Source organism: Duganella sp. GW822-FHT06D06 (assembly GCF_058799615.1).
The window spans coordinates 110225-165749 of the sequence record NZ_JBXALQ010000006.1; the positions used below are offsets into that span (position 1 = coordinate 110225).

Here is a 55525-nt window from a genome sequence, read left to right on the forward strand (position 1 = left end):
CCACCAGCCACATCTGGTGGAAGGCGCTGGCCAACAAGGTCGAGCGTTGCAAGAACCTGACCGTGATCAACCTCGACGCCGACGCCGCCGAGCAGCTGTCCAAGATGGCCCAGCGCAGCATGCAGCTGCAGTGCACGATCCAGGACGGCCAGATCTGGCTGACCGACGGCGTCACCACGGTTGAAGTCGGCCGCGAGACCTTCAAGGGCGAGCGTTGATATAATCGCTTGATGAACAAAATCCTTTCCGCATTGCTGCTGGCGGCGGTCTGCCCGCCGGCCCAGGCCCAGCTCGAAGTACGCGACGCCTGGATACGCGCCACCGTGCCGTCGGCCAGGTCGACCGGCGTGTTCATGCAGCTCAAGTCCATGCGGGGCGGGCAGCTGGTGGAAGTGCGCTCCGGCGTGGCGGGCGTGGTGGAGATCCATCGCATGGAGATGGATGGCCAGATGATGAAGATGCACGCCGTGCCGTCGCTGGACTTGCCGGCCGGGCAGAGCGTGGACCTGGCGTCCGGCGGCTACCATGTGATGCTGATGGATTTGAAGCGGCAGTTGAAGCAAGGCGAGACCGTGCCGGTCACGCTGGTGATCCGCAAGAAGGGCAAGCAGACCGAAACCGTCGTCGTCGACGTGACGGTCAAACCGCTGACGTACACACCACCGAAAGGGCAGTGATGAAAACGACTTCCACCATGCTGGCGCTGGCTTTCTCTGCTGCGATGCTGGCGCCTGCGGCACAGGCGCACGTAACGCTGGAACAATCCACCGGCCTGGCCGGCAGTTTCCAGAAGCTGACCTTCCGCGTCGGCCACGGTTGCGACGGCACTGCCACCAAAGGCTTGACCGTGTCGCTGCCGGAGGGTGTCAGCAACGCCAAGCCCATGCCCAAGGCGGGCTGGAAGACCAACGTCGGCACCAATGGCGGCGTGCAGGAAATCAGCTGGAAGGGCGGTCCGCTGCCGGATGCTTATTTCGACGAGTTCGTGGTGCAGGTCAAGCTGGGCGCACAGCCGGGCAAGCTGTACTTCCGCATCGTGCAGCAGTGCGACAAGGTCAGCGTGGCCTGGGACGAGATCCCCGGCGACAGCGGCGTCAAACTGAAGGCGCCGGCGCCGGTGCTGGAAGTCCTGCCGGCGCCGGCCGGCACGGCGCAACACCAGCATTGAGCTGAGGCCGCGCGGTCTTACTTGACGACCGCGCCGCCCTTCATGACCCACCGGACGCTTTCCAGCGTCTTCACATCTTTCAACGGCTCGCCGTCGACCGCGATCAGGTCGGCGAATTTGCCCGCCTCGATAGTGCCCACCTTGTCGGTCCAGCCCAGCAGCTCGCTGGCGTTGAGCGTGGCCGCGCGGATCGCCTGGATCGGCGTCATGCCCAGTTTGACCAGCGTGCCGAACTCGCGCGCGTTCAGGCCGTGCGGATAGACGCCGGCGTCGGTGCCGAAGGCGACCTGCACGCCGGCCTTGATGGCGCGGGCGACGTTCAGGCGCGCGGTCGGCAACACCACCTTGGCTTTGTCCAGCAGCGGCGGCGGCAGCTTGATCGCCTCGGCGTTGTCGATCAGCCAGTCGCCCAGGTAGACCGTCGGCACCAGCCAGGTCTTGTGTTCTTTCATCAGCTTGATGCCTTCGTCGTCGATGTAGGAACCGTGCTCGATCGAGTCGATGCCGGCCAGCACCGCCAGTTTGATGCCGTCGCCGCCGTGCGCGTGGGCGGCGGCTTTGCGGCCGAGACGGTGGGCGTCGCCGATGATGGCCTTCAATTCTTCCTGCGTGTATTGCGAGGTGCGCGGATCGTCGCCGAAGGACAGCACGCCGCCGGTGGCGCAGATCTTGATGACGTCGGCGCCGTACTTGATGTTGCGGCGCGTGACCTTGAGCGCTTCGGCGGCGCCGTCGGCCACGCCCAGGCTGGTGATCTTGTATTCGGGGGCGTGCATGGTGTCGTCGCAGTGGCCGCCGGTGATGCTCAGTGGCGGACCGGAGGCGGCGATGCGCGGGCCGGGCACGTCGCCGTCGTTGATGGCGTCGCGCAGGCCGATGTCGGCATAGCCGTCGGCGCCGACGTCGCGCACCGTGGTGAAGCCGGCCTGCAGCGTCAGGCGGGCGTTCTTGGCGCCGGTCAACGTCGCGCGCGGCACCGATTTGGCGACGATGGAGTAGCCGGAGTCCTGCGGGTCGCCGGTCAGGTGGGTGTGCATGTCGATCAGGCCGGGCAGCAGGGTCTTGTTGCCGAGGTCGATGACCTGGGCGCCGTCCGGGATCGCCAGCTTGCTGCCGGCGGCGGTGATGCGTTCGCCGCTGACCAGCACCACGGCGTTGTCGATCAGCGCGCCGCTGCGCACGTCGAGCATGTGGGCGGCCTTGATGGCGGTGACGGCGGGCGGGGCGGCGCAGGCGGCGGAGCAGGCCAGCAGCAACAGCGGCAGCATGTAGGCGCGGCGGACGGACATGGCGATAACGTTCAAGCGGATCTCCTGGTGGTGAGGTTCTTCTTCGTTTTATGCGCATCGGATTGATGCGGGCCAAACGGCGCCCGCCTAGCGTACCCGCGTCTTCAGGCGGGCGCTACAATTTTTTGGATGAACACCCGTAGCGATACGCTTTACCGTCAACTCTTCGCGCATCCCGAAATCGTGCGGGATTTGCTGGCCGGCTTTTTGCCGGCCGATTGGGCCAGGACGCTGGAGGTGGGCGTCTTCGAGCGCGTCAACGCCAGCTATGTCAGCGACAGCGGCAAGCAGCGCCATCAGGATATGGTGTGGCGGGCGAAGGTTGGCGGCGAGTGGGTCTACGTCTACATCCTGCTGGAATTCCAGGCCCGCTCCGACCACTGGATGGCTTTGCGCATGCAGGTTTATGTCGGCTTGCTACTTCAGGACCTGGTCTCCCAGCACCGGCTGACGCAGGGCGGCAAGTTGCCGCCGGTGTTGCCGATCGTTCTGTATCACGGCCGTAGGCCTTGGCGCGCCAGCAGGGAGTTGGCCGAATTGATGTTGCCGCCGCCAGATGGCTTGGAGGACTACCAGCCGCGCCAGCTTTTCATGTTGATAGACCAGTATCGCCAGATGAATCTGGGTGACCCTGCCAACATTTTGGGTATTTTGTTCCGATTGCTGCGGTCGAAGACCAATAAGGAAATGCTGTTGGCCTTGAACGATTTTGCCGAACGCATGAAGGCGCCTGATGTCGCAAGGGTGCGTGACAGTTTGAGGCGCTGGGTACGCACGACCTTGCAGGATGAATTTGACGAAGCTACTATGAACTCCGGGGAGGAGCCAGCGATGCTATTCAATCGGCGATACAAGACCTACGAGGCCTTGCTTGAAGATGAGGCGATCAAGCGTGGTCGCCGCAAGGGGTTGAGAGAAGGGCGCCGTATAGGGGTGCAGCTAGGAATGCTAGAAGGCATGCAGCAAGGCATGCAGCAAGGGCGACAAGAGGGCGAACACGTGGCGCTGAAAAGTGTTTTGCAAGCGCTGCTGGATCGGCGAGATACGTCACTCCCCGCAGAGGTTGCCGAAAAAGTGGACCATGCCGACGCAGCCCAACTCAGCGCGTGGATCCAGGCGCTGATTGATGGCCACGAGCCGGCTCAGGTTTTTACTGCGGCGAACCACCGAGCCGCTTGATGGTGCCCGAGCCCATCACGCTCTTGGTCAGCTGCGGATCGCCGTAGTAGGTGATGTCGCCCGAACCGGCCACGCTCAGGTTCAGCGTCTGCTTGGCCCACACCGTCGCCTGGCCCGAGCCGCCGATGCTGACCGTGACGTCGCGCGCCGCCAGCTGCCCGGCCTGCACCCGTCCCGAGCCGCCGATCGACACCTGCAGCCGCTCGACGTTGCCGCTGGCCTTCAGGTTGCCGCTGCCGCCCAGCGCGATCGCCACCGATTCGCTCTCCAGGTTGCGCACATTGATCGAGCCGGAGCCGCCGACGTCGAACGTCAGGCTCTCGCCGCGCAGCTTGTCGGCCTCGACCGAGCCGGAACCGGCCACCGCGATTTTCTCGATCGAACGCGCCTGCACCACGATCTTCATCGTGCGCGACTCCAGGTTGACGTCCTTGCGGGTCGGCCGGATGCGCAAGGTGCCGTTGTCGACCACGGTCTCGATCAGCGCCTGCAAATTGTCGTCGGTCTCGATGCTGATGCCTTCGGTGTTGCCGATGCGGATCTCGACATTGCCGCTGATGCTGCTCGCCAGCGAGGTGAAATGGCCGATCTCGCGGTTCTGCTTGACGATCTTGCCGCTGCCCTGCACCCGCTCGCCGTGGAACCAGCTGAGCGGACCGGCCACGGCCAAGCCGGCCGGCGCGGCGACGGCCAGCAGGCCGGCGGACAGGAACAGGACGCGCAGCGCGCTACGGACGGATGGATTTGCCATGATGATCTCCTAGTGATGGTGGTTACGGCTCTTGAGGTTGGATACTACGGACTCGTCCCCGCGCACGAAACCCGGCTGCGACAGATTGCAGCCAGCGCGGCACAGAATGCAGCAGCCGGGTACCAGAGCGCGTCCGGCGGCGGGGGCGGGGCCGGCATGAGGTATCATTCGGGCTATCCCGCAACACCGTACGCTGCAACGCAGCACTTATTGGACTTACATGCTTATCATCACCATCAAACAGGGCAAGGAAAAGAGCCTGCTGGCCGGCGACCCCTGGATCTATGCCTCCGCGGTAGAAAAAATCGAGGGCAAGCCGCAGGAAAAGAACAAGCCGGGCGCCACCGCCACGGTGCAGACCTCGTCGCGCCAGTTCATCGGCCGCGCCGCCTACAACGCCAAGTCGCAGATCTGCGCCCGCATCTGGACCTACAAGGAAGACGAACCGGTTGACCACGCGCTGATCAAGCGCCGCGTCAAGGCCGCCATCGCCAAGCGCGCCGCCAGCGTGCGCGCGGCCGGTCCCAACGACCTGGTGCCGGTGGTGCGCGGCGACGAGGACGGCCTGTCCGGCCTGCTGGTCGACAGCTGGGGCGGCGTCCAGGGCTATTTGATCTGCCAGTTCCAGTCGGCCGGGGTCGAGGCCTGGAAAGTGGCCATCGTGCAGGCGCTGCTGGCGGAAACCGGTTGTCCGAATGTCTACGAACGCTGCGACGACCTGATCCGCAAAGGCGAGGGCTTGCCGATCTTTTATCGCGCGCTGGCCGGCGAGGAACCGCCCGACCACGTGGTGGTCACCGAGGGCAAACAACGCTACAGCATGGACTTGCGCACCGGCTTCAAGTATCCGAAGGTCCGCAGCTGAAAAAATTTCGATGCTGCAATTTTTCTCTTATAATCGTTCGCGGAGCAACACCGACCCCACGGAGATCAGAGTACAGATGGAAAATTACCAGTCGTCGCAAATTCGCACCCTGACTTACATCGAAAACGAAGACCACCCGGTCTTCGGCACGCTAGTCGAGCAGATCCTGCATCTGCTGAATTCCAAGCTGATCTTCAGCGACATCCTGATCCACCAGAACAGTCCGTTGTTGCTGCGCCAGCCGAAAGGGCTGGTGGCGGTGACCGATTCGCCGATCACGCGCGAAGAGCTGCAAGAGTTCTTCGAAGTGGTCGAGCCGAACTGGTCCGAGCGCATCCAGGACCGCGCCTTCGACCGCGCGGTGGACCTGCACACGGCGCGCATCCGCGCCAACTGCTTCAGCTTCCAGGGCAAGAAGCGGCTCGGCTGCGTGATCCGCCGCTTTCCGAAGGAGCCGATGGTGCTCAGCCAGCTGGGCCTGCGCCAGGCCGAGCAGAACTTCGCCAAGCTCACCAGCGGGCTGGTGTTGATCATCGGCGACACTTGCCAGGGCAAGTCGACCACCATCGCCGCCATGCTCGACGAGATCAACAAGCACCGCTCCGGCCACATCATCACGATTGAAGATCCGGTCGAGACGCTGATCCCGCAGCGCCAGTGCGTCATCACCCAGCGCGAAGTGGGCTTCGACGGCGACGTCGAGAGCTTCTACCTGGGCGCGCTGGACGCGCTGCGCGAGCGGCCGGACGTGATCGTCATCGGCGAGATCCGCGACGCCCAGACGGCGCAGGAGGCGCTGGCGCTGGCCGAATCGGGCCCGCTGGTGCTGGCCTCGCTGCACGCGCGTTCGACCGAGCTGGGCTTGCAGAAGATGGTGCGCCTGCTGGGCAATGCCGAACCGCAGTCGCAGGCGCTGGCGCACGCGCTGCGCGGCGTGCTGTGCCAGGCGCTGCTGCCGTCGGTGGACGGCGACCGCTACCACCTGGCCACCGAGTGCCTGACCTCGAATCCGGACGTGGTCAACATGATCGCCACCGGCCAGGTGTCGGCGCTGCGCAACTGGATGGAAAACAAACCGGGCGAAGGTTGTCATACGATGAACGCCTCGCTGCGCGCCTTGCTGGCCGCAGGCAAGGTCAGCGTGGAAGACGCGCGCAACGCGACGACCGACCGCATCGGCTTCGCTGAACACTACTAGCGGATACTTGGGAGGGCGACATGAAACGGACATGGACCATCATTGGCGTTGCCGATGTCGCCCGAAGTTTTCAGTGGTACCAGTCACTGTTTGGTCAAGCGGCGACAGCTCCCGCGCACGAGTATTTCGGGCAGCTGGTGGATGCCGATGGCACTGTCCTGCTTTGCCTGCATCAGTGGGGCGCCCACGACCATCCGACACTGACCAGTCCTGAACATGCGCAGCCTGGCAATGGCTTGCTGCTGTTCTTCCGGGTGGATGACTTCGATGAGGCGCTGCTGCGCGCGCGCGGGCTGGCCGTCGGGCTGGCGGAGGAGCCGCATCTGAACCCGGCCACAGGCACCAGGGAATTCGCGCTGCGCGACCTTGACGGCTATTACGTGATGGTCAGCGAGCTCGCCCCGGCTTGACGCACAATTTTAATGAGAAGTTATGAAGCACAAATTATTCCTTTTTGATCTGGACGATACGCTGTTGGATTTTAAAGCGTCCGAAAAGCTTTCTTTCGTCAGCACCATGCGGGAACTGGGGTTGCACGATGGCGTGGATGGGATTTTCCACCAATACCAGGCGATCAATGTGGAGCTGTGGCGGCGCTTCGAGACGGGCGCTGTCACCAAGGACTTTTTGAAAGTGGAGCGCTTTCGCCAGACCTTCCAGGCAAACGACATCGAGCTCGATCCGGAACTGGCAAGCAGCCTTTATCTAGAGTCGCTGCCGGATACCGTGGTCCTCATCGATGGCGCCAAACTGATTTGCGAGACGCTCTCCGCGATAGGCGAGGTGGGCATCATCACCAACGGTGTCGAATCTATCCAGAACCGCCGCATCGCCAGCTCGGGGCTGGCCGGATGCATTTCCTTCGTCGCCACCTCCGAGGCGTGCGGCTACGCCAAGCCGGATGTGCGTTTCTTCGAATATGCCGCCAGGATGGCTGCATCTTTCGCCAAGGACGAGGCGATCATCATTGGGGACCGGCTGGACGCCGACATCCTCGGCGCCAACCGCTACGGCATCGAGAGCTGCTGGTTCAACCCCGACCGCCTGGCAAACGCATCGGTAGCAATACCCGACTACGAAGTCGCCAGCCTGCACGACATCATGTCGTTGCTAAATACCACCGGGGTCAAGTCTGACATTCGGACACGAGCCCTGCTGTAGGAGCCTCTTTCGGACGAGGTCGTGTCCGAATGTCAGACTTGACCCCCGTGTTTTAGTCCAATGGAATCGCGCGGTAGCGGTTGACGTCGTTGCCGTTGACCGGTGGTGCGTTGTTGCCCCAGGCGCTGCGCAGATAGGATACGACCTGCGCCACTTCGGTATCGTTTAATACGTGGCCGAACGGCGGCATGCCGTACGGACGCGGATTGCCTGCCGTGCCGGGCGCGAAGCCGCCGTTGAGGACGATGCGGATCGGGTTGACCGCCTGCTCCATCGTCAATGCGCGATTGCCGGCCAGCGGCGGGTAGCCGGGCGGCAGTCCGGCGCCGCCGGCGCCGTGGCAATCCACGCAGTGTTTCTCGTACAGCTTGGCGCCGGCCGCCAGGTAGGCCATCGCCTCGGCGCCTTTGTCGCGCTCGAACTCGGATTTATTGCCGTCGCCCGGCAGCGCTTTCAGGTAGGTCGCCATGGCGTTGATGTCGCTGTCGCTCAGGTGTTGCAGGCTTTGCTGCACCACTTCCGCCATCGGCCCGAACACCGTCGCGCGCGGCGAGACGCCGGTCTTCAGCAGTTGCGCGATGTGCGGCTGCATCCATTCCCCCAGCCCCGCCTCGGCACCGGAATTGAGCGACGGCGCGTACCAGCCCAGCACCGGGATCAGGCCGCCGGACAGGCCTTCGCCGTCGCTCGCGCCCAGCGTGTTGCGCGCGCTGTGGCAGGCGCTGCAATGGCCCAGGCCCTGCACCAGGTAGGCGCCGCGATTCCAGTCCACCGATTGCTTGCTGTCTGCGCGGAATACGGCGGGCTTGAAGTACAGCGCGCGCCACGCGGCCAGCATGAATTGCTGGTTGTACGGGAAGCGCAGTTCATGCGGCCGGTTGGCCTGCGCCACCGCCGGCACCGACTGGAAGTAGGCGTACAACGCGTCCGCATCGTCGCGCGTGATGCGGGTGTAGTTGGTGTAGGGGAAGGCCGGGTACAGCAGGCGGCCATCCTTCGATTTGCCGTTGTGCAGCGCATGCCAGAAATCATCGGCGCTCCAGCCGCCGATGCCGTTGGCCTTGTCGGAGGTGATGTTGGGCGAGATGACGCTGCCGAACGGCGTTTGCAGCGCGCGTCCGCCCGCGTATTGCGCGCCGCCGCGCACGGTGTGGCAAGCCATGCAGTCGCCGGCCTTGGCCAGATAGGCGCCGCGCGCGACCTTCTCGGCTGGCGCCAGTGTCGCGGTGACGGTCGGCGCCGGCCCGGCATCGTCGGAGCCGCCGAACAACACCCACAGGATGCCGGCCAGCAGCAGCGCGATAACGGTATAAATAATTTTCTTCATGTGCGTGCCCTCAAGGTGCTGGCACGCTGCCGCAGTTCAGCGGCAGGGGCATGGCGATGTTGTCGGCCGGCCGGGCGGCGGCGTCCGGCGTTTGCTTGCTGAGCCAGCCGGAGACGGCGGCGATGTCGGTCTCGGACAGTCGGTTGGCGATCTCCGCCATGCAGTCCGGCGCGGCGGCGCGGCGCACCTTGTTCTTCCATGCGCCGAACTGGGCGTTGACGTAGTCGCTGGGCAGGCCGATCAGGCCGGGTATCGCCGGCGCCACGCCGGTCAGCGCGCTGCCGTGGCAGGCAATGCAGGCCGGGATCTTCCTGGCCGGGTCGCCTTGCTGCACCAGCGCCTGGCCGCGCGCCAGGGCGGCGCTGCCGGCGTTCGCGCCGCTGCCGGCCTGCGCCGGCGGGTAGGGCGGGTGCTGCCGCGAGAAGTAGTCGGCGATCTCGCGCAGGTAGGCGTCCGGCAGGTGGTCGACCATATAGGTCATCATCGGGTAATGGCGCCGGCCTTCGCGGAAATTCACCAGCTGGTTGTACAGGTAGCCGGCCGGCTTGCCGGCGATGCGCGGGAAGAAGGCGTCGCCGCGCTCCTTGACGGCGTGGCAGGCGGTGCAGGCGGCCACGCGTTGTTCCAGGGTGTCGGGCAGCGTGGCGGGCGCGGCGGCCAGAGATGACAGGCAGCGGCCGGCCAAAGCCAGCGCGGCGCACGCGCGCACGACGTATGAGGTAGACATGCCATTCCTTGAGGTCGTAGCTATCTGGCAAGTATACCAGATAGCAGGCCTAAAGCGGCTTGGGCGGACGCGGAAGTTTGACCGCTTTCATCGGCGGCAGCTTGTTGCCGGCGGCGATGTAGTGGCGGTAGACGCGCAAGGCCACCTGGGCGTCGTCGGCCGCGTACAGGATCTGCTTTTCGTTCAAACGCGGCAGCGCCCAATTGGTGGTCGAGATCTTCTTGGATTTCTGCAGCTTCTGGCCGAAGAACTTGGCGACGGCGGTCTTGGCGCCGAGGTCGTTGCGCTGTCCCGGCGTGCGCAGCGCCACCGACAGGTCGACCACGCCGGCCGCCCGGATCGCCAGCTTGGCGTGCAGGCGCTTGACGTCGTCGGACAGGCCGAAGCCCAGCTTTAACAAGGCCGGCGTTTCCAGCACCGCCTGCAGCACCTCGAGGATGGCCGCGGACGTGCTGTGGCCGATCTGGAACAGATAGGCCTGGTGATCGGTGGCGAACTGGATCAGGTGCGGACCGGTCGAGGTCTCGCCCTTGGTGAAGGTCGGCTTCGATTCGGTATCGAAGCCGATGGCGTCGGTGGCCAGCAGGGCATCGCGCGCGGCGACGGCTTGCTCGGCCGTGGTGACTAGCCGCACGTCGGCGATGCGTATCCCCACGTAGGGCGGAAGCTCGGCCTCCGCCTGGACTGCGAGCTGCTGGGTATCCAACTGAGCCAACTTAGCCCTTGCGCGAGAACTTCGCGGTCAGCTGGTTCAGCTTGTCGACGCGCACGCGGGCCGCTTCTTCGGCCGCAGCCGCGTCGCGTTCCGCTTTCTTGCGTTCGGCTTCTTTCTTGAAGCGGTCCTGCAAGACCTGGGTGGCGTGGGCGCGGTGGGTGTCGGTCACGTCGGCGCCGGGCGTGCCGTCCAGATCGTGACGCACCTTGGCTTTTTCCATGACCTTCAGGTAGCGCAGCGAACCGGTATGGATGCCGAGCGCGGTACGCATGGTCTTGCGGTCCAGTTCGGGCATCACGGCGAGGATCTGCTTGTCGATACCGATCGACAAAGGCAGGAAATCGCGGAAGGCCGGGAATTGGGTTTGCAATTGTTTCAACAAGCTGCGCGGGGTCAGAGCCGCAGGTGCCGCGGTGGCGGCGGAGGCTGCGGGCTCGATTGCCGGCGCCTGAGGGGTGAGGCTAGTGTTCATCGACTTCATAGTTTAAGCAAGAGGCGTCAGCATATCATGGGCACTACGGGATTGCAGTGCCTTTTAGGCCATGATGCAAAAATGACCATGACGCCATCATACGCCCCTTGGGCGCGGAAGGTGCGTTCGCACGCCAAAACATGTATAATGCGAGACGCACCTTTGCAGGACGGTGCGTTTCAGTTTGGTACAGGATGCGATTTGGACGGTCTGACAAGAGTGTGTAGCCCTTGTTATATGGTTTTAGGATGTCGGATATGGGTACTATCAATTATCCTGATGTCTCGCTATACGGCATACTTTGCCCTCTCCCTATTCTTCACTGAAAAGAGAAACAAGCCCGTTGTTGGACGCGGGCTTTTTTTATTCCGCAGATAATCGTCAGCTAAATTACAACATTTCCATCTGTGCGCACCGGTAACGGTCGGCGCTGGCCATGGCAATTGTATTTTCTGGCGAATACGCATTGAGAGATATTTAATGACAAAAACGCCGAAAACTTTAACGTTGTCCGTCAAGGCCGCCCGTACCAGCTCCGCTCCGCTGGTGGTGCCTAAGACGACTCTATCTTATGTGATCGATAATGCGCAAGAGGCAGCGAGCAAAGTAACGGTAGTCAAAAAGAAAACGCGCCTGAGCGCCGCGGCCGAAGCGGTCCAGGCGGAAGCCCAGGTGGCGGTGCAGCACGCTGACGCGTCCGACACCCCGGTCAAGACCGTCAAGGTGGCGCGCAAGAGCGCCGTGCTGCCGGCCGCCGAAACCGGCGCGCCAGTGGTGGTGGTCAAGGCCGCGCCGAAATCCAAGCTGGTCAAGGCCGTCAAGGCCGAGCCTGCTCCGGTCGTCATCGTGACCGCCGGCCCGGCCGTCAGCCAGGTGACCGACGCCGCCACGCTGGCCTCGATCGACACCTCCGGCTACCTGCTGCCTAGCGTCAAGGTGCCGGGCCGCCGCGGCCGCAAGCCGTCCGAATTCACGCCGGAAAACGACGAAGTCGCGGCACTGAACGCGGTCGAGCGCGCCGAGCTGAAGGCCGTCTCCAAGGCCCGCGAGCGCAAAGCCAAGGGCGGCGCCGCCGACCTGCTGGGCGTGGACTCGAAGAGCACCGCCGAAGAACTGGAGCGCCGCCGCACCCAGATCAAGAACCTGATCAACATGGGCAAGGAGCGCGGCTTCCTGACCTACGCCGAGATCAATGACCAACTGCCGGAAAACATTGTCGACCCGGAAGCGATCGAAGGCATCATCGCCACCTTCAACGACATGGGCATCGCCATCTACGAGCGCGCGCCGGAAGCCGATTCGCTGCTGCTGACCGACAGCGTCGCCACCGTGACCTCCGACGACGAAGTGGAAGCGGCCGCCGCGACGGCGCTGTCGACGGTCGATTCCGACTTCGGCCGCACCACCGACCCGGTCCGCATGTACATGCGTGAAATGGGCGCCGTGGCGCTGCTGACGCGCGAGGGCGAGATCGAGATCGCCAAGCGTATCGAAGGCGGCCTGAAGGACATGATCCAGGCCATCTCCGCCTGCCCGACCACGATCGCCGAGATCGTCGCGCTGGCCGCCAAGATCGAAGCCGACGAGCTGAAGGTCGATGAAGTGGTGGACGGCTTCGTCGACCTGAACGAGTCGAACAACGCGCCGGCCGTTGCGGCCGCGCCGGCTGCCGCGTCGGACGACGACGAAGAAGAGGAAGAGGAAGTCGAGGAAGAAGACGGCGACGCCAACGGCGGCGCGGCGGGCTTCTCGACCGAGCAACTGGCGCAGCTGAAAAAAGCCGCGCTGGAAAAGTTCGACGTCATCTCGACCCAGTACGAAAAAATGCGCAAGGCCGCCGGCGGCTACGGCTCCAAGGCTTATGTGTCGGCGCAGGAAGCGATTTCGGCCGAACTGCTGGGCATCCGCTTCACCGCCAAGGTGGTCGAGAAGCTGTGCGACACGCTGCGCGGCCAGATGGAAGAAGTGCGCCACATCGAGCGCGCCGTGCTGGAACTGTGCGTGAACAAATGCGGCATGCCGCGCGCCCACTTCATCAAGGTCTTCCCAGGCAATGAATGCGACCTGGACTGGGTCGACGGCGAAGTCGACAGCGCCTATCCGTACAGCGCCATCCTGGGCCGTAACGTGCCGGCGGTGAAAGAGCTGCAAAAGAAGATGATCGACCTGCAAGCCCGCGTGGCCTTGCCGCTGGCCGACCTGCGCAAGATTAACAAGCAGATGGCCGCCGGCGAAAAACGCGCGCGCCAGGCCAAGCGTGAAATGACGGTCGCCAACTTGCGTCTGGTGATTTCGATCGCCAAGAAGTATATCAACCGCGGCCTGCAATTCCTCGACTTGATCCAGGAAGGCAATATCGGCCTGTTGAAGGCGGTTGACAAGTTCGAATACCGCCGCGGCTACAAGTTCTCGACCTATGCGACCTGGTGGATCCGTCAGGCGATCACCCGTTCGATCGCCGACATGGCCCGCACCATCCGCGTGCCGGTGCACATGATCGAAACGATCAACAAGATGAATCGCATCTCGCGCCAGATCATGCAGGAAACCGGCAGCGAGCCGGACCTGGCGACCCTGGCGGTCAAGATGGAAATGCCGGAAAACAAAGTCCGCGAAATCATGAAGATCGCCAAAGAGCCGATCTCGATGGAAACGCCGATGGGCGAGGACGGCGATTCGCAGCTGGGCGACTTCATCGAAGACAACACCACGCTGGCGCCGTTGGACGCCGCGCTGCACGCCTCGATGCGCAACGTCATCAAGGAAGTGCTGGACTCGCTGACCCCGCGCGAAGCCAAGGTGCTGCGCATGCGCTACGGCGTGGAAATGTCGAACGACCACACGCTGGAAGAAGTGGGCAAGCAGTTCGACGTGACCCGCGAGCGTATCCGCCAGATCGAAGCGAAGGCCATGAGCAAGCTGCGCCAGCCGTCGCGCTCGGACAAGCTGAAGACTTTCCTGACGCAGAACTAAGCGTCGACGGGATAAAAAGAAGGGAGGCCATGTGCCTCCCTTTTTTTGTGTCTACAGCTTGACCGGCGGGGCTTTCTTGGCGGCCTCGATGGCGTCCTGTTTTTCCTTTGCGGCAGCGGCGGCGATCGGCATCAGGTTCTTGACGGCCATGTCGAAGTCGACGATCGTCACGCTGATGGCCGTGGCCCAGGTGGAATCGCCGACGATGGCTACCGTAACGGACTTGTCGCATTTGAGCATCTTGTCCATCAACAGGGCATGGGCGAAGGTCAGGCTGGCGTTGCGCGCGAAGCATTCGAATTCGGGCTTGCCGGTCTTGGTGTGGACCCAGTGCATGTCGCCAGACTTGCCTTCGTTGGCCGGCAGCTGGCCATACTTTTCCTGCAATTGCTTGCGCAGCTCTTCGTTCAACACCTTTTGCTCGAACACCTCGGCGGTGCGCTCGATCATGACCGCGCGACCATCCATGGGGCCGTAGGAGACGGTGACGCGCGAACGCTTGGGCGCGTCCGGAATGGAGTAGGCGACATTGTCGGGGCGCGCCGCATAGACCGAGTCCGCCGGGCGAATGTGCGTGCGGGAGGGCTTGTAGCCGCCGGCAAACAGTACTTTTTCAACCTGTTGCTGGGTATCGCCGATCTTGATGCCGATGGTTTCCAGCGATTTCGGCAGGTCCGCGGCGTGTGCTGCGCCGGCCAGGGTGGCGGCGATCAGCGCGGCCAGTAATTGTCGGTTCATGACAGTCCCATAGATGTTTGATTTTCGGTAAAGATATGATAACTGCAATTTTAGTGTAGCAAGGTCTGGAATCTGTTGTCAAACGCGCTTTTATGATCGCATTGCAATACACTGGCGGCATCCCATAAACTGGCGCGACTCCCAGATGATCAAATCAATTTTTCTCAGCCTGGTCCTGGCTGGCGCATCGATGCCGGCGGGCGCGGCGGCGGTCGACGTCGCCGCCGGCATCCAGATGGCGCAGATCGATTTCGATGCGTATCATGCGCTGCTGCTTGAGCGTTGCAAGGCGCTGGCGCCGGACGCGGTCGATGGCTTGACGGCCGCGTTGGCGCAATGGAAAGAGCAGAACGCCGATGCGCTGGTGATCCTGCGCCAACTCTACAAGGCGCAGTTGATACAGCTGAAGCGCGCGCAGCAGCCGGATGTGACCGATGCGGAAGTCGATGCACACGTCGCCGCGGTGCTGGGTATCTTCAATGCGAACCTGAAGGAAAGAGTGGCCGGCGTGCCCGCCGCCGAGGCCAGGGCGTCGTGCGAGGGCGAGTACGCCAACAACCTGCTGAATCGGCCCGCCATGGACTTCAACGTTTTACTGAAACGGATGACGCTGGGGCGTTGACCTGGGCTTCGTCGACCACGTCCATGGCGATGGCCTTGGCCTGGTGGCCGCCGGCCTTCATTTCATCGGCGGTCGCTTGCGCCGCCTCCAGGTTCAGTCAAAGTCAGGCGCAGAAACGCGCCGCCCTGGTCCTGGTTGCCCATCTCCAGCACGGCGCCGATGCGCGCCGCGCGTTCGCGCATGCCGACCAGGCCCCAGTGGCCGCTACGTCCGCCTTGCGCCAGCGTGTCCGCCGCGATGCCCTTGCCGTTGTCGCGCACCAGCAGCGTCAGCCGCCTGGCGCCGTAGTCCAGCTCGACCACGATCTCGCTCGCCTGCGCGTGGCGGAAGGCGTTGCAGATGGCTTCGCGGCCGATGGAAAACACTTCGTCGGCGGTGATGACGGGCAGGGTGTAGGGTGCGCCTTGTTGCTCAAGCCGGAAACCGGCCGACAGTCCCGCCGCCAGCCGCTGGCCGAAACGATCCAGCGATTGTCCCAGCGTTTCATCGTCGCGCAGCGGCGAGCGCAGGCCGCGCACTTCGTCGCGGCCCTCGATCAGCGCCTGCTCGATGTAGCCGATGCCGCGCTCCATGGCGGCGCGCGCCGGCAGCGCCGGCGGCACCTGCTCCATCGCCAGCTGCATCATCAGGATGGTGCCTTGCGCCTCTTGCAGGAAGGTGTCGTGCAGCGCGCGGGCGATGCGCTCGCGCTCGCCCAGGCGCTCGACGTGGCGCGCTTCGATCAGGCGCGCCATCTGCGCCAGCCGCCAGCGCCAGGCCAGCGTCAGCGCCGCCGCCAGCGCCAGCGCGCACAGCAGCTTGAACCACAGGCTCTGCACGAAGGTCGGCGGGATCGTCACCGCCAGCGTGGCGCCGTCGGTGTTCCACACGCCGTCCTTGTTGGCGGCGATCACCTGGAAGCGGTACTGGCCCGGCCCCAGGTTGGTGTAGAAGGCTTCGCGCCGGCCGCCGGCCGACTGCCAATCGCGGTCGATGCCGTCGAGCCGGTAGCGGAAGGCGAGCCGTCCCGGCATGGCCAGGCCGAGCGCGCTGAAAGTGAGGTGCAGATTGTTCGCCCCTTGCGGCAAGGTCAGCGGCGCGTCCACCGGATAGGCTTTGCCGTTGCTCTCCACGGCGCGGAGCTCCACCGGCGGCGGCGTGGCGTCGCGGCCGATACGGCCCGGCGTGATCAGCATGGCGCCGCGGTGGCTCGACAGCCAGAGCTGGCCGTTGCCGGCTTCCACCATCGATGGAAACGGCCCGGTCGGCTGGACCGCGCCGGTCAGGCCGTCGTCGACGCCCAGCAGTTCGTAGCCGACCGCGGCGCCGTTGCGCAGGAAGCCGGCCAGCTGCGCGGCCGGGATGCGGAAGGCGCCGTCATGGCCGTGCAGCCACAGCTCGCCGGCCGCCGTCTCCACCAGGCCGCTGATGCCGCGCAGCTCACGGCCGTCGGCCAGCCGCAGCGGCACGAAGCGCCGGCCGTCGTACAGAGCGGCGCCCAGTTCGCCCGCCACCCACAGGTGGCCGTTGCGCTCGAACAGGCTCTGCACGTTGCCGATGGCCAGGCCCTGGGCCGCACCCAGCACGCCGACGTCGGCGCCGTCGACCAGCGCGATGCGGTTGCCGACATAGCCTATCCAGACCCGGCCGCGCTGGTCCGCCCGCATCGTCAGCACCCGCGCGGCCGGCAAGCGGGCGTCGTCGACGCGGCTCCAGCGGCCGGCGCGATGGCGGTAGATGCCCAGGTTGACGTAGCTGGCCCACCAGTCGCCGCCGCCGTCCTGGGCCAGTGCGCGCATCTTCAGGGCGTCGCGCAGCGCGGCCGGCGGCGCTGCGATCAACTGGCCGCCCTGCGGGCCGGGCAGCCAGATGCCCTGGTCGGTGGCGAGCGCCGCGCGGCCGTCGCGCGTGCTGGTGGCGGTGGCGACGGCATGCGGCGCATGCGCGTATTGGCGGCCGCCGGCGTCCAGCAGCCAGGCGTCGGCGTTGTCGTTGCTGACCCAGACCTTGCCGTCGCGCTCGGCATGCAGCGTCGGCGTGGCGATCTCCAGATGGCTGGGCAGCGGCGTCACGCGGTTGCGGCGGAACTGGTCCAGGCCATTGACGGTGCCGATCCAGATAGTGCCGTCGCGGTCTTCGAAAAAGGTTTGCGGGTTCATGCCGCTCAGGCCTTGCTCTTGCGTGACGCGCTGGCGCGGATCGGGAAACACATCCGGCAGCATGCGCTCGACCCGGTCCTCGCTCAGCAGCCACATGGTGCCGGCGCGGTCGAACCACATGCCGCTGCCTGGCAGGTCGGGGCGGGGCGGCGGGCCGCCGGCCGGCGGCCGCTGCGACAGTTTGTAGTGGGCGTCGTTGCCGTTGGAGGCCCACACGGTGCCGTCCGGCGCGGCCGCCAGCGACGCCACCCGGATGTTGGCGGGACTGGCGACGTGGTAGCGCTGGTCTCCCTGGGGGCGGTAGTAGACCGCCTGGGCGCTCGACACCCACTGCGTGCCGGCGCGGTCGAACAGCACGTGCCAGACCGCCTTGGGGCCGGGGGCGAAGCCGCTGTCGGCGCCGATCCGCACCCAGCGTCCGCCGTTCAGCCAGGCCAGGCCGTTGGCGGTGCTGACCCACATGGTGCCGTCCGGCGCGCGGCGGAAGCAGTAGGTGGCGCCGGGCGGGAAGCCGTCGGCGGCGCCGTAGTGGCGCACCTTGCCGTCCTTGAACACGCTGGCGCCGCCGAAGCGGTAGCCGACCCACAGGGCGCCGTCCGGCGCGGTGTACAGGGGCAGCACGATGGTCGACAGCAGCCGATGGTCGCCGACCTGGTCGCGCCGTTCGAAGGTGGCGCCGTCAAAGCGGTACAGGCCGGTCGGCGTCGACAGCCACAGCCAGCCGTCGCGGGTCTGGGTGATGGCCTGGATTTGCGCCGGCGCGCCGTGGGCGGCGGTCCAGGCGCGATGGCTGTAATCGCTCAGCAGGCGTGCGTGTTCGGCCGCGACGGCCGGGCGCGACAGCGCCAGCAGCACGGCGCAGGCCAGCAGCCAGCGGCTGCGCAAGATAACGGTCATGGGGCGCAGCATACCATCCAGCGGCAGTACCTTGCATCCGCTAGGCGGCAGAGGGCTTGCCCGGCAAGCTCATGCGCAGCACGGTGCCGGCGCCGGGCAGCTGCGCCACCGCCAGCTCGCCGCCGAAGTCGGCCAGGCGGGCGCGGATGGCGCCCAGGTCGAGCGCGTCGCGCGGCGATTGCTGCTCGGGCAGGCCGTCGCCGCTGACGATGATGGACAACTGTTCCGGCCGCAGATTGAGCGTGGCCTGCACGCTGCTCGTGCCGGCCTGGTCGCACAGATAGCCCAGCGCCGCCAGCACGATGCCGTACAGGCCGGTGATCTGGCGCGGGTCCAGCGCCGCGCTGTCGTCCAGCAGCTCCAGCCGGCAGCGCAGGCCGTTGCGCCGCGCCAGTTGCTGCATCTGCCATTCGATGGCGGCCGACAGGCCCAGCTCCAGCGTGCTGGGATGCAGTTCGTTGATCAGCTCGCGCACCGCGACGATGCTGGCGTCGAGCGTGCTCAGCGCTTGTGCGGCGCGCTGATGCAGCAGCGGCTGGCGCGCGTGGGTGCGCCGGTGCAGCGCGGTCACGTCCAGCTTGAGCGCCAGCAGGTTTTGCGCCAGGTCGTCGTGCACTTCCTGGGCGATGCGGCGGCGTTCGCTTTCCTTGACCGTGTGCTCGTGCTTGGACAAGGTCCGCATCTCCTGCAGCGACGACTGCAGCCGGCTTTCCGAGCGCTTGCGCTCGGTAATGTCGACGCACATGGCGATCAGCAGCTTGGGCTGGCCATGCTGGTCGTAGGTCGGTTGCTTGTGGGTTTGCAGCCAGCGGTTTTCGCCCAGGCCGGCATGCCACAGCTCTTCCTCGTAGACGACGTGCTTGCCGCTCTCGAAGGCCAGGCGGTCGTGTTCCAGGAAGTAGGCGGTTTGCTCGGCGGGGAAGAAGGCGGCGCCGTCGTTGCCGCGCATGGCGTCGAAGGGGATGCCCCACAGCGCCTCGCAGGCCGGGTTCATCAGCACGACGCGCGATTGCGCATCCTTGATGAACAGGGCCAGCGGCATGACGGCGACGATGTTGTGCAGTTCGTCGTTCGGCCCAGCAAAGCCTATGTCGGCCTGAATCTGGGAGAGCATCGTCTCTATGGCGGTTGTTCCCAGCGATTCGATCAGGCTTTTCATGGAGGCGTAGGGGAGTGGTCGGTATTTGTATTTTAATGTTGCTTTGGCCGCTAGCCTTGCGCGCGCTTGCGCTCGGTGATGTCGATGCACATGGCGATCAGCAGCTTGGGCTGGCCCTGCTGGTCGTAGGTGGCTTGCTTGTGGGTTTCCAGCCAGCGGTTTTGGCCCAGGCCGGCATGCCACAGCTCTTCTTCGTAGACGGTGTACTCGCCGGTTTCGAAGGCGATGCGGTCGTGTTTCAGGAAATAGGCGGTTTGCTCGGCAGGGAAGAAGGCGGCGCCGTCGTTGCCGCGCATGGCCTCGAACGGGATGCCCCACAGCGCCTCGCAGGCCGGGTTCATCAGCAAGACCCGCGATTGCGCGTCCTTGATGAACAAGGCCGCCGGCATGGCGGCGATGAGCTGGCGCAGTTCGCCGTCGGGCGCTGCATTGCCGATCTCGGCTTTGATCCGGCTGAACATGCTGTCAATTTCCGATTTCCCCAACGAGTCGATCAGGTTTGTCATGGCGGTCCCAGGTGGTGGTCTTGTTTATATTGTAATGCTATTTAGACCAGTTTGATCAATCCTTAAGGAAATAAAAAAACCTGCCGCATCGACGACGGGGTTGGCGTCGTCGATGCGGCAGGTTGGGGGCGATGTTGTCGGGCGGTTTAGCCGGTGTTGCGCAGGCCGGCGGCGACGCCGTTGATCGACAGGTGGATGCCGCGATGGACCCGTTCGTCGGCCTTGCCCGGCTCGCTCGACAGCGCGCGATGGCGCTTGATCAGCTCCACCTGCAAGTGGTTCAGCGGATCGAGGTAGGCGAAGCGGTTCTGGATCGAACGCGCCAGCAGCGGGTTGCCGGCCAGGCGCTCGGTGGCGCCGGTGATGCGTTGCAGGATGGCCAGCGTGCTCGCGTGCTCGTCGGTGATGCGCTTGAAGATGCGCTCGCGCAGTTCCTTGTCCTGCACCAGCTCGGCGTAGCGCGAGGCGATCGCCAGGTCGGTCTTGGCCAGCACCATGTCCATGTTCGACAGCAGGGTGGCGAAGAACGGCCATTGCTGGAACATCGCTTGCAGCTGGGCCAGGCGCTCGGCCTGCTCGCCGTCGGCGATCCAGGCGCCGATGGCGCTGCCGAAGCCGTACCAGCCCGGCAGCAGCAAACGGCACTGGCCCCACGAGAAGCCCCATGGAATCGCCCGCAGGTCTTCGATGCGCTTGGTCGACTTGCGCGAGGCCGGGCGCGAACCGAGGTTCAGCTCGGCGATCTCGGCGATCGGCGTGGCGGCGAAGAAGTAGTCGGTGAAGCCCGGGGTTTCATAGACCAGGTTGCGGTAGGCCTGGTAGGCGCGGTCGGAAATCTCGGCCATCACGGCCTCGAACTGGCGCAGCTGGGCCAGGTGCGCGCTGTCGGCCGACTGCGGCATCAGGCTCGCCTCCAGCGTGGCGGCGACCAGCAGCTCCAGGTTGCGGCGGCCGATGTCCTTGTTGGAGAACTTGGAGGCGATGATCTCGCCCTGTTCGGTCAGGCGGATCTGGCCGTTGACGGTGCCGTGCGGCTGCGCCAGGATGGCCTCGTACGACGGACCGCCGCCGCGGCCGACGGTGCCGCCGCGGCCGTGGAACAGGCGCAGCTTGACGCCGGCCTTTTCAAACACCGTCACCAGGTGGGTCTCGGCCTTGTACAGCTCCCAGTTGGAGGTCAGGAAACCGCCGTCCTTGTTGGAGTCCGAGTAGCCCAGCATGACTTCCTGGATCTGGCCCTGTTTGGCGATCAAGGCCTTGACCAGCGGGATCGCCATCACGGCTTCCATGATGCCGGCCGCGCGCTGCAGGTCGGGGATGGTTTCGAACAGCGGAATCACCATCAGGTCCAGCTCTTGCTCGGCGATGCGCAGCAAGCCCATTTCCTTTTGCAGCAGCAGCACTTCCAGCAGGTCGGACACGGTCTCGGTGTGCGAGATGATGTAGTTGCGGATGGCGCGGGCGCCGTACAGCGTGCGGATCTGGCGCGCCGCGCGCAGCACGCCCAGCTCGGAGTCGGTCTCGGCCGAGTAGGCGATGTAGGGCGAATACAGCAGGCGCGGCTGCGACAGCTCGCTCAGCAGCAGCGCCACTTTGGCGTCCTCGTCCAGCGACGAGTAGTCCGGCTGGCCGCCGGCCTTGACGAACAGCTCGGCCAGCACGCGCTCGTGGATGTCCGACGATTGGCGCATGTCGAGCGAGGCCAGGTGGAAGCCGAAGATGTCGGCCGCGCGCTTCAGGGTCGACAGGCGCGGCTGCACCAGCACGGCGCCGTGGTTGGCGTTGAGCGAGTCGATCAGCACTTGCAGGTCGGCCGAGAATCCGGCGGCGGTCGAATAGGGTTCGGCGTGGCCCACTTCCTTGCGCAGGATGTTGGTCGCGCCCAGCGCGCGGGCGCTGCTGGCCAGGCGGGCGTAGATGCCGATCAGGGCGCGGCGGTACGGTTCGTCGGCGCGGTGGTCGGAGGTGTCCGGCGACTGGTCGGCCAGCGCCTGCAGCTGCGGGCTGCAGGCGATCATCAGCGTCGACACCGACAGTTCGGCGCCCAGCGTGTGCGTTTCTTCCAGGTAGAAATCGAGGATGGTGGTGGCCTGGCGCGTCAGCGCGTGCTGCATGGTGCCGCCGTTGACGTTGGGGTTGCCGTCGCGGTCGCCGCCGATCCAGCTGCCCATCTGCACGTAGGGCGCGGTGATGGCCTTGGCTTCGCCGTCGCCGTCGCCATAGTGGGCGGCGATGTCGGACTCGATGTCGTCGTACAGGCCCGGCAGCTCGCGCAGGAAGGTGATGCGGTAGTAGGACAGGGCGTTTTCGATCTCGTCGGCCACGGTCAGCTTGGAGTAGCGCAGCATGCGGGTCTGCCACAGCGTGGCGACGCGGGCGCGCAACAGGTGCATGTTGGCGGCCTGTTCCTTCGGCGTCAGCGGCAGGTCGCGCTCGGCCAGCAGGCGGGCGATATCGTGTTCCGCATCAAGGATCGACTTGCGCTGCACCTCGGTCGGGTGGGCCGTCAGCACCGGGGCGATCAGCGCGTCCTGGAAGAAGGTGGCCACGGTTTCCTGGCTGACGCCGGCTTCCTTGAGCTTGCCCAGGGCGAAGTTGACGCTGCCTTGCTGCGGCTTGGAGCCGGCCAGCAGGTGGGCGCGGCGGCGGCGGATGTGGTGCTGGTCTTCCGCGATATTGGCCAGGTGCGAGAAGTACGAGAACGCGCGCACCACGGAAATGGTCTGCTCGCGCGTCAGGATCTTCAGCATGCCGTCCAGTTCCTTGGCGGCGCCGGCGTCGGCCTCGCGGCGGAACCGCACCGCCGTCTGGCGGATGGTTTCGACCACGGCGTAGACTTCTTCGCCTTCCTGGTCGCGCAGCACGTCGCCCAGCAGGCGGCCTAGCAGGCGGATGTCTTCTTTAAGTGGCGCGTCTTTGTCTGCGCCAGGTTGTTCAGCCGTTTGATCGTTCGTTGCACTAGATTGGTTTGCCATGAGATAAGCCGCAAAGATGTGAAAAGTCGGTGCAAAGGCTTGTGGCCCGGTTCTGCAAGAAGGTGAGCGTGATAAAATTTGTGATCTTAAACACGCGCGTGTGACTGGCCTGCGCCGGTTAGCGCCCGCTACAGCGAAAGAACTGGTTTTGAAAATATCGGAATTACTACAAAATCCTCCGTCCACCTTGGTGATCGCGTCGCGTGAAAGCCGGCTTGCCATGTGGCAGGCCGAGCATGTACGGGCGCGCTTGGCATTATTATATCCGCAGTGCGATATTAAAATTGTAGGAATGTCGACAAAAGGCGACCAAATTCTTGATCGCACCCTGTCCAAGGTGGGCGGCAAGGGCCTGTTTGTCAAGGAACTTGAGGTCGCCATGGCCGAAGGCCGCGCCGACCTGGCCGTGCACTCGCTCAAGGACGTGCCGATGGAGTTGCCGGAAGGTTTCGCCCTGGCCGCGGTGCTGGAGCGCGAGGATCCGCGCGACGCCTTCGTCTCCAACGACTACGCCTCGCTGGCCGAGTTGCCGGCCGGCGCCGTGGTCGGCACCAGCAGCCTGCGCCGCCAGTCGCTGATCGCGGCGCGCTACCCGCAACTGGTGATCAAACCGTTGCGCGGCAACCTCGACACCCGCCTGGGCAAGCTCGATCGCGGCGACTACGCGGCCATCATCCTGGCGGCCGCCGGCCTCAAGCGCCTGGGCCTGCCGCAGCGCATCCGCGCGCTGCTGGACCCGGCCGACAGCCTGCCGGCCGCCGGCCAGGGCGCGATGGCGATCGAGATCGCGCTGCGCGACGACGGCGTCGACCTGATGGCGTTGCTGGCGCCGCTGAACCACGAAGCCACCGCCCAGGCCGTGACGGCCGAGCGCAAGGTGTCCAAGGTGTTCGGCGGCAGCTGCCAGGTGCCGCTGGCGGCCTTCGCCACGGTGGCAGACGGCCAGATGCATCTGCGCGCGATGGTCGCCACGCCGGACGGCGCCCGCATGGCCAGCGCCGAAGTGCGCGGCGCCGCCGCCGATCCGGAAGCGCTGGGCCAGCAGGTCGCCGAGCTGCTGCGCGCGCAGGACGCGGTCGACATCCTGGCGTCCTGCCTGAGCGAAGCCGCCCAGGCCGACGCCGACGCCCGTTCGGCCACGCTGGCCGGCGCCGCGCCGGCCGCCGACGCTTGACCAGCGGATGACCGGCGCCGTCGTCATCACCCGTCCCCTGGCGCAAGCCTTGCCGTTGGCGGCCCGCGTTAGCGCGCTGGGCCGCCGGGTGGCGTTGTTGCCGCTGCTGGAAATCGAAGCCTTGCCCGAGCCGGCCGCCTTGCTGGCCGCGCTGGCGAAGCTGTGCGCGCCGCAGCCGGGCTACACGATGGTGGCCTTCGTCTCGCCCAACGCCATCGACGCCGCCTTCGCCCATATCAAACAGTGGCCGGCCGGCGTCAAGCTGGCGGTGCTGGGGGAGGGCAGCCGCGCCGCCCTGGCCGCGCATGGCGTGACGCCGGCGACGGTCGATATCGTCAGCCCGGCCGACAGCGCCCACAGCGATTCCGAACACTTGCTGCAAACGCTGGACCTGGCCGCGCTGCGCGGCCAGCCGGTGCTGATCGTGCGCGGCGAAAGCGGCCGCGAGCTGATGGCCGACGGCCTGCGCGCGGCCGGCGCCGTGGTCGACGTGGTGCCGGCCTACCGCCGCTCGGTGCCGCGCCTGACGCCGCAGCTGGCCACGACCTTGCGCGATTTGCTGGCGCAGCAAAATGACTGGATCATCACCAGTTCCGAAGCCCTGCGCGGGCTGTGCGATCTGCTGGCCCAACTGGACGCTCAGCATGCTGATGCGACGCAGCAGAGTTGCGTTGTATTGATGCAACAACAGCATTTGATCATTCCGCACGCCCGAATTGCCGAAACGGCAAACAATTTAGGGTTTTCCCGTCTGACGCTCACCGGATCAGGCGACGAACGCCTGCTGGCCGCGTTACAATCACGCCTATGAACGATTTGCCTACCTTACCCGATCCTGTCGTCTCCGCCGGCGCCGCCGCCGAGACCCCGCCTGCGGCCAAGCCGCAGTCTGAGCCCAGCCTGCTCGAAACCGTGCAACAGCCGCAGATGCTGCTGGTCGGTATCGTCGTGCTGGCCATTTTGCTGGCCGGTCAATCCTGGTCCTCGCACAACCAGGTGCGCAACCTGCGCGAAGAAATGGCGCGCCGCCTGCAGAAGGGCGACGCCAGCAATGCCGAAACCGGCACCTTGGCGCGCGCGGTGCAGGAGACCAGCAAGGAGCTGCAAGGCAAGGTCGCCCTGTTGGAAAGCAAGCAGCAGGAAGCGCAGAGCCAGCAACTGGCGCTGGAGCAGCTGTACCAGGACCTGTCCAAGAACCGCGACGAGTGGGCGCTGACCGAGATCGAACAAGTGCTGTCGACCGCCAGCCAGCAGCTGCAACTGGCCGGCAACGTGCCGGGCGCGCTGATCGCGCTGCAAAACGCCGACCGCAGCCTGTCGCGTTCGGACAAGCCGCAATTCATCACCATCCGCCGCGCCATCGCCAAGGACACGGAAAAGCTGAAGGCCTTGCCGAGCGTCGATTCGGTGGGCATGGCGCTGCGCCTGGACAATGTGATCGCGCAGATCGATACGCTGCCGATGCTGTCGGACGAAAAGCCGACCTTGCCGGCGCCGCCGGAAAAGAAGGCCAAGGCCAAGCCGGCCGTGGGCAAGGGCGGCAAGCCTGAGCCGGTCGAGCAGACCAGCCCGTGGCTGCAAGCGCTGCAAGACACCTGGAACGGCTGGAGCAGCGAGATGTGGACCGACGTGCGCCAGCTGATCCGCGTACGCAGCGTGACCACGCCGGATGCGCTGATGCTGTCGCCGAGCCAGGCTTACTTCCTGCGCGAGAACCTCAAACTGCGCCTGTTGAACGCGCGCATGGCCCTGTTGTCGCGCAACGAGACGGCCTTCCGCGCCGACCTGATCGCGGCGCAGGAAGCGCTGGTCAAGTATTTCGACGTCCGCGCCAAATCGACGCAGACCGTGCAGACGCTGCTGCGCCAGGTGCAAACCAGCAATCTGGCGATCGAAATGCCGACGCTGTCGGACAGCCTGAACGCTGTGCGCAACTACAAAGCGAAGCCATAGTCATGCGTTTATTTCTCTGGATAGTCGCTTTGATGGCTGCCGCCATCGGTATCGCCGTGACGGCGCGTTTTAATCCGGGCAATGTGGTGTTGTTCTACCCGCCGCACCGGATCGACCTGTCGCTGAATTTCTTCGTGGTGCTGGAAGTGGCGCTGTTCGCCTTCCTGTACCTCGTGATCCGCGCCTTCCGCGCGACCATCAGCATGCCGCGCAAAGTGGCGGCCTACCGTCAGCGCAAGCGCGAACGCGACGGCAACAAGGGCTTGCGCGAAGCGCTGAAGGCCTTGTTTGAAGGCCGCTTCGGCCATGCTGAAAAGGCCGCCTTGCGCGCCTCGGAGCTGGAGGAAAACGCCGGCGTGGCCGCGCTGATCGGCGCCCGCGCCGCGCACCGCATGCGCCAGGGCGCGCGCCGCGACCACTGGCTGGCCAAGCTGAGCGACGACAACGCGATGAAGACCGCGCGCCTGATGACGATGACCGAACTGCTGGTCGACGACCATCAGCCGGAGCAGGCCTTGGCGGCGGTGCGCGAGCTGAACGCCAGCGGCACCCGCCACATCCACGCCTTGCAATGGTCGTTGAAGGCGCAGCAGCAAGCCAAGAACTGGCCGGAAGTGCTGCGTCTGGTGCGTTCGCTGGACAAGCACCGCGCGCTGCATCCGGCGCTGTCGTCGCGCCTGCGCGAGCTGGCCTATGACGACATGCTGTCCGACAGCGGCCACGATGCGGAATCGCTGCAGCGGGTCTGGTCGACCGTGCCGGGCGCCGACCGCATCAAGCCTTACGTGGCCTGCCGCGCCGCCACCGCGCTCAATGCGCGCGGGCTGCACGACGAGGCGCGCCTGGTGGCGGAAGAATCGCTGGCCGCCGACTGGGACGACCGCGTGGTGCGGGCCTACCGCGAAGCGGCGGCGCCGGCCGGCTCGGCGGCCTTGCTGCTGCAGATCGAGCACTGCGAAAACTGGATACACACCCGGCCGACCGACGCCGAGCTGGCGTTGACCTTGGGTTCGCTGTGCCTGAAGCAGAAATTGTGGGGCAAGGCGCAGCGCTTCCTGGAGCAGGCCCTGTCCGACGCCGCCGACCCGCGCATGGTGCGCGAATCCCACCTGAAGCTGGCGCAAATGCACGAAGCGCTGGCCCAGCCGGAAGAAGCCGCCAACCACTACCGCCAGTGCGCGCTGGCCAGCATCCTGTAATTCCCGCTAACCCGTCCTCGCGACGGGTTTTTTGCGTTCAGGACTGATCATCATCCGTTTGGTTTTCGGAACGCGGTTTGCCAGTCTCAAGAAACACCCAGATTGAAACTCCCAGTCCGACAATCATTGCGATGACAGTGACGACGTGGATCAAGTTCATTTCTCCCTCATTTTCGGAAGATAGTAAAACGCTACCACGCCCAGTACCATAGACGCGGTAGAGAAGCTAATGCTGATAAAGAACATCAAGCTCGGGTCGATCAAGCGAGGATCGTGCTCTGCAACGACGTTGAGCGCGCAGAGCGCCCCGTATAGGGTGATGAATAGCAGCGATATGCTATTGAGTATGCTTTTCATGCCAGCCCTTTTTATTGATGCGTGTTCCAGCTCATTGACGACTGAAATATGCAGCACCAATCAGTTTAGGCGAATCGTCGGGTTTCGCTATTGAGTCCGCTCAGTCTGCGCAACAAGCCCGGAGCGCAGCTTGGTGCTGCCTTTCGTAGGCGTTGTATGGGTTTTTATGTTGGGTAGTACCGTTTCAGCAGCATGTTGATGGCGGCGGTCATGCCCAGCATCGCCGCCGCGTGCAGGCCGGACGCCGCCAGCAGCAGCGTCTGCGAACCCGCCACCGCCACCTCGCGCACGGTGCCGTCGCTGCCGCACAGCGGAACCAGCATCGGCGCCAGCATCAGGCCGGCGCCGTGCACGGCCGTCATCAAGGCGGCCGAGGCGGCGTGGCCGGCCGCAATGGGCGCCATGACCTGCAGCGCCTGTTTATGCCTGTGCATGGCAGCACGCCGCCGCAGCCGGCGCGGCCTGGTAACGGTCGTGGTGACGCACCCATGCCATCGTATAGGGCAGGTCTTCCTCGTGGCGGCCCAGCGGGGTCAGGTCGAGGAAGTTATAGGTGTGCATCATCACCTCCACGCCGCGGCCGTAGGTCGAGTAGCTGTGGTAGACCACGCCGTCGTCATCCTTGTAGAACACGCTGACGCCGGGCATGTCGGGGTTTTTCATCGGCTGGCGCTGGTAGTTGTAATCGACTTTGCCGCTGGCCAGCTCGTCGGGCCGGAAGCTGACGTGGAAGTCGTAGTTGAAATCGCCTTCCCCCGACGACACCCAATTGAAGCGCCAGCCCATGCGATGGCGGAAGCGCTCGATGTCGGCCAGCGCCGCGCGCGAGACGGCGATGAACGTCACGTCGCGCTGCTCCAGGTGGGCGAGGGCGCCGTCGGTATGGTCCGCCATATAAGAGCAGTGGCTGCATCCCTGTTCGGCGCCCGGCGTGAACATGAAGTGCTGCACCATCAGCTGGCGCCGGCCGTCGAACAGCTCGGCCAGCGTGCGCTGGCCCTGCGGCGTGTCGAACACATAGTTTTTTTCAACCCGCACCCACGGCAGCGCCCGGCGTTCGCGCGCGACCTGGTCCTGCATGCAGGTCAATTCCTTCTCGCGCGCCAGCAAGTTCTGGCGTTGCCGCAGCCATCGTGCGGGCGAGACGACGGTGTGGCTCAAGGTTTCGGTAGTACTGGTCATGGTTGCCTCCTGTAGACGCGCCTCGGATCGGCGCTGCAGGACAACTCTATGCCTTCGGCGGTGGCGCAGGGAGTAACAAGATTGTCGTGAAACCGGCCAGGCCGAGGCCAGCGTCGCGAATCCCAACTGACGCTGGCGCAACCACTACCAATTCCTTATTGCTTAACGCCGAAGGCGGCAAAAGCACCGGCTATTCCGGGATCAAGTGCCAATGCGGCCTGGATGTCGGCGCTGCCCTCCTTGTGCCTGCCGCGCCTGTGCTGCGCGATACCGCGACCGAACAGCGAGTAGGACATTGCCGGCCGCATGGTCAGTGCAGTGTCGTAGGCGGCGACCGCGGCGTCGTAGCTGCCCATCCGAAGCAATACGAAACCTTTGCTGTCGAAGGCCTGGACGTGTTGAGGCTCCTTCAGCAGTGCCGCGTTGCAGTTGTCCAGTGCGGTTTGTAGCGCGACGTTGTGGGTCGCGAGATACCAACAGATGTTGTTCATATCCGTTGCTGTGCCGGTGATATCTCTGGCGGTATCAAAGTCCGCCTTGGCGGTTGTCAGCTGCCCCAGTTTGGCGTATGCGATGCCGCGTGCAAGCAGATGGTTGGCGCGTTCGGCGCTAGCTGACGGGGTATCCGCCAAGATTGCTGTGTAGGTGTCGACTGCCGCCGTATAGTTATGCGTATCGTATTCAAGCTCGCCACGCAGCTTCAGTGCCGCGCTTGCGCGCGGATTCATGGCCAGCGCGGCGCGAATGGCGGTTTGCCGGCCGGGGGTATCGGATTTGGGCAGAAGTTCTACGCGCGTCAGGTGCAGTGCGATATCGGGTGCAACTTTGAGACCGCGATCCAGCGCGGCGAACGCTGCCTTGGGTTGATGCAACCAGGCATAGATGTACGCGGCCTTGACGTAGCTTTGCGGCTCGTTGGGAATTGCTGCGATCAAAGCCGCAGCTTGCTCGGCTGCCTTATCCACATCGCCTCTTGCACGATGGATGCGCGCCAGCAGGGGATATGCTCCCGGAACCTCGCCAGGGGCCAGGCGAATCGCTTGCTCGGCATCGGTGCGAGCCTGTTCGTACTGGTGATCGCCTTCATAGGCCAAACCGCGTCGATAATAGGAAAAAGCGTCGCTGGAATCCAGTTGGATGGCGCGGGTGAAGTCGGCCAATGCATCGGTATAGTGTTTGTCCCGCAGCGCGAGCAAACCTCTTGCCCGGTAGCCCACCGGATTCGCCTTGTTAAGCGACACCGCCTTTTCGCTGTCCTGCTTCGCCAGTTGATAATCTTCATTCCAGAAATTGGCTATCGCGCGATCGGCGTAGGCCATATCGCTTTTCGGATCGCGTTCAATTGCTCGGGTAAAGGTGGCGATGGCTTGCGAAGTGTTGCCTTCATTCAGTTGCTTAGTGCCGATGTCGATCAGGTTGACGGCGTCGACGCTGGCGGCGACCGACGGTGCGGCGGGACTGCCGCTATCGCTGCCGGTATGGCTGGCGCAGCGGGCCAATCCCAGGATCAGCCAGAAAACCAGCCAGCCCCAGTTGAAACTGCTGCTTTGTTTTTCATAGGATGTCTCCACGGGTTTGCGGCGGCCAATGAAAGCCAGCTTGCGCCGCCAGCCGGGGATCTGCCCATTCAGTTCGCGCCAATGCACGGCGGTGGGGACATTGACGATCAACGCCAGCCAGTCCGGGAAGCGGGCGATCATGGTTTCCAGCGTGCTGGCATGCTTCAGCAGCTCGCTGGTGCTGGGTTTCGCCGGCTCGCGCAGGCGTAGAACCAGTTGACGTTGCTGGTACTGCTCGGTTTCAGTCTGCAGCTCGTACATGGTGCGCTGGTCGATGGCGGCGTCAAGCTGAGCACCGGCCTGGCCCAGGCTGAGTACGCGGCGCCGGTCCTGGTCCCAATCGAATACCTTGATCGCGGCCACCAGCAGCGCTTCGTGCCCTGGCTGCCAGCCTGCGGCCAGCAGGTGCGCCACGTTGTGCTCGTAGATGTCGCGGGCAAGAATACTGACTAGCCGGTCGTCTGCCAGACCGGCGCGCAATTCGCGCTCCCAGACTGCGGCATCGATGATGGGCCGTTCGCCGGACAAAGTGTGGCAACGGACCATGAATTCGGCGAACACTTCGCCGCCTTGCGTCGCATGATCGACGGCGGCTTCGTGCTGCGCCGAAGCTGTGCCGGCGCTTGCCACAGTTTCTGTGGCGGCGAGCGGCGGTGCGATGGCTGCAGCGCCGGCGGGATACGGCTGTTCGATGTCGTCGGCCGCCGTATGGCGTGACCACATCAGTGCTACCTCATAGGCTTCGCGCAGGCTCTGAAAACCGGCGGCGTCGTTTTCCTGATCGATCAGTTTGAGTTCGCGCGCATAAGCGCGCCGGATACTGCGCTCGTCGGCGTCGTCGGGAAGGTCCAGGCGTTGAAGGAAGAAATGGCGATTGTCCATGGATGCTTGCTGGTCCTGTTACGCGGGATCGGAGTGCGGCACGGTGAAGCTGTCGCGCTCCATGTCGTTGAGCAAGGTCTCGAATTGCTTGCGTACGGGTTCGATATGGCGCTTGTCCTGGGTTTCCAGCGCCTGCTCGAAGGCCAGGATCTGCGCGCCGAACCATTCGCGCTGGCCGCCGCGCAGTTGCTGGTACAGGCGCTCGGCACTGGCTAGCAGCGTGCGGTGTTCGATGCGGTCGCGCGGATGAATCTTCAGCTCGGACAGGGCGATGAAACGCGCGGCGATCTCCACTTCGGTCAGCATGCCGGGATTACCTTCGATGACCAGGGTATGCGCTTCCTGGGTTTTGACGATGGTGGCGGCCACTTGCAGCAAGCCGTTGACGTCGTAGGTAAAGCGGACATCGATGCCGCTGTCGTCGCGCGCCAGGCCGGGCAGGGGGATCTTCAGGCAGCCAAGGTGGATGTTGTCGCGCGCCATGCGCGCTTCGCCCTGGTAGACGTTCAGCGATAATTGCTTTTGCCGTTCAGTGACGGGGAAGTAGCGCTTGACGCGGCTGACGGGCACCGGAGTGTTGCGTTCGATGATGGGATCGAAGTGGCCGGAGGAGAAGCTGCTGTCGCGCAGTTCCATGGCGACTTCAATGCCCAGCGAGTAGGGGGCCACGTCCGTCATCACGACTTCGTCCAATGCCGCGTCGCGCATCTTCAGGCCGGCCTGCACCGCCGCGCCAAGGGCCACCACTTCATCGGGGTTGATATCGCAAGCCGGGAAGCGGCCGAACATGCGCGCCACCAGTCGTCGCACCATCGGCATGCGGGTGGCGCCGCCCGCCAGCACGACATTGTCCAGCTCTGCGGTGCGCAGGTTGGCGTCGCGCAGCGCGCGTTCGACCGGATCACGCAGTCGCCGCAGCAAGCCTTCACAGATGCGTTCCAGCGTCGCTTCGTCGATGTCCAGCGCATAGTCGATGTCGTTGTGGCTCAGGCGTATCGATGCGCTGGTGCTTTCGCTCAGCGCGCGCTTGGCCGCCTCGGCTTGGGCGGCAAGGCGCTGCATGAAGTAGTGATCGCTTTTCAGGCTGGCGGGAAGCTTGTTGTGGACGAAGAAATGGTCGATCAGGCAGCGCATGAAATCTTCACCGCCCAGCATATTGTCGCCGGCCGAGGCACGCACTTCCATCACGCCCTCGAACAGGTCGAGCACGGAGACGTCAAAGGTGCCGCCCCCCAGGTCAAACACCAGGAACTTGGTTTCGGTGTCGCGCAGATGGATGCCATAAGCCAGCGCAGCAGCAGTTGGCTCATTTAGCAGACGTTCCACGCGCAGGCCGGCCAGTTGCCCTGCGGCGCGGGTGGCTTTGCGCTGGGCATCGGAAAAATACGCGGGCACCGTGATGATGGCCTCGGTTACCGGATGGCCAAGCGCCGCTTCGGCATCTTCCTTCAGCGCGCGCAGAATCAGGGCTGACAATTCTTCGGGCCGAAACTCGCGCGTGCCCAGCCGCACGGTCTTGTCGCTGCCCATGTAGCGCTTGAAGACGGCGGCGGTGCGGTCGGGATGGGTTTGCAGGCGTTCGCGGGCGGCGCGTCCGACCAGGATGCTACCGTCTTCGTCGACGCTGACACATGACGGCGTCAATACGTCACCCAGAGTGTTGGGGATGAGCCGGGACGCCCCGTTTTCCCACACTGCGATCAGGCTGTTGGTGGTGCCAAGGTCGATGCCGACGATCATGCTGTTCTCATTTTTGCAAAAAAAGAAAAATTTTACCAGAAAAACAATTTCCGATTGTCAATCTTTGTGGTGGCTTCGGCATGGCATGGCCGGTTTTGCAGTGCTGCGCCGCACAAGCGGGCTGTACTTCGCTATAATTACGCGGTTAAACATTTGCCAGCACTTACGAGGAAAAACCCATGAGCTTGAATAAAGTATCTTCCGGCCGCGATCTGCCGAACGATTTCAACGTCATCATCGAAATCCCGATGAACGCCGATCCGATCAAGTATGAAGTTGACAAGGAATCGGGCGCGATCTTCGTCGATCGTTTCATGGGCACCGCCATGCACTACCCATGCAACTACGGCTACGTGCCGAACACCCTGTCCGCAGACGGCGACCCGGTCGATGTGCTGGTCATCACCCCGTTCCCGCTGATCCCAGGCGTGGTGGTGCGCTGCCGTCCTGTCGGCGTGCTGAAGATGACCGACGAAGCCGGTGAAGACGCCAAAGTGCTGGCCGTGCCGGTCGACAAAGTACTGTCGATCTACAGCCACTGGCAGAAGCCGGAAGACCTGAACGAACTGCGCCTGCGCCAGATCCAGCACTTCTTCGAGCACTACAAAGACCTGGAAAAAGGCAAATGGGTCAAGATCGACGGCTGGTACGGTCCGGACGAAGCCAAGGAAGAGATCCTGAGCGGCGTCGCCGCTTACAAGAAAGAAAACGGCATCGCGTAATTCGCGCAGTCTAAAACAAGAAAGCCCCGAGCGTCAGCGCCAGGGGCTTTTTTTTATCCGCGCGGCGCGCCGGTGGCCGCTTCGGCCTCGCGCCGCAAACGCGACATGTATTGCGGCGTGATGCCCAGGTAGGACGCGATCGCGCGCTGCGAGATGCGCGCCTCCAGCCCCGGATACTCTTCGCGGAACGCCGCCAGCCGCTCGTGGGCCGAGGTTTCGCCATTGGTGTAGGCGCGCTGGGCCAGCGTCTGCAGGCCGTGCATGGCGATGTTCAGATGGTAATGCTGCATCACCTCGTGCTGCGCCCGCAGCTCGCAGGAACGCTTCCAGTCCAGCGTGAAACCGTGGATCGGCGTCTCCGCGATCAGGAACTGCACCGCAGGTTGGCCGGTTTCACCGCTGATCAAGTCGGTCAGCGTGGTGGCCGATTCGCCCTCGCGATAGAAACGCAAAGTCACTTCGATGCCGTCGCGGTTGAAGAAGCCGCTGCGCACCACGCCGCTGCTGATCCAGTACACCTGGGTCGCCGGCACGCCTGCGCGCTGCATGTACTCCCCCTTGCGGACGTGGAAAGGCTTGGCGATCGCCGCCAATAAATCGGTTACGTTGCTATAGGACTCATCGCTGACGTCGATCCGTTTCATCGTGGCGGACTTGAACCGCTCACGTTGTCTAATAAAATCTGCATTCATGCTTGGCTTGCCACGTTCCTGATAAAACCCTACAAAGGGGCACAGAGTATAGGCCCGTTTGAAATTGCTGTGAAGCAAACTGGTTTCATCCTCGCATAGATAGTTGGTATCGCTACCATTCTACTCTGAAGCCGCTGAAATGGCTTTGAACGGAACGTGCTCGGCCAGCTCGTCGATGTAGTCGTTCATGGCGGCGGTTTCGTCGCGCAGGAAGTCGGCGATGGCGCCGGCGAAGCGCGGGTCGGCCACCCAATGGGCCGACCAGGTCGGCGTCGGCACCAGTCCGCGCGACATCTTGTGCACGCCCTGGGCGCCGCCCTCGAAGCGGGCGATGCCGTGGCGGATGCAGTAATCGATCGACTGCACGTAGCAGGTTTCGAAGTGCAGGCCGGAGACGAATTCCAGCGTGCCCCAGTAGCGGCCGTACATGATGCCGCCGCCCACCAGGTTCAGCGCGGCCGCCACCGGCGCGTCGCCGCGCCTGGCCAGCACCATCATCATGCTGTCCGGCGTGTCGCGCAGGATGCGTTCGAAGAATGCCAGCGACAAATACGGCTTGGAGTAGTGCGCGTGGTAGGTCGACACGTAGCAGTCGTAGAAGAAACCCAGCACCTCGGCGGTGATCTGCGCGCCGGCCAGGTGCTCGAAGACGATGCCCGCATCCAGCACGCGGCGCCGGTCCTGGCGGATCTTCTTGCGCTTCTCCATCTTCATGCTGGCCAGGAAGGCTTCGAAATCCGCATAGCCGGGATTGTCCCAATGGAATTGCACGCCTTCGCGCAGCATGAAGCCGGCGTCGGCCAGCGCCTGCTTGTCCTGCTGGTCGGGGAACAGGATGTGCAGCGACGAGGTGCCCAGCTGGCGCGCCACCTGCAAGGCGGCACGCGCCAGCAACCGCCGGTCTTCTTGCGTATGGGCCAGCAAGCGGCTGCCGGTCACCGGCGTGAACGGCACCGCCGACAGCAGCTTGGGGTAGTACTCGATGCCGTTGCGGTGGAAGGCGTCGGCCCAGGCGTGGTCGAACACATACTCGCCACGGCTGTGATCCTTCAGGTATAGCGGCATGGCGCCGGCCAGCACCTCGTCGCGATGCAGCACCAGGTAGCGCGGGCTCCAGCCGGTGTCGGGAGAAGCGCAGCCGCTCTCGTGCAACGCGTGCAGGAAGCTGTGGCTGAGCGTCGGATTGTCGCCGGCCAGCGCCTGCCATTGCGCCGGGTCCACGCCGTCCAGTGAGTCGATGATGGTAAATACTGCGTCTGACACGCCTGCCTCCGGCCTTTGATGTTGGCGCAAGTCTAGCCTATCTGAGGCCGGTCTGTTGGCGGCGGCCCGGCTGTCCCCGTGCGATAATTCGATTTTGCATGTCCCTTGTGCTCGCGAAAGACTACACATGACCTCGAATTTCCTGAATCTGTACACCCACGATTTCGCCCGCGTCGCCATCGCCGCGCCCATTTGCCGGATCGCCGACCCCGCCTACAACGCCCTGCAGACCATCGCCCTGGCCGAACAGGCCGCCGCACAAGGCGCGGCGCTGGTGGCTTTCCCCGAGCTGGGCCTGTCGGCCTACACCTGCGACGACCTGTTCCACCAGCGCGCCTTGCTCGATGGTTGTCTCGATGCGCTCGACAGCGTCGTCGCCGCCTCGCTGCAATGGAAGCTGGCGCTGGTGGTCGGCGTGCCGCTGCGCGTCGAGCATCAGCTGTACAACTGCGCGGTGGTGATCGCCAACGGCCAGATCCAGGGCGTGGTGCCGAAGAGCTATCTGCCCAACTACGGCGAGTTCTACGACGTGCGCCAGTTCAGCAGCGGCGACTACGCGGTCGCCACCGAGATCGACCTGCTGGGCGAGCGCGTGCAGTTCGGTTCCGGCCTGCTGTTCGAAGTGGCCGACATGCCGCTGTTCAAATTCCACGTCGAGATCTGCGAAGACGTGTGGGTGCCGATTCCGCCGTCGTCGTTCGCGGCGCTGGCCGGCGCCACCGTGCTGGTCAACCTGTCGGCGTCGAACGCCCTGGTCGGCAAGGCCGGCTACCGCAACCAGCTGGTGTCGCAACAATCGGCGCGCTGCATCTCCGCCTACCTGTACACCTCGGCCGGCACCGGCGAATCGACCACCGACCTGGCCTGGGACGGGCAGGGCGTGATCTGCGAGAACGGCGAGATGCTGGCCGAGTCCAAGCGCTTCAGCGACGACGCCACGCTGACCTTTGCCGACATCGACCTGGAGCGCCTGTCGCGCGAGCGCATGCGCATGAACACCTTCGCGCAATCGGTGCAGCGCCACGCGGGCGAAGTGAACAAGTTCCGCACCGTGTTCTTCGAACTGGAGATCGGCCGTGACGAACCGCTGGCGCTGAAGCGCTGCATCGAACGCTTCCCTTACGTGCCGGCCGATGCGCGCCGCCGCGACGAGCGCTGCAACGAGGTCTACAACATACAGGTGCAGGCGCTGGCGCAGCGCCTCACCTCCAGCAACATCAAGAAGATCGTCATCGGCATTTCCGGCGGCCTCGATTCGACCCACGCGCTGCTGGTGTGCGCGCGCGTGATGGACAAGCTGAACCTGCCGCGCGCCAATATCCTGGCCTACACCATGCCCGGCTTCGCCACCAGCGACCGCACGCTGACGCAGGCGCACGCGCTGATGAAGCTGGTCGGCTGCTCGGCGCAGGAAATCGACATCCGCCCGAGCTGCATCCAGATGCTGAAGGACTTGAACCATCCGTATTCGGAAGGGCAGGCGCAGTACGACATCACCTTCGAAAACGTGCAGGCCGGCGAGCGCACCAACCACCTGTTCCGCCTGGCCAACCACCACCACGCCATCGTCTGCGGCACCGGCGACCTGAGCGAGCTGGCGCTGGGCTGGTGCACCTACGGCGTCGGCGACCACATGTCGCACTACAACGTCAACGCCAGCGTGCCGAAGACGTTGATCTCGCACCTGGTGCGCTGGGTCGCCGAGTCCGGCGTGATCGGCCGCAACGACGCGCAAGTGCTGCTCGACATCCTCGGCACCGAGATCAGCCCCGAGCTCGTGCCGGGCACGGCGGACGGCCAGCCGGAGCAGCGCACCGAAAGCACCATCGGTCCTTACGAGCTGCAAGACTTCAACCTGTACTATGTGCTGCGCTTCGGCTTCCGTCCGTCCAAGGTCGCCTTCCTGTCGCTGACCGCCTGGCAGGACAAGGAGAAGGGCCGCTGGCCGGATGGCGACCACGTCACCCGCAACCAGTATGGCCTGGCCGCGATCAAGAAAAACCTGGGCATCTTCCTGGACCGCTTCTTCCGCACCAGCCAGTTCAAGCGCAGCTGCGTGCCGAATGCACCGAAGGTGGGCAGCGGTGGTTCGCTGTCGCCGCGCGGCGACTGGCGCGCGCCAAGCGATGCGCAAAGCGTTGTATGGCTGGAAGAATTACGCTCCATTCCGGTGCAAGAAGCGGGGAATTGACAGGTATTCGCATACGTTGATGGACAGCGTGTGCGCGTCGATTACAATACAAAGTAATCGCTCGCGGCTCGCCCGACACCAGATTTTCGTTTGAAACAAAATAAGGAGAAGTCATGAAACAGATTACCGCTGTGATCAAGCCGTTCAAATTGGACGAGGTGCGCGAAGCACTGGCCGAAGTGAATGTCACCGGCCTGACCGTTACCGAAGTCAAAGGCTTCGGCCGCCAGAAAGGCCACACCGAACTGTATCGTGGCGCCGAGTACGTGGTTGACTTCCTGCCGAAAGTGAAAGTCGAAGTCGTGGTCGACGACGGCGTGGCCGAGCAGGTGGTGGACGCCATCATCAAGGCCGCCCGCACCGGCAAGATCGGCGACGGCAAGATCTTCGTGCAGAACGTCGAGCAAGTCATCCGCATCCGTACCGGTGAGACCGGCGCAGAAGCCGTGTAATGCCACTGTTGGTTCGGCATCAAAAATGCCGCCAGCCTGAACGCGCTCAAGTTCGCGCTCAGCGCAGGCGGCATTTTTTTTGTATAGCGATGGTTGGTTATATTAGTTCGAGTACCCTGCGTCGATTAGTAATATAGACCCACTGTCCACTGGAACTCGTGACATGACCACTCGCACACTCGCCGCACCGTCGCCGTTCACGGTCGCCGCAAACCCGGGCACCGCGCCCAACGTCTATCCTGCCGGCGCAACCCGCTACGACACCGCAACAGCCACGTGATCTTCCGCGGCCAGGACCAGAACACCCATCTGCACCGCAGCGGCACTTACGGTACGCTCGATGCTTCGGAGTACTACACCAGCACCTGGAATACCAAACCGGACGCCTACAACGGAGCGATCGGCACGCCACGCCGACCTGGGCGTCTACGGCCAGACCGACTTCCGCACGCCCAACCTGGACAAGCTGGCCGGGCAGGGCGTGCGCTTCACGCAGGCTTATGCCAACTCAGCCGTGTGCTCGGCCACGCGCTTTGCGTCGATCGCCGGCGCTTCCGACATCCTCGGCCTGCCGCGCACGCATCCAACCTTGCCGTCGCTGCTGAAGAAGCAGGGCTACGGCATGGCGCTGATCGGCAAGTGGCACCTGGGCTACCTGCCGACCTTCGGCCCGCCGCATACCGATTCGACACCAAAGAGGTCTTTGTTCTGTTGTTGGCCGGCGTTTATTGACGGTGCCGATGACGTTGATATGCATTTCGGCGATGACCAAGGCGGAGCTGATGTTCGGATTGGCCAGGCGGCCAGAGGCAACCCGGTTGCGGATGGTGGTGCAAGAATTCCTACGGCGTGTCGACGTGCTTCCCTGGGATGGCGACGCGGCGGAACAATATGGTGTGGTTCGGGCAATAATGACGGCAAAGGGCAAGTTTTTGGCGCCGCTCGATTTGCTGATTGCGAGCCATACCCTCGTCAAGGATGCCATCCTGGTCACGAGCGATCATGCCTTCGCTGAAGTCCCTAAGCTGCGGGTCGAGGACTGGACCCGCTAGCATTTTCGTGAAGGACTATTTTTTAGTGGCGTAGGTATAGAAGAAATCGTCGTCGCGCTCCCAACCTTCGGCTTCATAGAGCGCTTGCGCTGTCGTGTTTGTATTGGAGGTTGATAGCGCAAGGCGAATTGCCCCGACCGTGCGCGCGAAATCGGCGGCGGCTGTCAGCAGCTTGGCGCCCACGCCTTTGCGGCGTCCCAGTTCATTGACGAACAGGTCGTTCAGGACGTAGATCCGCCCCAGCGAAACGCTGGAGAAGCTCGGATACAGTTGCGTAAAGCCGATAGGCTCCGATCCGTCGTGCGCGATAAACAGTATCGACTCGCCGTTGCCGAATCGGTCGATAAGAAATTTCTTTGCTGCGGCGACGTCGCTTTCGCGGCCGTAGAACTGGCGGTAGCCATCGAATAAAACGGACAGTGCGTCAATATCAGTGAGTGCGGCCTGACGAATACTCATTGTGCTCATGCGGGTTCCATACCAAAAGTAAAATTATTCGGTTGTCGTGTCTTTTGCGCCCCGAAATCCCAGACCGCCGGAGCGGTCCTTGGAGGGGGCATCAGCAAGTACTTCTCGTGATCATTCAGCTTTCACTGGCACGACGACATCGCAGACGCTGAAATCCGCTTTTTTCTGCTGCCTGATCTTGTCGATGAGGGCGCTCAGGGCTTGGCCTGTCATGACGCTTACCTTGGGTCGTTCGGATGCCGGCAGGTCCGCCAGCAAGCGCACCGACTGCATCAGGTCCGGCTTGGCGGGCGGCTCTCCCTGCTGCAGCGCCAGCAGCACATCCATGCCGACCACCACGCGTCCAATCACGGAGTAGGTGTGGTCCAGGCGGCGACTTGGCGCCAGCATGAAATAGAACTCGCTGTTTGCCGAATCCAGCTGCTCGTCGCGCCCCATTCCCATGACGCCGGCGCAATGGGCGCCCCAGGCAATCCGGGCTTGCTGGTCCGCAAGAATCGGAATGGACTGAAACGGCACGCTACCCAGGAAACCGCTGCCGACATCGTTGGCATTGCTGGCCCAGACTTCGATGGCCTTGCGCTGATGCTTGAAGGTCATCTCGGGCGCCAGGTTCGGATAGGCCGTCTTGCCGCCATCCTTGTTGTTTGGATTGCCGGTCTGCGCCACGAAATTTGCGATGACGCGATGGAACTGCAAGCCGTCGTAGGTTTTTTCGCGCGTCAGCATCTTCACCCGGTCGATGGATTTGGGCGCCATGTCCGGCCGCATCTCGATGATCATGCGACCCTTGCTGGTGTCGATGACGAGCGTGTTTTCCGGATCGAGCGCGCGCCAGGTTGGCTGAGCGTGGCAGATGGGACTAAGGCCGGCGACCAGGAGCCAAGCGATAATGCCGGGTTTGCAAAATAGTCCCATGGATGTCTGCTCTTTCGAAGGTGATCAGTTCTTGTGGTAGTGGAGGTGCAGCTCGAATTTCCAAGTCACCAGCCGCAGCACGGTGATGCAGGCGGCGCTGGCCCACAGCGCGAAGTCGTCGGAGACGTCGGTGTACTGCAGGCCGATGTACATCCAGCAGCCGAAGAAGGCACAGATGGCGTAGGGTTTGCCGTCGCGGAAGACCATCGGTACTTCGTTGCAGACGATGTCGCGCAGCACGCCGCCGAAGATGCCGGTGATGACGCCCATCATCGAGGCGATGAACAGCGGCATGTGCGCGGCCTGCGCCTGCGACACGCCGGCCACGGCGAACAGCCCGAGGCCGATGGCGTCGGCCACCACGATCAGGCGTTCGGACAAAATCTGGCGCAGGGTGCGCATCAGCGGCGCGGCCACCAGCGCCAGGATGAAGATCAGGATCGCGTATTCCTGGTGCAGCACCCAGAACAGCGGTCTTCGGTCGAGCAGGATGTCGCGCAGCGTGCCGCCGCCGAACGCGGTGATGAAGGCCACCGTGAACACGCCCACCACGTCCATGCGCTTGCGGCGCGCTTCAACAAAGCCGGAGAACGCGCCCACCAGAATCGCGACAATCTCGATGACGGTGATCAGGGAAACGTGCGGGACAGGGACGTGCTTCATGTAGGCTTATGGACAAAGTGATGATGCCATAGGTTAACATGACAAACCGACCACGTGTCATGATTCTGATGCCTGGCGCGGTTGACGGCTATGCAGGCCGTCGTTGCGCGCTCAACTGCGTCACCAGGCGCTCGACGTGTGACTCTGCCGCCACAATCGACTCTGACAGCCGCGCGTCGCCGAATTCGTCGAACTCGATGGCCGCCCCATGCACGTCGGTGATGCCGATATAGCCCAGCGCCGTGGTGATCGACGGTTCCACGTGGTTCATGTGGGCGATGCGCTGGTCCTTGCCATAGCCGTAGTCGCCGCGCGAGCTGAGGATGACGAACGATTTGCGCTGCTGGTCCAGCAGCGGCCAGTAGGGCGCGCCGGCGCGGCTGCGGTCGAAGCCGAAGGTCCGGCCCACGCGCACGATGTTGTCGATGTAGGCCTTGAACTGCGCCGGCACGTTGAAGTTGTACATCGGCACGCCCGCGACGACCAGGTCGGCCGCGCACAACTCGTCGATCAGTTGGTCGCTTTCTTCCAGCACCGCGTGCATCCACGGCAGGCGCTGCTCGGGTTTGGTAAAGGCGGCATGGATCCAGTCGCCGGTCACGTGCTGCGGCGGAAGGGCGCCCAGGTCGCGATAGATCACGGTGTCGTCGGGATGCGCGGCTTGCCAGCGGGCGACGAAGCGCGATGTCAGGCGCCGGGTATGGGAGCCGAACGGCTGGTTTGCGGAATTGCCGGGGCGGGCGCTGGAGTCGAGGTGTAGGAGTGTGGTCATGATATGGATGCGGTATGCTCGCGGGTTGTCGAGCAATGACTATAGGTCCCGCTGCCGTGCCCGACAAACCAGCTGAATTGATGCCAGACGAATTGGATTCACTCGAGGACAACCATGTTTCGTGCTTTACCGCTTATCGCGCTGCGTACCTTTGAATCCTCTGCGCGCCACCTGAGCTTCAAGCTGGCGGCCGACGAACTGGCGGTGACGCCGGGCGCGGTGTCGCACCAGGTGCGGACGCTGGAGGAATGGCTGGGCGTGGCGCTGTTCGACCGCCTGCCGCGCGGCGTGCGGTTGACGCCCAAGGGCGAGACGCTGTTCCACTCGCTGCACTCGGCGCTGGCCGACCTGGCGCAAGTGACCAACAGCCTGCGCGAGGTACCGGTGGCCGGCCGCCTGACAGTGACCACGCCCTCGTCGTTTGCCGCGCTGTGGCTGGTTCCCCGCCTGGACCGGTTCTACGCCAGGCATCCGGAAGTCAATCTGCGGTTGGACACATCGACCGCAACCATCGATCTGCAGCAGGACGCCAGCGTCGACGTTGCGATCCGCTACGGCGGCGGCCCGTATCCGGATTTGTACAGCCCGGGCGGCATGGCCGAGACGTTTGGCGTCTACGGCGCGCCGGGCAGGGTGGATGAGTTGATGGAGCATGCGGCGCCGTCGCTGATCTCGGTCCACTGGGCCAAGTCCACGCTGTACCGCGACAGCTGGCGCGCATGGTGCGACGCGGCCGGCAAGGACTGGCTGCCTGGCTTGGCGCTGAGGGAGTATGCGGAGGAAATGTATGCGCTGCAGGCGGCGATCGCCGGGCAGGGGCTGGTGATGGCCAGCTCCATCCTGGTTGCCGATACAGAGCAGAGGGGCTTGTTGAAGGCCGCGCGGCCGGACGTGCAGATCGCCGGCGGCGCCTACACCGTGTTGTGCGTGCCGGGCCGGGAACGGCATCCGCCGGTGCAGGCCTTCTTCGACTGGCTGCGCAGCGAGTGGGCAGCCGTCGCGTCTTAGCGCTGGACTTGCAACGCGGCGCGCAGCAACACGATCAACGCGCCTTCGCCGCCTTCGGACGGGCGCGCCTGGCAGAAGGCCACGACTTCTTCCTTCTGCACCAGCCAGCTGTGCACCATGGACTTGAGTACCGGCTCCTGGCTCCTGGAGCCAAAGCCGCGGCCATGAATCACGCACACGCAACGGTGGTTGCGCATGGCCGACTTGCGCAGGAAATCGCCGATGGCGTCGCGCGCATCGTCGCGGCGCAGGCCGTGCAGGTCCAGCTCGTCCTGCACCGGCCAGTGGCCCTTGCGCATCTTCTTCACCACGTCCGGGCCGACGCCGGGCGCGGCGTAGTTCAGCGCCGGATCTTCTTCCAGGTAATGATCGACTTCAAACAGGTCGGACAGCGATTCGCGCAGCACTGCCGCATCGTCCTCGGCCTGGGTCAGCTTGCGGGCCGGCGCGGCGGCCACGGACGCCGTCGTCGGCAGCTGCGGCACGTAGCGGTCCGACACAGGCATGCGCTTGACGCCGCCCACGCTGGACTGGAAGATATTCGCTTCCACTGCCTGTACCTTTTCCCGCTTGACGCGTTCCGCCTCGGCGGCGGCGCGCGTGTCGGCCTGCTCCTTGAGCTGCTTGGCCAGCGATTTCAGGTCGGCGAAGTCTTTCAGTCCCACGGTATTACTCCTGGCCTTCGAGGTAGCGCTGGGCGTCCAGCGCGGCCATGCAGCCGGTGCCGGCGCTGGTGATGGCTTGACGGTAGATGTGATCCTGGACGTCGCCGGCGGCGAACACGCCCGGTACGCTGGTCGCGGTGGCCATGCCTTCGGTGCCGGTCCTGGTCTTGATGTAACCGTTGTGCATGTCCAGCTGGCCTTCGAAGATGCCAGTGTTCGGCTTGTGGCCGATGGCGATGAACAGGCCGTGCACGGTCAGCTCGCTGACGGCGTTGCTGTCGGTCGAGGCGATCTTGATGCCGGTCACGCCGCTGTCGTCGCCCAAGACTTCCTGCAGCGTGTGGTTGTACTTGATGACGATCTTGCCTTCGGCGACCTTGGCGTTCAGGCGGTCGATCAGGATGGCTTCGGCGCGGAACTTGTCGCGGCGATGGATCAGCGTCACTTTGGTGGCGATGTTGGACAGGTACAGCGCTTCCTCGACGGCGGTGTTGCCGCCGCCGACCACGGCCACTTCCTGGCCACGGTAGAAGAAACCATCGCAGGTGGCGCAGGCGGACACGCCTTTGCCCATGAACGCCTGTTCCGACGGCAGGCCCAGGTACTGTGCCGAGGCGCCGGTCGAGATGATCAGCGTATCGCAGGTGTACTCGTGGCTGTCGCCGATCAGGCGGATCGGTTTCTCTTGCAGCTTGACGGTGTGGATATGGTCGAACACGATGTCAGTATTGAAACGTTCCGCGTGTTGCAGGAAGCGTTGCATCAGGTCCGGGCCTTGCACGCCCATCGGGTCCGCCGGCCAGTTTTCCACGTCGGTGGTGGTCATCAGCTGGCCGCCCTGCTCGACGCCGGTGACCAACATCGGCTTCAGATTGGCGCGGGCGGCGTAGATGGCGGCGCTGTAGCCGGCAGGGCCGGAGCCAAGGATCAATACACGAGCGTGTTTAGTTGTGGTCATGGAAGGCTTCTTAATATGTTGGATTAATCCGAATTTGGGGGCATTTAATGTGACGGCAAGGGCGGCGGCAGGGCAGCCGCTATTGCATTCACAAAGGCAATACAAGATTATAGTGCAAGCAGCGCATCAGGATGAATCGTCGGGCCGGTTGGGGCCCATATGCCTTAGAATAGCCATATCTGAATATTTCCTGACCGATAAGATTGCAACACCTTTATACCTATGAGCAGTAAAAAAGTTCAGGAACGCATGCCAAAAGCCTCTTCCGCCGGATCTTCCGCCTATACCCGCACCCCAACCGAACGCCAGCCCCTGCCCAATCGGCTGGTGCGGCTGCTGTCCGAGGCGCGCTGGCTGGCGCTGGCCGTGCTCGGCCTGTATTTCGTACTGATCCTCATCAGCTACAACAAATTGGACCCCGGCTGGTCCCATGAAACGCTGGTGCCTAAAGTGCACAATCTCGGCGGGCGCGCTGGCGCCTGGCTGTCCGACTTGCTGTTGTATATCTTCGGTTTTTCGGCCTGGTGGTGGGCGTTCTGCCTGCTGCGCATCGTCTGGCTCGGTTATCGCCGGCTGACGCAGAAATATGTGTTGTCCAAGGAGCCCGATCCGGAACACGCGCAGGAACCGTTGATACGCGGAATAGGCTTCGTGCTGCTGTTTATCGGCAGCGTCGGGCTGGAATACCTGCGCATGTACTCGCTGCACGCGCAGCTGCCGCGCGCGCCGGGCGGCGTGCTGGGGCAGTTGATCGGCCATTCGGCCCACGTGGCGTTCGGCTTCACCGGCGCGACCTTGCTGCTGTTGCTGCTGTTCGGCCTGGGCCTGAGCCTGTTCTTCCACGTCTCGTGGCTGAGCCTGGCCGAGCGCATCGGCGGCGGCATCGAGCTGATGATCGACTGGTTCATCCAGCGCTACCAGTACCGCGAAGACCGCCGCCAGGGCGAGGTCGCGGCCGTCAAGCGCGAGGAAGTGGTGGTCATCGAGCGCGCCAAGCATGTGGAGAAACATGTGGTGGCGGCGCCGGTCAAGATCGAGCCGCAGGTGGTTGCCGTGGTCAAGTCCGAGCGCGTGGAGAAGGAACGCCAGGCCAACCTGTTCCAGGATTTGAGCGGCGACAGCCGCCTGCCGGCCCTGTCGCTGCTGGACGAGGCGGCCGAGGTGCAGGAAACCGTGTCGATCGAAACGCTGGAATTCACCAGCCGCCTGATCGAGAAGAAGCTGTCCGACTTCGGCGTCGAAGCCAAGGTGGTGGCGGCCTATCCGGGTCCGGTGGTCACGCGCTACGAGATCGAACCGGCCACCGGCGTCAAGGGCAGCCAGATCGTCGGCCTGGCGCGCGATCTGGCGCGTTCGCTGTCGCTGACGTCGATCCGGGTGGTCGAGACCATTCCGGGCAAGAACTACATGGCGCTGGAGCTGCCGAATCCGAAGCGCCAGATCGTGCGCCTGAGCGAGATCGTCGGTTCCAAGGTCTACAACGACAATCCTTCGCCGCTGACCGTGGCGCTGGGCAAGGACATCGCCGGCAAGGCGGTGGTGGCCGACTTGGCCAAGATGCCGCACTTGCTGGTCGCCGGTACCACCGGTTCGGGTAAATCGGTGGGCATCAACGCCACCATCCTGTCGCTGCTGTACAAGTCCGACCCGGCCGACGTGCGCATGATCCTGATCGATCCGAAGATGCTGGAGATGTCGGTGTACGAAGGCATTCCGCACCTGCTGGCGCCGGTGGTGACCGATATGCGCCAGGCCGGCCACGCGCTGAACTGGGCGGTCAACGAGATGGAGCGCCGCTACAAGCTGATGTCCAAGCTGGGCGTGCGTAACCTGGCCGGCTACAACGCCAAGATCGCCGAAGCCAAGAAGAAGGAAGAACACATCCCGAATCCGTTCAGCCTGACGCCGGATTCGCCGGAACCGCTGGATAAACTGCCGACCATCGTCATCATCATCGACGAGCTGGCCGACCTGATGATGGTGGTCGGCAAAAAGGTGGAAGAGCTGATTGCCCGTATCGCGCAAAAAGCCCGTGCCGCCGGCCTGCACTTGATTCTGGCGACGCAGCGCCCATCTGTAGACGTGATCACCGGCCTGATCAAGGCCAACATCCCGACCCGTATCGCCTTCCAGGTATCGTCGAAGATCGACTCGCGCACCATTCTGGACCAGATGGGCGCGGAAGCGCTGCTCGGCATGGGCGACATGCTGTACATGCCGCCGGGCACCGGTCTGCCGGTGCGGGTGCACGGCGCGTTCGTCTCGGATGACGAGGTGCACCGCGTGGTCAAGCACCTGAAGACCACGGGTGAACCGAACTATATTGAAGGCATCCTCGAAGGCGGCACGCTGGAAGGCGAAGCCGGCGGCGATGCCGTGGCGGGCGAGGCTGGCGGCGAAGCCGATCCGATGTACGACCAGGCGGTGCAGGTGGTGTTGAAGAACCGCCGCGCCTCGATCTCGCTGGTGCAGCGCCATCTGCGCATCGGTTACAACCGCGCGGCGCGCTTGCTGGAACAAATGGAAAATAGCGGAGTGGTCTCCGCCATGCAGTCGAACGGCAACCGCGACATTCTGGTGCCGGCTGCCAGTGCGGAATAAAATAGGATAAATCGTATGATGCGTTTCAAAAATATCGTGGTGCTGGGCGCCGGCCTGCTGGCCGTGGCGTTGGCCCAGGCCGGCGCGCTGGAGCAGTTCAAATCCTTCGTCGCCTCGACCAAGGCCGCCAAGGGCGAGTTCACCCAGAAGCAAGTGAAGAACACCAACGGCGAAGCGCCCAAGGCTTCCAATATCGCCACCGGCACCTTCGTGTTCGCCCGTCCGGGCAAGTTCATCTGGACTTACGTCAAGCCCTACGACCAGGTGCTGCAAGCCGATGGCGACCAGTTGTTTATCTTCGACAAGGACCTGAACCAGGTCACCGTGAAGAAGCTGGGCGATGCGCTGGGCTCGTCGCCTGCCGCCATCCTGTTCGGCAGCAACGACCTGGAAAAGAACTTCACGCTGTCGGAAGCGGGCAGCAAGGAAGGCCTGGAATGGCTGAAGGCCGTGCCGAAAGCCAAGGACACCAGCTTCGAACAAATCACCATCGGCCTGCGCAACGGCTTGCCGGAAGCGATGGAGCTGAAGGACTCGTTCGGCCAGACTTCGGTGCTGTCGTTCCGCAAGATCGAAAAAAATCCGGCGCTGACTGCGACGAGTTTTAAGTTCGTCATGCCGAAGGGCGCCGACGTATTCAATAATAACTAGCAGCCTGCTGTCGCGGGTGTCGACGCCGCAGCTGCGACGCTGCGGCGTTTTTCCATTTAGAGATCATGGCAGACTTATTTTCCACCGAACCGCGCCAGCCGCTGGCCGAGGCCCTGCGGCCCAAGACGCTTGACGACGTCATCGGCCAGCATCACCTGCTGGGGCCGGGCAGGCCGCTGCGCCTGGCGTTTGAGTCGGGCCAGCCGCATTCGATGATCTTGTGGGGCCCGCCGGGCGTGGGCAAGACCACGCTGGCGCGGCTGACCGCCAACGCCTACGAGTGCGAGTTCATCGCCTTGTCGGCGGTGTTCTCCGGCGTGAAGGACATCCGCGCCGCGATGGAGCAAGCCCAGCACAACCTTGACATGGGCAAGCACACCATCCTGTTCGTCGACGAGATCCACCGCTTCAACAAATCGCAGCAGGACGCCTTGCTGCCGTACGCCGAATCCGGCCTGGTGACGCTGATCGGCGCCACCACCGAGAATCCTTCGTTCGAAGTCAACTCGGCGCTGCTGTCGCGTTCGCAGGTCTATGTGCTGCATTCCTTCGACGACGCCGAGCTGCGCCAGCTGGTCGACAAGGCCCGCGCCAAGGTGCTGACGCATCTGGAGTTCGACGAAGCGGCGATCGACACCTTGATCGGCTACGCCGACGGCGACGGCCGCCGCCTGCTGAACCTGCTGGAGCAGACCAGCACCGCCGCCAACGCCGCCAAGACCAACCAGATCACGCCGGAGTTCATCCAGAACGCGCTGACCTTGAACGCGCGCCGCTTCGACAAGGGCGGCGACAATTTCTACGACCAGATCTCGGCGCTGCACAAATCGGTGCGCGGCTCGAATCCGGACGCCGCGCTGTACTGGCTGTGCCGCATGCTCGACGGCGGCGCCGACGCCAAATACCTGTCGCGCCGCATCGTCCGCATGGCGTGGGAAGACATCGGCCTGGCCGATCCGCGCGCGATGCAGATGGCCAACGACGCCGCCGCCACCTTCGAGCGCCTCGGTTCGCCGGAAGGCGAGCTGGCGCTGGGGCAGGCGGTGATCTACCTGGCCATCGCCGCCAAGAGCAACGCCGGCTACAACGCCTTCAACCAGGCCATGGCCTTCGTCAAGAAGGACAAGTCGCGCGAAGTGCCGGTCCACCTGCGCAACGCGCCGACCAAGCTGATGAAGGAACTGGGCTACGGTCACGAATACCGCTACGCCCACGACGAGCCGCACGCCTATGCGGCCGGCGAAACCTACTTGCCCGACGACATGCGCGAGCCCGGCTGGTACCAGCCGGTCGCGCGCGGCCTGGAAAGCAAGATCGCCGACAAGATGGCCTTCCTGCGCAAGCTGGACGAGGATGCCGGCAAGCTTTGACGCCGCGGAGGTCGCAATTTCGTTGTTTCATGGCAACGGAATCGGTGCGAGCATCGACAGGCGTAATATACTGGTAACACATAGTGCCGCCGAGCTCCCGCGCGCAACGATGGCTAGTCCATTCGATCCGCAGTGTCCTGACGGACTTGCAACTCGGGAGTTCTCATGCGGCCTCCATTTGGCTTCTTCCTCAGCTTTAAGTTCAAGATCACCGCCCTGGTGATCGCGCTGGTGCTGGCCGCGGGCATCGGCACGGGCGGCATTTCCCTGCTCATTGCGGAGGCGGAACTGCGGCAGGTGATCGCGCGCCAGGAGTTGTCGCTGCTGACCAGCGCGGCCGCCTTGATCGACAGCGACCTGCAGGACAAGCGGCAGCTGCTGCGCCTGCTGGCCGAGCAGTTCCAGGCGCACGAACTGACGCTGGACCAGGTGCAGCAGGAGCTGGAAACCCATGAAACCCTGCGCGAGGAGTTTTTCAATGTCTCCGCCTTCGACGCCAGCGGCAAGCTGATCGCCAGCCTGCGCGACCGCAACGCCAAGCGCATCAACATCTCCGACCGTAAATACTTCCAGGAGACCTTGCGGGTCAAGGAGGGCGTGATCTCGGCGCCGTTCAAGAGCGTGCTCTCGGGCAAACCGGTGTTCGTGCTGACCCAGCCCCTGCGCGATTCCAGCGGCAAGATCGTCTGCGTGCTGCTGGGCGCGATCGACCTGCTACGGCCGTCCTTCTCCGCGCAGATCGACTCGCTGCGTTCCAGCTCCGAGGGCTATCTGTTCATCGTCACCGACGACGGCGTGATCGTTCATCACCCCAATAAAAAACTGCTGTTGGAAAAGGGCGACGACGGTGTCGGCACCATACTGGAGGCTGCCTTGCAGGGCGGCGAAGGCTGGCAGGACGGCATCCTCGACGATGGCGTGCCGGTGCTGCTGGTGCATAAGCATCTGCACGAGGCGGCGTGGACCATCGCCTTGTCGTATCCGTTGGAAAGCGCTTTCGCGCCCATGCGCAGCGTGCGGCTGCGCGCCTTTGTCGGGGCAGCGTTGCTGACCGGGTTGGCCGGACTGTTCGGCTGGGCGATCACCAAGAAGCTGCTGCTGCCGCTGGGCCGGCTGCAGCGGCATGTGGAGGACATCAGCGCCGGCAAGGCCAGCATCGAGGTGTTCGACGTCGACCGGGGCGACGAGTTCGGCCACCTCAGCCGGGCGTTCTATGCGCTATCCCAAAGCCGCGCGCGCGCCGAGCTGGAGCTGCACCGCCTGGCCACCACCGATGTGCTGACCGGCATCGGCAACCGCCGCATGTTCGACGATTTCCTGCCCAAGGCGCTGGCGCGGGCCGCGCGCGCCGGCCAGCAGGTGGGACTGGCCTTCCTGGATATCGACCACTTCAAGGAGATCAACGACACGCTGGGCCACGCCGCCGGCGACCAGGTGCTGGTGGAGTTCGCCCGGCGCCTGACGGCCTCGGTGCGCACCACGGATACCGTGGCGCGCCTGGCCGGCGATGAATTCGTGATCGTGTTCGAGCAGTTGGCCTCGAATACCGAAATCGATGTGCTGGGGCGGAAGATCGTCGAGGCCATGCACGAACCCTTCGCGTGCGGCGCGACGCAGCGCCGGGTCACGGCCAGCATCGGCATTGCGCTGACCACCAGTCCGACGGTGACGGTCGACGACGTCATGCGGGCGGCGGACCAGGCGCTGTATGGCGTCAAGGCTGCCGGGCGCAATGGCTTTGCGGTGAACCAGGTCGGCGCCGAGCGCGTTTTGCGGGTGCGGCACCCCGGCCGATGATTTCGATCGGGTCCAGATGTTGTAAGATGACGGATTGTGGAAGCGGTAAGCGAGGAGCAGCATGCGGCAGGTGACCAAGGTTGACGGCATCGAAGTCTATATCGAAGGCGAGGGCACCGAGACCATCGTGATGATACACGGCTGGCCGGACACCTACCGCGTGTGGGATGCCCAGGTCGAAGAACTCAAGCATCGCTACCGTTGCGTGCGCTTTACCTTGCCGGGCTTCGACATCAGCAAGCCGCGCCGCGCCTATTCGCTCGACGCCACCATCCGCCTGATTTCCTACATCGTCAACAGCGTGAACCAGAAGCAGAAGGTGATCCTGATGCTGCACGACTGGGGCTGCATGTTCGGCTACGAATACTATATGCGCAACAAGCAGGCCGTTTCGGCCATCATCGGCGTCGACATCGGCGACGCGCAGTCGAAGGCGGTGCGGGACTCGCGCACCCTGTCGCAGAAAATGATGGTCAAAGGCTACCAGGGCACGCTGGCGCTGGCCTGGGCGATCGGCGGGCCGATCGGCAACATGATGACGCGCTACATGGCGCGCGTGCTGCGCGTGCCGTCGCCGCGGGAATACATCAGCGTCAAGATGAACTTCCCGTACTACATCATGGCCGCCGGCGAGGCCGGTTCCTACCGCAATATGGCGCGCTTCGTGCCGCAGGTGCCGATGCTGTTCATCTACGGCGCCCGCAAGCCTTTCATGTTCCATTCCGACGGGTGGGCCGACAAGCTGGAGGCGAAAGAAGGCTGCAAGGTGGTGGGCTTCAACACCGACCACTGGCCGATGCTGCGCCAGCCCGAGCGCTTCAATGAAGTGGTGCTGGGCTGGCTGGAAAAGCCGGCCGACAACGACGAGGCCGCCGAGCAGGACGCGGCGGCCTGACCTTCTATCAGCGCAGCTTGATCGGCTTCAGGTAGGGCGCGAACGGCGGCGGCGGCAGCTGGGCCGAGGCATAGGCCTGGCGGAAGCATTCGGCCTTGCTGTTTTCGACGTCGGTGGTGCTGCGGATGACCTTGCCTGCGGCGTCCAGCGTCAACACGATCACCACCGGATACTTGGATTTGTCGTGGCAGTTGCCGCGCTCGTCCAACTTGTTCGAGTTGTTGAAGTTGATCGACACTTCCTCGTACTTGCTGGCCTTATCGTTCGGGAACTGGGCGTTGAACTTGGCCATCTCGCCGGCGAAGGCCGGGTTGGCCGGCGGCGGTGCTTCGTCCTTGGGCGGGCCGCCCAGCGTCGAGCAACCGGCGGCGATCATCATGACGGCGCCGGCGGCGGCTATTTTCAGGAATGGCTGGTTCAAATTATTCTCCTCGGGGTCTGTACTGTTGATACATCGTACATAGTCCGGGAATAGCATGGCGCACGATTAGTTGCGTAGGTGAAATCCTACAATCCCCACCCCTGCAGCGCCGAGGCGAACCGGGCCTGGAACGCCGCCCAGCCCTGCGGCACGTCGATGGCGGCCGGCAGGCGCACCCGCACCGCGCGGGGGCCGACCGCGTCGATCAAGGTCAGGCCGTCGTTCGGCACTTCGAAGGTCTGGCCCTGGCGCAGCATGAAGTCGGTATGTTCGCCGTAGGCGGTGATCCAGGCGGTGCCGGCCAGGCATTCGATGTGCCGGCCCGCCGCGCCGGCGATGCGCAATGGGTGATTCTCCGACAGGCTGTATTCGGCCTGTCCCTGTGTCAGTGCGAGTAGTTCCGGTTTCATGGCGGCTCCTGGCGTGGTGATTCGTGCAACCAGAATACGCAGCGGCGGCCGACCATAACAGATGCAACAAATCGAAATTGTGACCATCACAATGGCGTTTGGACTAAACTGTCATGGTCGAAATTTGCGCTCGCTGTACCTGTCGCCGTTGGGCGGGGCGGGGCCACAATAGCCGGATGTCCCATCAACTCACACTCTACGAAAACCTGGCCAACGAACTGGGCGGGCTGATCGCCAGCCGCGTGTTCGCGCCGGGCGACCGGCTGCCGTCGATCCGCCATCTGGCGCAGCAGAAGCGGCTGTCCGTCAGCACCGTGATGCAGGCGCTGCGGCTGATGGAGGATCGCGGCCTGGTCGACGCCAAGCCGCAGGCGGGCTACTACGTGCGCCATCGCCCGCGCCCGCTGATGACGGCGGTGATGACCGAAACCGAGCATTTGCAGGAACCGGCCTATGTCGGCATCAACAACCTGCTGATGCGGGTGCTGAGGGCCAACGAGGACCCCGGCCTGGTGCAGATGGGCTCGGCCTGGCCGCTGCAGGAACTGCTGCCGATGAAGCGCATGCAGAAAACCGTGGCCGCCGTGGCCCGGCGCGATCCCAGCCTGTTGAGCACGGTCAGCTGCTACGACACCAACCATCCCGAGTTCATCCGCCAGATCGCCCGCCGCGCGCTGGACTGGGGCCATCTGGAGCTGAACGAGATCGTCGTCACCGGTTCCTGCACCGAGGCGCTCAGCCTGTGCCTGCGCGCGGTGGCCAAGGCCGGCGACACCATCGCGATCGAGTCGGCCACCTATTTCGTGCTGCTGCAATTGATCGAGTCGCTGGGCATGAAGGCGCTGGAGATCCCCACCCATCCGAAGACCGGCCCGTCGATCGACGCGCTGGAGCTGGCGATGAACGCCGGCCTGGTGCAGGCGGTGCTGCTGATCCCGAACGCCAATAATCCGCTCGGCTGCATCATGCCGGAGGCGAACAAGCAGCGGCTGGCCAAGCTGCTGTCGCAGCACGATATCCCGCTGATCGAGGACGATGTCTACGGCGACCTGTGCTTCACGCCGGAGCGGCCGTGGCCGGTCAAGGCCTACGACACCAGCGGCCACGTGATGCTGTGTGCATCGTTTTCCAAGGCCATCAGTCCCGGTTCGCGGGTCGGCTACGTGGTGGCGGGGCGCTATGCGCAGGACATCGTGGTGCAGAAGATGATCTCCAGCGGCGCCACCAGCCACTTCTTCCAGGCGGTGCTGGCCGATTTCCTGACCGGCAGCGCCTATGAGAACCAGGTGCGCAAGATGCGGCGCGCGCTGTCGCAGCGCATCGCCCGCATGTCGGACGCGATCTGCGAGACTTTCCCCCATCAATGCACGGTGTCCGAGCCGCAGGGCGGCTTCGTGGTGTGGGTCAGCCTGCCGGAGCAGGTCGACGCGCTGGCCCTGCACGGCGACGCCGTGGCGGCCGGGGTGGCGTCGATGCCGGGGCAGTTGTTCTCCGCCACGGGCAAGTTCCGCAACTATCTGCGCCTCAATTGCGGCAATCCGTGGGGGCCGCGCACCCAGGCCGCCATCGCTACGTTGGGCCAGCTGGTGCACCGGCATGCGGACCAGCCGGTGGCGCTGCGCAGCGCCGCCTGAGCTGTTCGTTTCCTACCCGTTTTTTGCACTTCAGGCGCCGTTTCCGGCGCTTCGTCGCATCCCGATGGCGACGCAGGGAGCCTTTAGGTACAGTACAACCATACCAAGCAGCGTTACCAGACAACGCGCAACCAACCACCTGAAGGAATACATCATGAACATCGCTAAAAACATGGAAATCATCTTCGTCGCCGCTACCGTACTGGCCGCCGCCACGAGTTTCGCCACCGCCGCCGACACCGCTGTCGCCCCGGTCGCCCCAGCCGCCAAAGTCGCCGTTTCGACCGCCAAAATGCAAGTCGTGACCGTGACCGCCAAGCGCCTGACCGCCGCCGAAAAAGCCGCACTGTAATCGCCGCAGCCGGCGGGCTGTTCAAAACTCGCAGGGAAGTGGCATCCTCTTGGTACAATTGACGTTTTCGATACAACGGCACTTGTTCCCATGATTGATATCCAACTTCTCCGTAAAGATATAGCCAACGTCGCCGCGCGCCTGGCGACCCGCAAGTTCCAGCTCGACGTGGACGGTTTCAACGCCCTCGAAGCCGAACGCAAAGCGATCCAGACGCGCACCGAAGAGCTGCAGGGCAAGCGCAACTCGCAGTCCAAGCTGATCGGCATGATGAAGGGCAAGGGCGAAGACACCACCGCGCTGATGGCGGAAGTGGCCGGCCTGGGCGACGAGCTCAAAGCCAACGAAACGGCACTGTCGGCAGTGCAGGCCAAGCTGGGCGATTTCATGCAGGCGATCCCCAACGTACCGCACGAATCGGTCCCGGTCGGCACGGATGAAAGCGGCAACGTCGAAGTGCGCAAGGTCGGCACCCCGCGCACTTTTGAATTCGAAGTCAAGGATCACGTCGATGTCGGCTCCCCGCTGGGCCTGGATTTCGATGTGGCGACCAAGCTGACCGGCTCGCGCTTCTCGGTCATGAAAGGCGGCATCGCCCGTCTGCACCGCGCGCTGGCGCAGTTCATGCTGAACACCCACACCGACGAGCACGGCTACACCGAGT

At 64.0% G+C, this 55525-nt stretch carries 52 protein-coding genes and 1 pseudogene (2 of these 53 cut by a window edge); 28 read left to right on the forward strand and 25 right to left on the reverse strand.

Features of this window, described 5'->3' with window-relative positions; genetic code table 11:
* The 3 genes in view from AC1RMD_RS13180 to AC1RMD_RS13190 are tightly spaced (at most 12 nt apart) and all read left to right on the forward strand, a layout consistent with a single transcriptional unit that may run on beyond the window.
* A protein-coding gene (locus tag AC1RMD_RS13180) for a YaeQ family protein (protein ID WP_492927069.1) crosses the window boundary here: on the forward strand, positions 1-218 show its end. 325 nt of this gene lie to the left of the window's left edge; only the last 218 of its 543 coding nucleotides appear in the window; its start codon lies off the left edge, out of view; its stop codon occupies positions 216-218.
* A 12-nt stretch (positions 219-230) separates the two neighbouring features.
* Positions 231-677 carry a copper chaperone PCu(A)C gene (locus AC1RMD_RS13185; protein ID WP_492927070.1) on the forward strand — a complete coding sequence of 149 codons (447 nt, stop codon included), beginning with the start codon at positions 231-233 and terminating at the stop codon, positions 675-677.
* The gene (locus tag AC1RMD_RS13190) at positions 677-1168 is read left to right on the forward strand and encodes a YcnI family copper-binding membrane protein (protein WP_492927071.1); all 492 of its coding nucleotides are present in this window, start codon (positions 677-679) and stop codon (positions 1166-1168) included. The genes AC1RMD_RS13185 and AC1RMD_RS13190 overlap by 1 nt, the downstream gene beginning before the upstream one ends.
* Positions 1169-1185: 17 nt before the next feature.
* On the opposite strand, the gene AC1RMD_RS13195 is transcribed toward AC1RMD_RS13190, so the two are convergent.
* Positions 1186-2472, reverse strand: a complete 1287-nt coding sequence (locus AC1RMD_RS13195; RefSeq protein WP_492927072.1) for a Xaa-Pro dipeptidase — start codon at positions 2470-2472, stop codon at positions 1186-1188.
* A gap of 114 nt (positions 2473-2586) precedes the next feature.
* Between AC1RMD_RS13195 and AC1RMD_RS13200 the strand changes: the two genes are divergently transcribed.
* A complete protein-coding gene (locus tag AC1RMD_RS13200; protein WP_492927073.1) occupies positions 2587-3636 on the forward strand; it encodes an Rpn family recombination-promoting nuclease/putative transposase in 1050 nt (349 codons plus the stop codon).
* On the opposite strand, the gene AC1RMD_RS13205 is transcribed toward AC1RMD_RS13200, so the two are convergent.
* Positions 3608-4387, reverse strand: a complete 780-nt coding sequence (locus tag AC1RMD_RS13205; RefSeq protein WP_492927074.1) for a head GIN domain-containing protein — start codon at positions 4385-4387, stop codon at positions 3608-3610. The two genes, AC1RMD_RS13200 and AC1RMD_RS13205, sit on opposite strands and share 29 nt — an antisense overlap.
* Positions 4388-4607: 220 nt before the next feature.
* On the opposite strand from AC1RMD_RS13205, the gene AC1RMD_RS13210 reads away from it, so the two are divergent.
* From AC1RMD_RS13210 to AC1RMD_RS13225, 4 genes are all read left to right on the forward strand, one after another.
* Complete coding sequence (locus tag AC1RMD_RS13210; protein WP_492927075.1) at positions 4608-5252, forward strand: class I SAM-dependent rRNA methyltransferase; 645 nt, start codon at positions 4608-4610, stop codon at positions 5250-5252.
* A gap of 76 nt (positions 5253-5328) precedes the next feature.
* Positions 5329-6450 (forward strand): type IV pilus twitching motility protein PilT, encoded by a 1122-nt coding sequence (locus AC1RMD_RS13215; protein ID WP_492927076.1) that lies wholly within the window; start codon positions 5329-5331, stop codon positions 6448-6450.
* A gap of 20 nt (positions 6451-6470) precedes the next feature.
* Complete coding sequence (locus tag AC1RMD_RS13220) at positions 6471-6860, forward strand: VOC family protein (RefSeq protein ID WP_492927077.1); 390 nt, start codon at positions 6471-6473, stop codon at positions 6858-6860.
* Between the two features lie 22 nt (positions 6861-6882).
* A complete protein-coding gene (locus tag AC1RMD_RS13225; protein WP_492927078.1) occupies positions 6883-7611 on the forward strand; it encodes a YjjG family noncanonical pyrimidine nucleotidase in 729 nt (242 codons plus the stop codon).
* 52 nt (positions 7612-7663) lie between these two features.
* On the opposite strand, the gene AC1RMD_RS13230 is transcribed toward AC1RMD_RS13225, so the two are convergent.
* The 4 genes from AC1RMD_RS13230 to AC1RMD_RS13245 are packed head-to-tail and all read right to left on the reverse strand — an operon-like array spanning position 7664 to position 10861.
* Entirely contained in the window at positions 7664-8938 is a 1275-nt protein-coding gene (locus AC1RMD_RS13230) for a cytochrome c (RefSeq protein WP_492927079.1), read from the reverse strand.
* 10 nt (positions 8939-8948) lie between these two features.
* Positions 8949-9665: a c-type cytochrome gene (locus AC1RMD_RS13235; protein WP_492927080.1), complete on the reverse strand. Its 717-nt coding sequence runs from the start codon at positions 9663-9665 to the stop codon at positions 8949-8951.
* A gap of 49 nt (positions 9666-9714) precedes the next feature.
* Positions 9715-10380, reverse strand: coding sequence for a 3'-5' exonuclease (locus tag AC1RMD_RS13240; RefSeq protein ID WP_492927081.1), 666 nt, complete (start codon positions 10378-10380; stop codon positions 9715-9717).
* Between the two features lies 1 nt (position 10381).
* Entirely contained in the window at positions 10382-10861 is a 480-nt protein-coding gene (locus AC1RMD_RS13245; protein ID WP_492927082.1) for a ProQ/FINO family protein, read from the reverse strand.
* 471 nt (positions 10862-11332) lie between these two features.
* Here AC1RMD_RS13245 and rpoD point away from each other — a divergent pair, with 471 nt between their 5' ends.
* The gene (gene rpoD, locus AC1RMD_RS13250) at positions 11333-13825 is read left to right on the forward strand and encodes an RNA polymerase sigma factor RpoD (RefSeq protein ID WP_492927083.1); all 2493 of its coding nucleotides are present in this window, start codon (positions 11333-11335) and stop codon (positions 13823-13825) included.
* 51 nt (positions 13826-13876) lie between these two features.
* On the opposite strand, the gene AC1RMD_RS13255 is transcribed toward rpoD, so the two are convergent.
* Positions 13877-14563 (reverse strand): hypothetical protein, encoded by a 687-nt coding sequence (locus AC1RMD_RS13255; protein ID WP_492927084.1) that lies wholly within the window; start codon positions 14561-14563, stop codon positions 13877-13879.
* A gap of 145 nt (positions 14564-14708) precedes the next feature.
* Here AC1RMD_RS13255 and AC1RMD_RS13260 point away from each other — a divergent pair, with 145 nt between their 5' ends.
* Positions 14709-15185, forward strand: coding sequence for a hypothetical protein (locus AC1RMD_RS13260; RefSeq protein WP_492927085.1), 477 nt, complete (start codon positions 14709-14711; stop codon positions 15183-15185).
* Positions 15186-15247: 62 nt separating this feature from the next.
* Here AC1RMD_RS13260 and AC1RMD_RS13265 read toward each other — a convergent pair whose 3' ends face one another.
* The 4 genes from AC1RMD_RS13265 to ppc form a co-directional block, all read right to left on the reverse strand.
* Positions 15248-18220, reverse strand: coding sequence for a sensor histidine kinase (locus AC1RMD_RS13265; RefSeq protein WP_492927086.1), 2973 nt, complete (start codon positions 18218-18220; stop codon positions 15248-15250).
* Between the two features lie 40 nt (positions 18221-18260).
* Positions 18261-19334, reverse strand: coding sequence for a PAS domain-containing sensor histidine kinase (locus AC1RMD_RS13270; RefSeq protein WP_492927087.1), 1074 nt, complete (start codon positions 19332-19334; stop codon positions 18261-18263).
* Between the two features lie 95 nt (positions 19335-19429).
* Positions 19430-19885, reverse strand: coding sequence for a PAS domain-containing protein (locus AC1RMD_RS13275; RefSeq protein ID WP_492927088.1), 456 nt, complete (start codon positions 19883-19885; stop codon positions 19430-19432).
* A gap of 146 nt (positions 19886-20031) precedes the next feature.
* A complete protein-coding gene (gene ppc, locus AC1RMD_RS13280; protein ID WP_492927089.1) occupies positions 20032-22860 on the reverse strand; it encodes a phosphoenolpyruvate carboxylase in 2829 nt (942 codons plus the stop codon).
* Between the two features lie 148 nt (positions 22861-23008).
* On the opposite strand from ppc, the gene hemC reads away from it, so the two are divergent.
* From hemC to AC1RMD_RS13300, 4 genes are read left to right on the forward strand one after another with little or no spacing between them, the layout of a single operon-like run.
* Positions 23009-24034, forward strand: coding sequence for a hydroxymethylbilane synthase (gene hemC, locus AC1RMD_RS13285; protein ID WP_492927090.1), 1026 nt, complete (start codon positions 23009-23011; stop codon positions 24032-24034).
* Positions 24035-24041: 7 nt separating this feature from the next.
* On the forward strand, positions 24042-24845 hold the full coding sequence (locus AC1RMD_RS13290; RefSeq protein WP_492927091.1) for a uroporphyrinogen-III synthase: 804 nt from the start codon (positions 24042-24044) through the stop codon (positions 24843-24845).
* A complete protein-coding gene (locus AC1RMD_RS13295) occupies positions 24842-25987 on the forward strand; it encodes a uroporphyrinogen-III C-methyltransferase (RefSeq protein WP_492927092.1) in 1146 nt (381 codons plus the stop codon). Before AC1RMD_RS13290 ends, AC1RMD_RS13295 begins: the two co-directional genes overlap by 4 nt.
* Before the next feature lie 2 nt (positions 25988-25989).
* Positions 25990-27186 (forward strand): heme biosynthesis protein HemY, encoded by a 1197-nt coding sequence (locus AC1RMD_RS13300; RefSeq protein WP_492927093.1) that lies wholly within the window; start codon positions 25990-25992, stop codon positions 27184-27186.
* 521 nt (positions 27187-27707) lie between these two features.
* On the opposite strand, the gene AC1RMD_RS13305 is transcribed toward AC1RMD_RS13300, so the two are convergent.
* The 4 genes from AC1RMD_RS13305 to AC1RMD_RS13320 all read right to left on the reverse strand — a co-directional run bounded on the left by AC1RMD_RS13305 (position 27708) and on the right by AC1RMD_RS13320 (position 32906).
* Positions 27708-27977: a hypothetical protein gene (locus AC1RMD_RS13305; protein WP_492927094.1), complete on the reverse strand. Its 270-nt coding sequence runs from the start codon at positions 27975-27977 to the stop codon at positions 27708-27710.
* Positions 27964-28725 carry a DUF899 domain-containing protein gene (locus AC1RMD_RS13310; protein WP_492927095.1) on the reverse strand — a complete coding sequence of 254 codons (762 nt, stop codon included), beginning with the start codon at positions 28723-28725 and terminating at the stop codon, positions 27964-27966. The genes AC1RMD_RS13305 and AC1RMD_RS13310 overlap by 14 nt, the downstream gene beginning before the upstream one ends.
* A 155-nt stretch (positions 28726-28880) precedes the next feature.
* Positions 28881-31166, reverse strand: coding sequence for a tetratricopeptide repeat protein (locus AC1RMD_RS13315; protein ID WP_492927096.1), 2286 nt, complete (start codon positions 31164-31166; stop codon positions 28881-28883).
* An 18-nt stretch (positions 31167-31184) separates the two neighbouring features.
* Positions 31185-32906 carry an Hsp70 family protein gene (locus tag AC1RMD_RS13320; RefSeq protein ID WP_492927097.1) on the reverse strand — a complete coding sequence of 574 codons (1722 nt, stop codon included), beginning with the start codon at positions 32904-32906 and terminating at the stop codon, positions 31185-31187.
* A 179-nt stretch (positions 32907-33085) separates the two neighbouring features.
* Here AC1RMD_RS13320 and ppa point away from each other — a divergent pair, with 179 nt between their 5' ends.
* Positions 33086-33628, forward strand: coding sequence for an inorganic diphosphatase (gene ppa / locus AC1RMD_RS13325; protein ID WP_008447002.1), 543 nt, complete (start codon positions 33086-33088; stop codon positions 33626-33628).
* Positions 33629-33681: 53 nt separating this feature from the next.
* Here the strand turns inward: ppa and AC1RMD_RS13330 are convergent, their stop codons facing one another.
* Together AC1RMD_RS13330 and AC1RMD_RS13335 are read right to left on the reverse strand one after the other, a co-directional pair.
* Entirely contained in the window at positions 33682-34272 is a 591-nt protein-coding gene (locus tag AC1RMD_RS13330) for a Crp/Fnr family transcriptional regulator (RefSeq protein ID WP_492927098.1), read from the reverse strand.
* 168 nt (positions 34273-34440) lie between these two features.
* The gene (locus AC1RMD_RS13335) at positions 34441-35583 is read right to left on the reverse strand and encodes a GNAT family N-acetyltransferase (protein WP_492927099.1); all 1143 of its coding nucleotides are present in this window, start codon (positions 35581-35583) and stop codon (positions 34441-34443) included.
* 127 nt (positions 35584-35710) lie between these two features.
* On the opposite strand from AC1RMD_RS13335, the gene AC1RMD_RS13340 reads away from it, so the two are divergent.
* The 4 genes and pseudogenes from AC1RMD_RS13340 (at position 35711) to AC1RMD_RS13355 (ending at position 39278) form a co-directional block, all read left to right on the forward strand.
* Positions 35711-37774 (forward strand): NAD(+) synthase, encoded by a 2064-nt coding sequence (locus AC1RMD_RS13340; RefSeq protein WP_492927100.1) that lies wholly within the window; start codon positions 35711-35713, stop codon positions 37772-37774.
* A 113-nt stretch (positions 37775-37887) separates the two neighbouring features.
* A complete protein-coding gene (locus AC1RMD_RS13345) occupies positions 37888-38226 on the forward strand; it encodes a P-II family nitrogen regulator (RefSeq protein ID WP_020705920.1) in 339 nt (112 codons plus the stop codon).
* Between the two features lie 370 nt (positions 38227-38596).
* Positions 38597-38899 (forward strand): annotated as a pseudogene (locus AC1RMD_RS13350) (sulfatase-like hydrolase/transferase); the annotation flags it as partial.
* A gap of 67 nt (positions 38900-38966) precedes the next feature.
* Positions 38967-39278, forward strand: coding sequence for a type II toxin-antitoxin system VapC family toxin (locus tag AC1RMD_RS13355; protein WP_492927101.1), 312 nt, complete (start codon positions 38967-38969; stop codon positions 39276-39278).
* Positions 39279-39293: 15 nt separating this feature from the next.
* Here AC1RMD_RS13355 and AC1RMD_RS13360 read toward each other — a convergent pair whose 3' ends face one another.
* The 4 genes from AC1RMD_RS13360 to AC1RMD_RS13375 all read right to left on the reverse strand — a co-directional run bounded on the left by AC1RMD_RS13360 (position 39294) and on the right by AC1RMD_RS13375 (position 42099).
* Positions 39294-39746 carry a GNAT family N-acetyltransferase gene (locus AC1RMD_RS13360; RefSeq protein WP_492927102.1) on the reverse strand — a complete coding sequence of 151 codons (453 nt, stop codon included), beginning with the start codon at positions 39744-39746 and terminating at the stop codon, positions 39294-39296.
* Positions 39747-39857: 111 nt separating this feature from the next.
* Positions 39858-40664, reverse strand: coding sequence for a peptidylprolyl isomerase (locus AC1RMD_RS13365; protein ID WP_492927103.1), 807 nt, complete (start codon positions 40662-40664; stop codon positions 39858-39860).
* Positions 40665-40688: 24 nt separating this feature from the next.
* Positions 40689-41327 (reverse strand): trimeric intracellular cation channel family protein, encoded by a 639-nt coding sequence (locus AC1RMD_RS13370; protein ID WP_332854212.1) that lies wholly within the window; start codon positions 41325-41327, stop codon positions 40689-40691.
* An 88-nt stretch (positions 41328-41415) separates the two neighbouring features.
* Positions 41416-42099 carry an FMN-dependent NADH-azoreductase gene (locus tag AC1RMD_RS13375; protein WP_492927104.1) on the reverse strand — a complete coding sequence of 228 codons (684 nt, stop codon included), beginning with the start codon at positions 42097-42099 and terminating at the stop codon, positions 41416-41418.
* A 114-nt stretch (positions 42100-42213) separates the two neighbouring features.
* Between AC1RMD_RS13375 and AC1RMD_RS13380 the strand changes: the two genes are divergently transcribed.
* The gene (locus AC1RMD_RS13380; protein WP_492927105.1) at positions 42214-43107 is read left to right on the forward strand and encodes a LysR substrate-binding domain-containing protein; all 894 of its coding nucleotides are present in this window, start codon (positions 42214-42216) and stop codon (positions 43105-43107) included.
* On the opposite strand, the gene AC1RMD_RS13385 is transcribed toward AC1RMD_RS13380, so the two are convergent.
* Both AC1RMD_RS13385 and trxB read right to left on the reverse strand, forming a co-directional pair.
* A complete protein-coding gene (locus AC1RMD_RS13385; RefSeq protein WP_492927106.1) occupies positions 43104-43772 on the reverse strand; it encodes a Smr/MutS family protein in 669 nt (222 codons plus the stop codon). The two genes, AC1RMD_RS13380 and AC1RMD_RS13385, sit on opposite strands and share 4 nt — an antisense overlap.
* Positions 43773-43776: 4 nt before the next feature.
* Positions 43777-44730 carry a thioredoxin-disulfide reductase gene (gene trxB, locus AC1RMD_RS13390; protein ID WP_492927107.1) on the reverse strand — a complete coding sequence of 318 codons (954 nt, stop codon included), beginning with the start codon at positions 44728-44730 and terminating at the stop codon, positions 43777-43779.
* 249 nt (positions 44731-44979) lie between these two features.
* On the opposite strand from trxB, the gene AC1RMD_RS13395 reads away from it, so the two are divergent.
* The 5 genes from AC1RMD_RS13395 (at position 44980) to AC1RMD_RS13415 (ending at position 52044) form a co-directional block, all read left to right on the forward strand.
* Positions 44980-47331: a DNA translocase FtsK gene (locus AC1RMD_RS13395; RefSeq protein WP_492927108.1), complete on the forward strand. Its 2352-nt coding sequence runs from the start codon at positions 44980-44982 to the stop codon at positions 47329-47331.
* Between the two features lie 15 nt (positions 47332-47346).
* Positions 47347-47982 (forward strand): outer membrane lipoprotein chaperone LolA, encoded by a 636-nt coding sequence (gene lolA / locus AC1RMD_RS13400; RefSeq protein WP_492927109.1) that lies wholly within the window; start codon positions 47347-47349, stop codon positions 47980-47982.
* Positions 47983-48047: 65 nt separating this feature from the next.
* Positions 48048-49352 (forward strand): replication-associated recombination protein A, encoded by a 1305-nt coding sequence (locus AC1RMD_RS13405; RefSeq protein WP_492927110.1) that lies wholly within the window; start codon positions 48048-48050, stop codon positions 49350-49352.
* Positions 49353-49517: 165 nt separating this feature from the next.
* Complete coding sequence (locus AC1RMD_RS13410; RefSeq protein ID WP_492927111.1) at positions 49518-51149, forward strand: diguanylate cyclase domain-containing protein; 1632 nt, start codon at positions 49518-49520, stop codon at positions 51147-51149.
* Between the two features lie 61 nt (positions 51150-51210).
* A complete protein-coding gene (locus AC1RMD_RS13415) occupies positions 51211-52044 on the forward strand; it encodes an alpha/beta fold hydrolase (protein ID WP_492927112.1) in 834 nt (277 codons plus the stop codon).
* 7 nt (positions 52045-52051) lie between these two features.
* On the opposite strand, the gene AC1RMD_RS13420 is transcribed toward AC1RMD_RS13415, so the two are convergent.
* Together AC1RMD_RS13420 and AC1RMD_RS13425 are read right to left on the reverse strand one after the other, a co-directional pair.
* Positions 52052-52465 (reverse strand): hypothetical protein, encoded by a 414-nt coding sequence (locus AC1RMD_RS13420; protein WP_492927113.1) that lies wholly within the window; start codon positions 52463-52465, stop codon positions 52052-52054.
* An 86-nt stretch (positions 52466-52551) separates the two neighbouring features.
* Positions 52552-52875 (reverse strand): DUF2917 domain-containing protein, encoded by a 324-nt coding sequence (locus AC1RMD_RS13425; protein WP_492927114.1) that lies wholly within the window; start codon positions 52873-52875, stop codon positions 52552-52554.
* Positions 52876-53051: 176 nt separating this feature from the next.
* On the opposite strand from AC1RMD_RS13425, the gene AC1RMD_RS13430 reads away from it, so the two are divergent.
* The 3 genes from AC1RMD_RS13430 to serS form a co-directional block, all read left to right on the forward strand.
* Positions 53052-54509 (forward strand): aminotransferase-like domain-containing protein, encoded by a 1458-nt coding sequence (locus tag AC1RMD_RS13430; protein ID WP_492927115.1) that lies wholly within the window; start codon positions 53052-53054, stop codon positions 54507-54509.
* A gap of 154 nt (positions 54510-54663) precedes the next feature.
* Positions 54664-54861: a hypothetical protein gene (locus tag AC1RMD_RS13435; protein WP_492927116.1), complete on the forward strand. Its 198-nt coding sequence runs from the start codon at positions 54664-54666 to the stop codon at positions 54859-54861.
* A gap of 90 nt (positions 54862-54951) precedes the next feature.
* Positions 54952-55525, forward strand: partial view of a serine--tRNA ligase gene (gene serS, locus AC1RMD_RS13440; RefSeq protein WP_492927117.1) — the start only. The gene runs 716 nt beyond the window's last position; 574 of the gene's 1290 nt are visible here — the first part of the coding sequence; its start codon is at positions 54952-54954; the stop codon falls past the right edge of the window.

Coding starts and splice junctions, on each gene's coding strand:
- trxB (WP_492927107.1), bottom strand. CDS start 44,730: ATGACCACAACTAAACACGCTCGTGTATTGATCCTTGGCTCCGGCCCT.
- AC1RMD_RS13290 (WP_492927091.1), top strand. CDS start 24,042: ATGACCGGCGCCGTCGTCATCACCCGTCCCCTGGCGCAAGCCTTGCCG.
- AC1RMD_RS13265 (WP_492927086.1), bottom strand. CDS start 18,220: ATGACCGTTATCTTGCGCAGCCGCTGGCTGCTGGCCTGCGCCGTGCTG.
- AC1RMD_RS13380 (WP_492927105.1), top strand. CDS start 42,214: ATGTTTCGTGCTTTACCGCTTATCGCGCTGCGTACCTTTGAATCCTCT.
- AC1RMD_RS13425 (WP_492927114.1), bottom strand. CDS start 52,875: ATGAAACCGGAACTACTCGCACTGACACAGGGACAGGCCGAATACAGC.
- AC1RMD_RS13300 (WP_492927093.1), top strand. CDS start 25,990: ATGCGTTTATTTCTCTGGATAGTCGCTTTGATGGCTGCCGCCATCGGT.
- AC1RMD_RS13210 (WP_492927075.1), top strand. CDS start 4,608: ATGCTTATCATCACCATCAAACAGGGCAAGGAAAAGAGCCTGCTGGCC.
- lolA (WP_492927109.1), top strand. CDS start 47,347: ATGATGCGTTTCAAAAATATCGTGGTGCTGGGCGCCGGCCTGCTGGCC.
- AC1RMD_RS13315 (WP_492927096.1), bottom strand. CDS start 31,166: ATGGACAATCGCCATTTCTTCCTTCAACGCCTGGACCTTCCCGACGAC.
- AC1RMD_RS13235 (WP_492927080.1), bottom strand. CDS start 9,665: ATGTCTACCTCATACGTCGTGCGCGCGTGCGCCGCGCTGGCTTTGGCC.
- AC1RMD_RS13185 (WP_492927070.1), top strand. CDS start 231: ATGAACAAAATCCTTTCCGCATTGCTGCTGGCGGCGGTCTGCCCGCCG.
- AC1RMD_RS13395 (WP_492927108.1), top strand. CDS start 44,980: ATGCCAAAAGCCTCTTCCGCCGGATCTTCCGCCTATACCCGCACCCCA.
- AC1RMD_RS13320 (WP_492927097.1), bottom strand. CDS start 32,906: ATGATCGTCGGCATCGACCTTGGCACCACCAACAGCCTGATCGCAGTG.
- AC1RMD_RS13215 (WP_492927076.1), top strand. CDS start 5,329: ATGGAAAATTACCAGTCGTCGCAAATTCGCACCCTGACTTACATCGAA.
- AC1RMD_RS13225 (WP_492927078.1), top strand. CDS start 6,883: ATGAAGCACAAATTATTCCTTTTTGATCTGGACGATACGCTGTTGGAT.
- AC1RMD_RS13305 (WP_492927094.1), bottom strand. CDS start 27,977: ATGCACAGGCATAAACAGGCGCTGCAGGTCATGGCGCCCATTGCGGCC.
- AC1RMD_RS13255 (WP_492927084.1), bottom strand. CDS start 14,563: ATGAACCGACAATTACTGGCCGCGCTGATCGCCGCCACCCTGGCCGGC.
- AC1RMD_RS13275 (WP_492927088.1), bottom strand. CDS start 19,885: ATGACAAACCTGATCGACTCGTTGGGGAAATCGGAAATTGACAGCATG.
- AC1RMD_RS13295 (WP_492927092.1), top strand. CDS start 24,842: ATGAACGATTTGCCTACCTTACCCGATCCTGTCGTCTCCGCCGGCGCC.
- AC1RMD_RS13345 (WP_020705920.1), top strand. CDS start 37,888: ATGAAACAGATTACCGCTGTGATCAAGCCGTTCAAATTGGACGAGGTG.
- AC1RMD_RS13190 (WP_492927071.1), top strand. CDS start 677: ATGAAAACGACTTCCACCATGCTGGCGCTGGCTTTCTCTGCTGCGATG.
- AC1RMD_RS13245 (WP_492927082.1), bottom strand. CDS start 10,861: ATGAAGTCGATGAACACTAGCCTCACCCCTCAGGCGCCGGCAATCGAG.
- AC1RMD_RS13230 (WP_492927079.1), bottom strand. CDS start 8,938: ATGAAGAAAATTATTTATACCGTTATCGCGCTGCTGCTGGCCGGCATC.
- AC1RMD_RS13340 (WP_492927100.1), top strand. CDS start 35,711: ATGACCTCGAATTTCCTGAATCTGTACACCCACGATTTCGCCCGCGTC.
- ppa (WP_008447002.1), top strand. CDS start 33,086: ATGAGCTTGAATAAAGTATCTTCCGGCCGCGATCTGCCGAACGATTTC.
- AC1RMD_RS13405 (WP_492927110.1), top strand. CDS start 48,048: ATGGCAGACTTATTTTCCACCGAACCGCGCCAGCCGCTGGCCGAGGCC.
- AC1RMD_RS13220 (WP_492927077.1), top strand. CDS start 6,471: ATGAAACGGACATGGACCATCATTGGCGTTGCCGATGTCGCCCGAAGT.
- AC1RMD_RS13430 (WP_492927115.1), top strand. CDS start 53,052: ATGTCCCATCAACTCACACTCTACGAAAACCTGGCCAACGAACTGGGC.
- AC1RMD_RS13360 (WP_492927102.1), bottom strand. CDS start 39,746: ATGAGCACAATGAGTATTCGTCAGGCCGCACTCACTGATATTGACGCA.
- rpoD (WP_492927083.1), top strand. CDS start 11,333: ATGACAAAAACGCCGAAAACTTTAACGTTGTCCGTCAAGGCCGCCCGT.
- AC1RMD_RS13260 (WP_492927085.1), top strand. CDS start 14,709: ATGATCAAATCAATTTTTCTCAGCCTGGTCCTGGCTGGCGCATCGATG.
- AC1RMD_RS13410 (WP_492927111.1), top strand. CDS start 49,518: ATGCGGCCTCCATTTGGCTTCTTCCTCAGCTTTAAGTTCAAGATCACC.
- AC1RMD_RS13270 (WP_492927087.1), bottom strand. CDS start 19,334: ATGCTCTCCCAGATTCAGGCCGACATAGGCTTTGCTGGGCCGAACGAC.
- AC1RMD_RS13370 (WP_332854212.1), bottom strand. CDS start 41,327: ATGAAGCACGTCCCTGTCCCGCACGTTTCCCTGATCACCGTCATCGAG.
- AC1RMD_RS13355 (WP_492927101.1), top strand. CDS start 38,967: ATGACGTTGATATGCATTTCGGCGATGACCAAGGCGGAGCTGATGTTC.
- ppc (WP_492927089.1), bottom strand. CDS start 22,860: ATGGCAAACCAATCTAGTGCAACGAACGATCAAACGGCTGAACAACCT.
- AC1RMD_RS13200 (WP_492927073.1), top strand. CDS start 2,587: ATGAACACCCGTAGCGATACGCTTTACCGTCAACTCTTCGCGCATCCC.
- AC1RMD_RS13205 (WP_492927074.1), bottom strand. CDS start 4,387: ATGGCAAATCCATCCGTCCGTAGCGCGCTGCGCGTCCTGTTCCTGTCC.
- AC1RMD_RS13330 (WP_492927098.1), bottom strand. CDS start 34,272: ATGAAACGGATCGACGTCAGCGATGAGTCCTATAGCAACGTAACCGAT.
- AC1RMD_RS13375 (WP_492927104.1), bottom strand. CDS start 42,099: ATGACCACACTCCTACACCTCGACTCCAGCGCCCGCCCCGGCAATTCC.
- AC1RMD_RS13310 (WP_492927095.1), bottom strand. CDS start 28,725: ATGACCAGTACTACCGAAACCTTGAGCCACACCGTCGTCTCGCCCGCA.
- AC1RMD_RS13415 (WP_492927112.1), top strand. CDS start 51,211: ATGCGGCAGGTGACCAAGGTTGACGGCATCGAAGTCTATATCGAAGGC.
- AC1RMD_RS13365 (WP_492927103.1), bottom strand. CDS start 40,664: ATGGGACTATTTTGCAAACCCGGCATTATCGCTTGGCTCCTGGTCGCC.
- AC1RMD_RS13435 (WP_492927116.1), top strand. CDS start 54,664: ATGAACATCGCTAAAAACATGGAAATCATCTTCGTCGCCGCTACCGTA.